Annotated in this window: 39 protein-coding genes and 1 pseudogene; 22 read left to right on the top strand and 18 right to left on the bottom strand. The window is 69.5% G+C overall.

Annotation, left to right across the window (positions count from 1 at the left end; all coding sequences use genetic code 11):
* On the top strand, positions 1–831 hold an 831-nt coding region (locus ABZ070_RS11315; RefSeq protein WP_356632345.1), incomplete at its 5' end, for a metallophosphoesterase.
* A 39-nt stretch (positions 832–870) separates the two neighbouring features.
* On the opposite strand, the gene ABZ070_RS11310 is transcribed toward ABZ070_RS11315, so the two are convergent.
* From ABZ070_RS11310 to ABZ070_RS11300, 3 genes are read right to left on the bottom strand one after another with little or no spacing between them, the layout of a single operon-like run.
* A complete protein-coding gene (locus ABZ070_RS11310) occupies positions 871–1,593 on the bottom strand; it encodes a TetR family transcriptional regulator (RefSeq protein ID WP_356632343.1) in 723 nt (240 codons plus the stop codon).
* Positions 1,594–1,604: 11 nt separating this feature from the next.
* The gene (locus tag ABZ070_RS11305) at positions 1,605–2,033 is read right to left on the bottom strand and encodes a DCC1-like thiol-disulfide oxidoreductase family protein (protein WP_356632341.1); all 429 of its coding nucleotides are present in this window, start codon (positions 2,031–2,033) and stop codon (positions 1,605–1,607) included.
* Positions 2,034–2,037: 4 nt separating this feature from the next.
* Positions 2,038–2,481: a hypothetical protein gene (locus ABZ070_RS11300; protein WP_356632339.1), complete on the bottom strand. Its 444-nt coding sequence runs from the start codon at positions 2,479–2,481 to the stop codon at positions 2,038–2,040.
* A gap of 125 nt (positions 2,482–2,606) precedes the next feature.
* Between ABZ070_RS11300 and ABZ070_RS11295 the strand changes: the two genes are divergently transcribed.
* Positions 2,607–3,434, top strand: a complete 828-nt coding sequence (locus ABZ070_RS11295; RefSeq protein ID WP_356632337.1) for an alpha/beta hydrolase — start codon at positions 2,607–2,609, stop codon at positions 3,432–3,434.
* Positions 3,435–3,499: 65 nt separating this feature from the next.
* Here ABZ070_RS11295 and ABZ070_RS11290 read toward each other — a convergent pair whose 3' ends face one another.
* Positions 3,500–4,426 (bottom strand): SMP-30/gluconolactonase/LRE family protein, encoded by a 927-nt coding sequence (locus tag ABZ070_RS11290; RefSeq protein WP_356632335.1) that lies wholly within the window; start codon positions 4,424–4,426, stop codon positions 3,500–3,502.
* A gap of 77 nt (positions 4,427–4,503) precedes the next feature.
* Here ABZ070_RS11290 and ABZ070_RS11285 point away from each other — a divergent pair, with 77 nt between their 5' ends.
* Genes ABZ070_RS11285 through ABZ070_RS11275 form a run of 3 tightly spaced genes read left to right on the top strand, consistent with a single transcriptional unit; the run spans position 4,504 to position 5,820 of the window.
* On the top strand, positions 4,504–4,959 hold the full coding sequence (locus tag ABZ070_RS11285; RefSeq protein ID WP_356632333.1) for an Lrp/AsnC family transcriptional regulator: 456 nt from the start codon (positions 4,504–4,506) through the stop codon (positions 4,957–4,959).
* Positions 4,960–4,988: 29 nt separating this feature from the next.
* A complete protein-coding gene (locus ABZ070_RS11280; protein ID WP_356632331.1) occupies positions 4,989–5,291 on the top strand; it encodes a hypothetical protein in 303 nt (100 codons plus the stop codon).
* On the top strand, positions 5,284–5,820 hold the full coding sequence (locus tag ABZ070_RS11275) for a hypothetical protein (RefSeq protein ID WP_356632329.1): 537 nt from the start codon (positions 5,284–5,286) through the stop codon (positions 5,818–5,820). The genes ABZ070_RS11280 and ABZ070_RS11275 overlap by 8 nt, the downstream gene beginning before the upstream one ends.
* A gap of 140 nt (positions 5,821–5,960) precedes the next feature.
* On the opposite strand, the gene ABZ070_RS11270 is transcribed toward ABZ070_RS11275, so the two are convergent.
* From ABZ070_RS11270 to ABZ070_RS11245, 6 genes are all read right to left on the bottom strand, one after another.
* Positions 5,961–6,509 (bottom strand): hypothetical protein, encoded by a 549-nt coding sequence (locus ABZ070_RS11270; RefSeq protein WP_356632327.1) that lies wholly within the window; start codon positions 6,507–6,509, stop codon positions 5,961–5,963.
* 169 nt (positions 6,510–6,678) lie between these two features.
* Positions 6,679–7,437: a succinate dehydrogenase iron-sulfur subunit gene (locus ABZ070_RS11265; protein ID WP_356632325.1), complete on the bottom strand. Its 759-nt coding sequence runs from the start codon at positions 7,435–7,437 to the stop codon at positions 6,679–6,681.
* Entirely contained in the window at positions 7,437–9,191 is a 1,755-nt protein-coding gene (sdhA, locus tag ABZ070_RS11260) for a succinate dehydrogenase flavoprotein subunit (RefSeq protein ID WP_356632323.1), read from the bottom strand. Before sdhA ends, ABZ070_RS11265 begins: the two co-directional genes overlap by 1 nt.
* A 24-nt stretch (positions 9,192–9,215) precedes the next feature.
* The gene (locus ABZ070_RS11255; RefSeq protein ID WP_356632321.1) at positions 9,216–9,701 is read right to left on the bottom strand and encodes a succinate dehydrogenase hydrophobic membrane anchor subunit; all 486 of its coding nucleotides are present in this window, start codon (positions 9,699–9,701) and stop codon (positions 9,216–9,218) included.
* An 8-nt stretch (positions 9,702–9,709) separates the two neighbouring features.
* A complete protein-coding gene (gene sdhC / locus ABZ070_RS11250; protein WP_356632319.1) occupies positions 9,710–10,090 on the bottom strand; it encodes a succinate dehydrogenase, cytochrome b556 subunit in 381 nt (126 codons plus the stop codon).
* A gap of 215 nt (positions 10,091–10,305) precedes the next feature.
* Positions 10,306–10,818 carry a 2-oxo-4-hydroxy-4-carboxy-5-ureidoimidazoline decarboxylase gene (locus tag ABZ070_RS11245; protein WP_356632351.1) on the bottom strand — a complete coding sequence of 171 codons (513 nt, stop codon included), beginning with the start codon at positions 10,816–10,818 and terminating at the stop codon, positions 10,306–10,308.
* A 281-nt stretch (positions 10,819–11,099) separates the two neighbouring features.
* Between ABZ070_RS11245 and ABZ070_RS11240 the strand changes: the two genes are divergently transcribed.
* Complete coding sequence (locus ABZ070_RS11240; RefSeq protein WP_356632317.1) at positions 11,100–12,701, top strand: glycoside hydrolase family 20 protein; 1,602 nt, start codon at positions 11,100–11,102, stop codon at positions 12,699–12,701.
* A gap of 273 nt (positions 12,702–12,974) precedes the next feature.
* Positions 12,975–13,535 carry a hypothetical protein gene (locus tag ABZ070_RS11235; protein WP_356632315.1) on the top strand — a complete coding sequence of 187 codons (561 nt, stop codon included), beginning with the start codon at positions 12,975–12,977 and terminating at the stop codon, positions 13,533–13,535.
* Positions 13,536–13,624: 89 nt separating this feature from the next.
* Here the strand turns inward: ABZ070_RS11235 and ABZ070_RS11230 are convergent, their stop codons facing one another.
* Both ABZ070_RS11230 and ABZ070_RS11225 read right to left on the bottom strand, forming a co-directional pair.
* A complete protein-coding gene (locus ABZ070_RS11230; RefSeq protein WP_356632313.1) occupies positions 13,625–15,226 on the bottom strand; it encodes an N-acetylmuramoyl-L-alanine amidase in 1,602 nt (533 codons plus the stop codon).
* A 24-nt stretch (positions 15,227–15,250) separates the two neighbouring features.
* A complete protein-coding gene (locus ABZ070_RS11225; RefSeq protein WP_356632311.1) occupies positions 15,251–15,907 on the bottom strand; it encodes an MmpS family transport accessory protein in 657 nt (218 codons plus the stop codon).
* 1,255 nt (positions 15,908–17,162) lie between these two features.
* Here ABZ070_RS11225 and ABZ070_RS11220 point away from each other — a divergent pair.
* Complete coding sequence (locus tag ABZ070_RS11220) at positions 17,163–24,854, top strand: DNRLRE domain-containing protein (protein ID WP_356632349.1); 7,692 nt, start codon at positions 17,163–17,165, stop codon at positions 24,852–24,854.
* A gap of 47 nt (positions 24,855–24,901) precedes the next feature.
* Positions 24,902–25,378, top strand: coding sequence for a hypothetical protein (locus ABZ070_RS11215; RefSeq protein WP_356632309.1), 477 nt, complete (start codon positions 24,902–24,904; stop codon positions 25,376–25,378).
* Between the two features lie 212 nt (positions 25,379–25,590).
* Here ABZ070_RS11215 and lepB read toward each other — a convergent pair whose 3' ends face one another.
* Positions 25,591–26,259, bottom strand: a complete 669-nt coding sequence (lepB, locus tag ABZ070_RS11210; protein WP_356632307.1) for a signal peptidase I — start codon at positions 26,257–26,259, stop codon at positions 25,591–25,593.
* A gap of 128 nt (positions 26,260–26,387) precedes the next feature.
* Here lepB and ABZ070_RS11205 point away from each other — a divergent pair.
* Positions 26,388–26,588 (top strand): annotated as a pseudogene (locus ABZ070_RS11205) (ATP-binding protein); the annotation flags it as partial.
* Between the two features lie 12 nt (positions 26,589–26,600).
* Here the strand turns inward: ABZ070_RS11205 and ABZ070_RS11200 are convergent.
* Entirely contained in the window at positions 26,601–27,326 is a 726-nt protein-coding gene (locus tag ABZ070_RS11200; protein ID WP_356632305.1) for a hypothetical protein, read from the bottom strand.
* A 174-nt stretch (positions 27,327–27,500) separates the two neighbouring features.
* On the opposite strand from ABZ070_RS11200, the gene ABZ070_RS11195 reads away from it, so the two are divergent.
* Positions 27,501–28,385, top strand: a complete 885-nt coding sequence (locus tag ABZ070_RS11195) for a hypothetical protein (RefSeq protein WP_356632303.1) — start codon at positions 27,501–27,503, stop codon at positions 28,383–28,385.
* An 89-nt stretch (positions 28,386–28,474) separates the two neighbouring features.
* Here the strand turns inward: ABZ070_RS11195 and ABZ070_RS11190 are convergent, their stop codons facing one another.
* Positions 28,475–28,627 (bottom strand): hypothetical protein, encoded by a 153-nt coding sequence (locus tag ABZ070_RS11190; RefSeq protein WP_356632301.1) that lies wholly within the window; start codon positions 28,625–28,627, stop codon positions 28,475–28,477.
* A 237-nt stretch (positions 28,628–28,864) separates the two neighbouring features.
* On the opposite strand from ABZ070_RS11190, the gene ABZ070_RS11185 reads away from it, so the two are divergent.
* The 3 genes from ABZ070_RS11185 to ABZ070_RS11175 all read left to right on the top strand — a co-directional run bounded on the left by ABZ070_RS11185 (position 28,865) and on the right by ABZ070_RS11175 (position 31,858).
* Entirely contained in the window at positions 28,865–29,797 is a 933-nt protein-coding gene (locus ABZ070_RS11185) for a L,D-transpeptidase family protein (RefSeq protein WP_356632299.1), read from the top strand.
* 295 nt (positions 29,798–30,092) lie between these two features.
* Positions 30,093–30,824: an RNA polymerase sigma factor gene (locus ABZ070_RS11180; protein WP_356632297.1), complete on the top strand. Its 732-nt coding sequence runs from the start codon at positions 30,093–30,095 to the stop codon at positions 30,822–30,824.
* Positions 30,824–31,858 (top strand): hypothetical protein, encoded by a 1,035-nt coding sequence (locus ABZ070_RS11175; protein ID WP_356632295.1) that lies wholly within the window; start codon positions 30,824–30,826, stop codon positions 31,856–31,858. The genes ABZ070_RS11180 and ABZ070_RS11175 overlap by 1 nt, the downstream gene beginning before the upstream one ends.
* Positions 31,859–32,126: 268 nt before the next feature.
* Here the strand turns inward: ABZ070_RS11175 and ABZ070_RS11170 are convergent, their stop codons facing one another.
* Positions 32,127–33,005 carry a L,D-transpeptidase family protein gene (locus ABZ070_RS11170; RefSeq protein WP_356632293.1) on the bottom strand — a complete coding sequence of 293 codons (879 nt, stop codon included), beginning with the start codon at positions 33,003–33,005 and terminating at the stop codon, positions 32,127–32,129.
* Positions 33,006–33,258: 253 nt separating this feature from the next.
* Between ABZ070_RS11170 and ABZ070_RS11165 the strand changes: the two genes are divergently transcribed.
* Both ABZ070_RS11165 and leuE read left to right on the top strand, forming a co-directional pair.
* Positions 33,259–34,839, top strand: a complete 1,581-nt coding sequence (locus tag ABZ070_RS11165) for a methylmalonyl-CoA mutase family protein (RefSeq protein ID WP_356632292.1) — start codon at positions 33,259–33,261, stop codon at positions 34,837–34,839.
* A 43-nt stretch (positions 34,840–34,882) separates the two neighbouring features.
* A complete protein-coding gene (leuE, locus tag ABZ070_RS11160; RefSeq protein WP_356632290.1) occupies positions 34,883–35,536 on the top strand; it encodes a leucine efflux protein LeuE in 654 nt (217 codons plus the stop codon).
* Between the two features lie 126 nt (positions 35,537–35,662).
* Here the strand turns inward: leuE and ABZ070_RS11155 are convergent, their stop codons facing one another.
* Together ABZ070_RS11155 and ABZ070_RS11150 are read right to left on the bottom strand one after the other, a co-directional pair.
* A complete protein-coding gene (locus ABZ070_RS11155) occupies positions 35,663–36,997 on the bottom strand; it encodes a polysialyltransferase family glycosyltransferase (protein WP_356632288.1) in 1,335 nt (444 codons plus the stop codon).
* Positions 36,997–37,980, bottom strand: coding sequence for a glycosyltransferase family 2 protein (locus ABZ070_RS11150; protein ID WP_356632286.1), 984 nt, complete (start codon positions 37,978–37,980; stop codon positions 36,997–36,999). Before ABZ070_RS11150 ends, ABZ070_RS11155 begins: the two co-directional genes overlap by 1 nt.
* 187 nt (positions 37,981–38,167) lie before the next feature.
* On the opposite strand from ABZ070_RS11150, the gene ABZ070_RS11145 reads away from it, so the two are divergent.
* The 6 genes from ABZ070_RS11145 to ABZ070_RS11120 form a co-directional block, all read left to right on the top strand.
* Positions 38,168–39,484 carry a DUF6716 putative glycosyltransferase gene (locus tag ABZ070_RS11145; protein WP_356632284.1) on the top strand — a complete coding sequence of 439 codons (1,317 nt, stop codon included), beginning with the start codon at positions 38,168–38,170 and terminating at the stop codon, positions 39,482–39,484.
* Between the two features lie 47 nt (positions 39,485–39,531).
* Positions 39,532–40,806, top strand: coding sequence for an acylneuraminate cytidylyltransferase (locus ABZ070_RS11140; RefSeq protein WP_356632282.1), 1,275 nt, complete (start codon positions 39,532–39,534; stop codon positions 40,804–40,806).
* Positions 40,807–40,867: 61 nt separating this feature from the next.
* Positions 40,868–41,791, top strand: a complete 924-nt coding sequence (locus ABZ070_RS11135; RefSeq protein ID WP_356632280.1) for an N-acetylneuraminate synthase family protein — start codon at positions 40,868–40,870, stop codon at positions 41,789–41,791.
* A 270-nt stretch (positions 41,792–42,061) separates the two neighbouring features.
* The gene (locus ABZ070_RS11130; RefSeq protein WP_356632278.1) at positions 42,062–43,096 is read left to right on the top strand and encodes a hypothetical protein; all 1,035 of its coding nucleotides are present in this window, start codon (positions 42,062–42,064) and stop codon (positions 43,094–43,096) included.
* Between the two features lie 198 nt (positions 43,097–43,294).
* Positions 43,295–44,518: an amidohydrolase gene (locus tag ABZ070_RS11125; RefSeq protein WP_356632347.1), complete on the top strand. Its 1,224-nt coding sequence runs from the start codon at positions 43,295–43,297 to the stop codon at positions 44,516–44,518.
* Positions 44,519–44,892: 374 nt separating this feature from the next.
* Positions 44,893–45,940 (top strand): BMP family ABC transporter substrate-binding protein (locus ABZ070_RS11120; protein ID WP_356632276.1); only part of this gene is annotated, 1,048 nt, incomplete at its 3' end.

The raw sequence follows: 45,940 nt of genomic DNA, 5'->3' as shown, positions 1-45,940 counted from the left end.
GCCGTGTCGCGGCGGCTGTTCGTCTCGCGGATCGTCGGCGGCGCGGCTGCCGCCGCCGCGCTCGGGACCGTCGGCCACGGCACGTACGGCGTGCTCCGCGGCCCCCGCGTCAAACGCGTCACCGTTCCGCTCGCCAAGCTCCCGCGCGCCGCCCACGGTTACCGGATCGCCGTCGTCAGCGACATCCACCTCGGGCCGATCCTCGGCCGGGCTCACACACAGCGCATCGTCGACTCCATCAACGCCGCCCAGCCGGATCTCGTGGCCGTCGTCGGCGACCTCGTCGACGGGTCGGTCGCGGACCTCGGTTCCGCGGCGGAGCCGCTCGCGCAGCTCCGTTCCCGGGACGGCTCGTTCTTCGTCACCGGCAATCACGAGTACTTCTCCGGCGCCGACGAATGGGTCGACCACGTCCGCGAGCTGGGCCTGCGCCCCCTGCGCAACGAGCGCGTCGAGATCGCCGGGGGCTTCGACCTCGCCGGGGTCGACGACGTGGCGGGCGAGAACGAAGGCCGGGGGCCGGACTTCGTGAAGGCGCTCGGCGACCGCGATCGCAGCCGCGCCGCCGTGCTCCTCGCCCATCAGCCCGTCGTCATCCATGATGCCGTCGAGCAGGGCGTGGACCTCCAGTTGTCCGGCCACACGCACGGTGGCCAGCTCTGGCCCGGCAACCACCTCGCCGAGCTGGCCAATCCCACCGTCGCCGGCCTGGAACGCTACGGCGACACCCAGTTGTACGTGACCCGGGGCGCGGGCGCGTGGGGCCCGCCCGTGCGGGTCGGGGCGTCGTCCGACATCACCCTCGTGCAACTGGCGTCGCGTCAGGCGTAAGGCTGTCCGGCGGATCATGGCGGGGGCGCGGACCGCCGGTCAGCTCTTCTTGCGGGCGGCCACGGTCTCCGCCATGCCGGGCAGGAAGTCCGTGAAGAGCTCGTGCACCTCGCGCACCAGCGGCCGCAGTACCCGGAAGCGGGCGAGTGCCACGCCCCGGGCGGTCAGCCGGGCTCCGCGCTCGGCGAGGCGCCTGCTGCGCTCGCTGCCCTCCGACCGGTCGAAGACCCAGTACAGGACCAGGCCCATCTGGGAGAGCCACATCAACTCGGGGAGGATCTCCCGGAGTTCCTCCGCCACCTTGGACTTCGAGCCCGCCAGCACCTCCCGGTGGACGTCGATGGCCGCCTCCCGGGCGTGCTCCGACTCGGGGGAGAAGGGGCTGAGCGGGCTCTCCGGGTCGGCAGCGTTCTTGAAGAACTGCGCCGCGAACTCGTGGTACGGCGCGGCGATGTCCAGCCAGGCCGTCAGAACCCCGGCCATCCGTGCCTCGAGGTCCGTCTCCTTGTCCAGTACGGGACGGACCGCCGCCTGGTGCTCGGCGGCGATCCGGTCGTAGAAGCCCTGGACGAGATGTTCCTTGGAGCCGAAGTAGTAGTACGCGTTCCCTACCGAGACACCGGCCTCCTTGGCGATGGCCCGCATCGTCGTCTTGTCGTAGCCGCGTTCCTGGAAGAGCCGGAGCGCGGTCTCGAGGATGAGCGTGCGGGTCTGCTCGCTCTTGGGGGCCTTCGCGTCGGTCGGGTCGTTCGCTGCAGTCACGGTGACCGAGCCTAGTCGGGTGCCGCGCACCGGTCGTCGCAGGGAGCCGCGGTCGGCGCCCCCTTCACGGCTTCGCGGTACTTGGCCGCCGCGAGCATCGTGACGCGGACGAACGGGGCGCCTGCCGGGGTGGCGAGCCAGTGGGCCTTGGGCCGGTGCTCCGCCAGGGCCCACAGGCACACGATCCAGGCGGCCTGACCGGTGTAGACCTGGCCCTTGTCCCCGATGACGGTGATCTCCCGTCGGGTCATGTCGTGGTCGAGATGCGGATAGCGTCTCTGCGCCTGTGCCGACCCGGCGGGGACCAGCTCCAGGGGTACGAGCTGGGGCTGACGCAGCAGCCAGCTCCGGAGATGGACGCAGAGGGAGCAGTCGGCGTCGTACAGGACGGTCAGATTGCGCACCGCTGTGCGGCTTTGGGGCCGTGCGGGGGCGGTCACGCGCTCACGCTCCGGCGGGGCGGGTGGTGGGCGCGCTCCACGGTCCGGTGCCCGCCTGGGGGGTCCATGCCTGCGGCGGCACCGGCGGGGTCTGCTCACGCTCCATCACGCTGCGGCGGCGGATCTTGTTGAGCACGTAGACGTTGCCGAGGTGCATCACGCCGAGGACCAGCAGGACCACTCCGATCTTGACCGACAGGGCCTCGAAGAGGCCGCGTGTCTGTGTGACTGCGTCGGCGGTCTTGAGGTAGAGCGCGACGAATCCGAGGTTCACCAGGTAGAAGCCGACCACCAGCAAGTGGTTCACGGCGTCGGCGAGCTTCTCGTTCCCCTTGAGCACGTCGGCGAGGAAGATCCGGCCGTTCTTGGTGAGGGTGCGGGCGACCCAGACCGTGAGCCCGACGCTGATCAGCAGGTAGGCGACGTACGTGACAACAGTGAGGTCCATGCCCCACCCTCCCTTGAACGTGTTCAAAAGCTGGTAGGCATGACTGTAGACCTCCTTTTGAACATGTTCAAGCTTCGGGGGAAAGGAGGGGCGCCGCCGGAGCACGCTCCCCTAAGGTCCGTTCCATGACACTCACTTACGATCAGGCCGGCCAGGGTCCCGATGTTGTCCTGCTCCACTCGACCGTCTGCGACCGGCGCATGTGGGACGCCCACTGGCAGGCGCTGGTGGAAACCGGGCACCGGGTCCTGCGCTGCGACTTCCGGGGCTTCGGCGACACGCCCGCAAAGACCGGTCCCTACGACGACGCCGACGACGTCCTCGAACTCCTCGACACGCTCGGCGTGGAGCGGGCCACACTGATCGGCGCGTCGTACGGCGGCGAGATCGCGCTGGAGATCGCCGCGCGCAGTCCACAGCGGGTCGGGGGACTGCTGCTGCTCTGTCCCGGCCGGCCCGGGCACCGTCCCGGCCCGCAACTGCTCGCCTTCGGCGAGCGGGAGGACGAACTGTTCGAAGCCGGCGACATCGAGGGGGCGGTGGAGCTGAACGTCTCCACCTGGCTCGGACCCGAGGCCGACGAGACGGCGCTGGGCGCCGTGCGGCGGATGCAGCGGCACGCCTTCGAGGTGCAGCTCGCGGCCGAGCGGGCGGCCGAGGCGGCCGCCGGCGACGCGGCAGGAGCGGACGGCGAGGCCGAAGCCCAGTCCTCGCCGAGGACCGTCGACCTGTCCCGCATCGAGGCACCCTGCCTCGTCGTGTCGGGCGCGCACGACCTGGAGGACTTCCGGCAGATCGCGGCCGCCCTGCCGGCCGAGCTGCCCGGCGCCCGGCACCTGGAACTGCCCTGGGCCGGGCATCTTCCGGGTCTGGAACGGCCTGCGGACATCACGGACCTGATGACCGCGTTCCTCGCGGAGCACCCGGCGCGGCCGGCGGCGCGCGCCTCTTAGCGTGTTCTTCCGGAGCCTGCCGGCCGCATCTCACCCGGGCCGTGACTCCTCGGGCGTGCGGCCGGTCAGGCGCGGCGGATCCTCGGCGCGCCGGTCACCGAGACGACGAGGGAGTACAGCGTCGTGGTGGCGGTGATGAACATACGGTTGTTCTTCGGGCCGCCGAACGCGACGTTGGAGACGGCCTCCGGTACGAGGATGCGGCCGATGAGCGTCCCGTCCGGGTCGTAGCAGTGCACTCCGCCGTACATGGCCGCGACCCACAGCCGGCCCTCGTCGTCGAAGCGGATGTTGTCGAACCGGGCCTCGTCCTTCGCCTCGGCGAAGACGGTGCCGCCGTCCAGCGTGCCGTCGTCACGCACGTCGAAGACCCGGATGTGTCCCGCCACGGTGTCGGAGACGTACAACTGGCGTTCGTCGGGGGAGAACACGAGCCCGTTCGGCCCGCCGAAGCCGTCGGCGGCCGGCCGCACCTCGCCACTCGCAGGGTCGACGCGGTAGACGTTGCACGCACCGATCTCCGGCTCCGCGCGGTGGCCCTCGTAGTCGCTCGTGATGCCGAAGGTCGGGTCGGAGAACCACACCGAGCCGTCGGAGTGGACGACCGCGTCATTCGGGCTGTTGAGGCGTTTGCCGTCGAAGCGGTCGGCCAGGACGGTCGTCGTGCCGTCCGGTTCGGTCCTGGTGACCCGGCGGTTTCCCTGCTCGCAGCTGATGAGGCGGCCTTCGCGGTCGAGGGTGTTGCCGTTGCTGTGGCCGGCCGGCGAGCGGAAGAGTCCGACGGTTCCCGTGGCCTCGTCCCAGCGCAGCATCCGGTCGTTGGGGATGTCGCTCCAGATCAGCTGCCGCCAGGCCGGCAGGTAGACGGGCCCCTCGGCCCAGCGGCTCTCCTCGTGGAGCCGCTCGAGCCGCTCGTCGCCATTGGCACAGCGTCCGGTGCGGAAGCGCTCGTCCCGGATCTCGTAGATCGAGGTACGGTCGGTTCTGGACATCGTCTTACCCCCCACGGAATATACCGAAGCATCTTCAGTGATCAATGAGTACCGCAGAATGCGATATGGTCGCAACCATGGATGGCATCGACCGTGAACTCGTGGCCCTGCTCCAGCAGGACGCCGCATCGCCCTACGCGACGCTCGGCAAGACCGTGGGCCTGTCCGCCGGTGCCGCGCACGAACGCGTGCGGAAACTGCGTGAGCGCGGTGTCATCCGGCGTACGACCGTGGACGTCGACCCGGCCGCGCTGGGCCGGGGTGTGCTGGCCTTCGTCATGGTCGAGTCCTCTGCCTGGATGGGCGATTCGGCCGCGGCGTTCGCCGCGATTCCGGAGATCCAGGAAGCCCACGTCATCGCGGGCAGCGCGTCCGTGCTCGTGAAGGTGCGCACCTCCACCACCGAGCAGCTCCAGGACGTGCTGAGGCGGCTCTACGCCATCGAGGGGGTCAGCGGGACACAGGCGACGGTGTCGCTGGAGACGTTCTTCGAACGGCCGGTCTCCCCGCGGGAAGAGCCCCGTCGAACCTGATCGTCAGTAGGGCGTTCTACTGTTCGGTCATGGCAAACGTGACCTTCGCCGACGAGACGACATCAGGGGTGCGCCGCGATGCCCTGGGGCTCCAGGTCGCGGAAGCGCACCTGGTGCTGCGCGAGTTGCTTGACCGTCGGGCGGTCGAGGAGGCCACCGAGGGCGGGCACGACCCCCGCGGCGCCGGCGAACAGGCGGTGGCGGCCTTCGCGCGAGGCCGCTTCCTCGTGCTGGTCGGCGATCGTCAGGTCACGGACCTCGATGCGCCGACAGATCTCTCCGTCGCCACGGAGATCACCTTCCTCAACCTCGTTCCCCTGGTGGGTGGCTGACGATGAACGGCGAACAGCACGCGCGTCAGCGGCGCATGGAAAGGCTCGGACTGCCTACTCGCTGCACGCCTACCACGAGCTGATCACCCTCATCCGCGAGGAACAGGCCGAAGGGCGGCCGCTGCCCGGCCCGTTCGTCGCCCTCGTCCGGCGCACGATGCTGGACACCTGCGCGCACTCACCTGAACTGTCCGCGCTGCTCCGGCGTATGGAAGCGCCCCTGCTCAACCCGGGGGAGGCATGGGCGGACCAGGCGCTCGCGGACGCCGAGCGGATGGGCGACCCCGGGCGGGAGCCGGCAGTGACCCGCAGGGACCTGCTTGCCCGTCTGGTGCCCCGGCTGGCGATAGCCGGCCGCTGTACGCTGGACGGCCGGTTCCTCCACGTCCGCGGCGACCGGAACGCGTACCGCATCCACCTGGGCTCCGGCAATGTGCTGATCGATCAGCAGGAGCGGTATCTCTGCATCGTTCCCAAGGCGGCCGGCCGGCGGAGCCAGGGCATCTGCCCTTCGAGGGCGACGAGATGATCTCCGTGATCCTCATCAAGGCGATGCTGCTGGCCAAGGACACGGAGATCACCGATCCGACGATCGTGAGCCAGCTGCACTGAACGGGCAGCGCGTGTCGACGGGTCGGCAGGGCCGTGGCCCTGCCGACCCCGAAGCGCCTACATGCTGCTGAGCGAACGCGCGTAGTTGATCTGACCCATCACCATCTGGAACGACTGAGGGCCCTGCGCCGGGATCATCGTCGAGTGGTGCTTGCCACCGCTGGTCACCGTGACCTGGATGAATCCCGTGGTCGTCTTCTCCTTCATCAGCAGGAAGAGGAGACCGAGCAGACAGAAGATGAAGAAGACGATCGCCAGCACGATCGCGTGCGTCGGGATCTTCTCCTCGGTGCGCGACATGTCCGTCGCGTTCCACACGGCGCCCTTGAGCGGCAGCGTGCCGCTCGGAGTGACGATCGAGTCGCCCATCACCGTGATGTCGCCGATGGACACCAGCGGCGCGCCGCCCGTCGGCGCGGGAGGGCCGGTGTACGGCACCGGGACGCCGGCGGGCTGGGTCTGGGCGTATCCGGGAGCGGGGTCCTGCGGATAGCCGTATCCCGGCGCGGGGTTGGGGTACCCGTAGGCGGGCGTGCTGCCCGGAGGCTGGGTCGGGCCCCACTGGTACTCGGGCTCCCCGTCCTTGTACGGATTGGGCGTGCTCATGATCTCGTCCCCGCTTTCCCGCTGCGTCAGGTCAGACGTTCCCTGATCCTGCCAGGTATGGCCCCAGTGGGTGAAGTCCGCGTCTGTACCCGTACGGATACAAAGAGGCCCGCTTCCCCCGGGGGAAAGCGGGCCTCGATGCTGTGACGGGCCGTGATGTGGCGATCCGTCAGAAGCGGCGCGTGATCAGCGCACGCTTCACTTCCTGGATCGCCTTGGTGACCTCGATACCGCGCGGGCAGGCGTCCGTGCAGTTGAACGTGGTGCGGCAACGCCACACGCCGTCCTTGTCGTTGAGGATCTCCAGCCGCTGCTCCCCGGCCTCGTCACGCGAGTCGAAGATGAAGCGGTGCGCGTTGACGATCGCCGCCGGGCCGAAGTACTGGCCGTCGTTCCAGAACACCGGGCACGAGGAGGTGCACGCGGCGCACAGGATGCACTTGGTGGTGTCGTCGAAGCGCTCGCGGTCCTCGGCGCTCTGCAGACGCTCGCGCGTAGGCTCGTTGCCCTTGGTGACGAGGAACGGCATCACGTCGCGGTAGGCCTGGAAGAACGGCTCCATGTCGACCACGAGGTCCTTGAGGACCGTCAGGCCCTTTATGGCCTCGACCGTGATCGGCTTCTCCGGGTTGATGTCCTTGATCAGCGTCTTGCAGGCGAGCCTGTTCTTGCCGTTGATCCGCATCGCGTCGGAGCCGCAGATGCCGTGCGCGCACGAGCGGCGGAAGGTGAGCGAGCCGTCGACGTCCCACTTGATCTTGTGAAGGGCGTCGAGGACGCGCTCCTTGGGATCGATCTCGATCTGGAAGTCCTCCCAGACCGCGTGCTCCGACACCTCGGGGTTGTAGCGCCGGATCCGGAAGGTGGCGGTGATGTACGGCGAGTCGGCGAAGCCGGTTGCCTGCTTCTCCAGGGTCGGGGTAGCCATCAGTACTTACGCTCCATCGGCTGGTAGCGGGTCTGGACGACCGGCTTGTAGTCGAGACGGACGGTCTCGGAGCCGTCGTCGCCGACCTCGCGGTACGCCATGGTGTGGCGCATGAAGTTGACGTCGTCGCGGTTCGGGAAGTCCTCGCGGTAGTGACCGCCGCGGGACTCCTTGCGGGCCAGTGCGGAGACGGCCATGACCTCGGCCAGGTCGAGCAGGTTGCCCAGCTCGATGGCTTCCAGCAGGTCCGTGTTGAACCGCTTGCCCTTGTCCTGGACGGACACGTTGAGGTAGCGCTCGCGGAGCTCGGCGATCTTCTCGACCGCGGTCTTGATCGTCTGCTCGGTGCGGAACACCATCACGTTGGCGTCCATCGTCTCCTGCAGCTCCTTGCGGAGCACGGAGACCCGCTCGGAACCGGTGGAGCTCAGCAGCCGCTCGACCTGCTCGGCGACGAACGCCGCGGGGTTCTCCGGCAGCTCGACGTAGTCGGACTTCGCCGAGTACTCGGCGGCGGCGATACCGGCGCGCTTGCCGAAGACGTTGATGTCGAGCAGCGAGTTGGTGCCGAGGCGGTTGGCGCCGTGCACCGACACGCACGCGACCTCACCGGCGGCGTACAGACCCGGCACGACGGTGGTGTTGTCGCGCAGGACCTCACCCTCGACGTTGGTCGGGATGCCGCCCATGGCGTAGTGCGCGGTGGGCTGGATCGGGATCGGGTCCGTGTAGGGCTCGATGCCGAGGTAGGTCCGCGCGAACTCGGTGATGTCCGGGAGCTTGGCGTCGAGCTGCTCCGGCGGAAGGTGGGTGAGGTCCAGGTAGACGTGGTCGCCCTCGGGACCGCAGCCGCGGCCCTCGCGGATCTCCGTGTAGATGGAGCGCGAGACGACGTCGCGGGAGGCGAGGTCCTTCATGACCGGCGCGTACTTCTCCATGAAGCGCTCGCCGTCCTTGTTGCGGAGGATGCCGCCCTCACCGCGGGCGCCCTCCGTCAGCAGGATGCCCATGCGCCAGATGCCCGTCGGGTGGAACTGGAAGAACTCCATGTCCTCCAGCGGCAGACCGCGCCGGTAGCAGGCGGCCTGGCCGTCACCGGTCAGGGTGTGCGCGTTGGAGGTCACCTTGAAGAACTTGCCGGTGCCGCCGGACGCGTAGATCACGGCCTTCGCCTGGAAGACGTGGATCTCACCGGTGGCCAGCTCGTAGGCGACCACACCGGCCGACTTCTTGACGCCGTCGACCTCGGTGATCAGCTGGTCCAGGACGTAGAACTCGTTGAAGAACTCCACGCCCTCCTTGACGCAGTTCTGGTACAGCGTCTGGAGGATCATGTGCCCGGTGCGGTCCGCGGCGTAGCAGGACCGGCGGACCGGGGCCTCGCCGTGGTTGCGGGAGTGGCCGCCGAAGCGGCGCTGGTCGATGGTGCCGTCCGGGGTCCGGTTGAACGGCAGACCCATCTTCTCCAGGTCGAGGACGGCGTCGATGGCCTCCTTCGCCAGGATCTCGGCGGCGTCCTGGTCGACCAGGTAGTCACCGCCCTTGACCGTGTCGAAGGTGTGCCACTCCCAGTTGTCCTCCTCCACGTTGGCGAGCGCGGCGGCCATGCCGCCCTGCGCGGCGCCCGTGTGGGAGCGGGTGGGGTAGAGCTTCGTCAGCACGGCGGTGCGGCTGAGCTTCGTCGCCTCGATGGCGGCGCGCATGCCGGCGCCGCCGGCGCCGACGATGACGGTGTCGTACTTGTGGATCTTCATGAGTGGATTACCTCAGCCCCGTGCCTAGCGGATGTTCGGGTCGAAGGTGAAGATCACCAGCGTGCCCAGAAGGATGGTGAACACCGTGGCGGTGTACAGCAGGCCCTTGAGCCACAGGCGCGTGTTCGGACGCTCCGCGTAGTCGTTGATGACGGTGCGGAGGCCGTTGGCGCCGTGCAGCATGGCAAGCCACAGCATCAGCAGGTCCCAGGTCTGCCAGAACGGGGACGCCCAGCGGCCGGCCACGAAGGCGAAGCCGATCTTGGAGACGCCGCCGTCGAGCACCAGCTGGATCAGCAGGTGACCGATGACCAGGACGACAAGAATCACACCGGACAGGCGCATGAACAGCCATGCGGCCATCTCGAAGTTGCCCCGGGTCGAGCGCGGGGTCTTCTTGGTGCGCTTGCGCGGGGCCTCGATGTACGGGGCGGGATTGTCCGTATCGAATCGGCGCAGACGTGCGTCGTCCTCGACGGGACCGATCGCGGAAGTGGTGTCAGCGGACATTTCTGGCCTCAGCTCCCGAAGACGTCGCGGACGGCGTGGCCGAGCACGGGGTAAAGGGCGCCCACCATCAGCACGAACCAGATGGCCATGACGGACCAGAGCATCTGCTTCTGGTAGCGCGGGCCCTTGGACCAGAAGTCCACGGCGATGACGCGGAGGCCGTTGAGCGCGTGGAAGAGAATCGCGGCCACCAGGCCGTATTCGAGGAGCGCGACGATCGGCGTCTTGTAGGTGGCGACCACCTCGTCGTAGGCCTCGGGGGAGACGCGGACGAGAGCGGTGTCCAGCACGTGTACGAACAGGAAGAAGAAGATGAGGACGCCGGTGACTCGGTGAGCCACCCAGGACCACATTCCTTCCCGGCCGCGGTACAGCGTTCCAGCCGGCACGGAAGAACCCTCCGGGAGCGGGGATTGGGGCCATGCCGGCTTGTGGGTGTCGGTCTGGCCCGGCCGGGTACGGTCCACCGGCCCTGGCCATCGTAGCGACGTGATGTCGGTTCGTTCGCCCGGGGTCCGCCGGTGTGATCAAACAGGCAATCAAACAGCCTCGGACGGGCTAAGCCGCGCCCGGCCGGTCCGGCGGGACGGGGGCGTGGCGGGAGCTACGTGGTGGCCCTGGCGACGTCGGTTTCCGGATGGTTGGCCACTGCATGGGCCAGTCGGGAGCGTGCGAGGGCGCGCAGCTCCTCGGCGGAGACGGCTCGCTCCTCGTCGGGCTCGTGGGACAGCCTGCTCCGGATGCCGGCCAGCACCTGGTCGAGATACTCGTCGGGCCGGTATCCGTCGAGGCTGATCACGAACGCGTGTCCGAACCGGCTCTCGTAGGCCGCGTGCGCGGCGGCGAGCGCTGTGAGGGCCGCCTGCGGGGCGTTCGGGGGCAGTCCGGTGGACGATTCGCCGGCCAGGGCCTCGTGCACCTCGGTGGGGGTGAGGTCGTATCCGGCCTCGTCGCAGGCCGCGAGGAGGGCCTCGACATCGGGGTAGGGGCGGTGTGAGACCACCCGCCGGGCCCAGCCCCGGCTGCCGCAGCAGGCGAGGATGATCGCTTCCGCGGTTTCGGCCGGTGCGCTGTTGAAATGCTCGAGCCCCGACTCCGCGCGACGCTGGAACGGTATGGGTGCGGGAGCAGGAGCAGGAGCGCTCCGCGTGTGGTGGAGTGTCGGCGGTCGCTTCGGGAGGCCGGCGGTGGGATCGCTGGACAGCGGGGACTCCTCGAACGGGACAGCGGGGCGGTAGGGAAGGGAGGTAAGGGTGTGTCGTAAAGCTAGCGATGTGGACGCAGAGCTGTCCGACGGATGCGCGATTTTCACCCGGACGGGAGAGTTTGATCTTACGTAATGGACAAAGAAGGGGGCGCTTCTACCGGGTTTCACCGCTTATCGGAGGTATCAGGACCATGTGGCTCTCTCGAAAGGCCCGCCTCACCGGTGTGATGGCCGCCTCGGCCGCCGTCTTCTCGATGACGCTCGCGGGCTGCTCCGACGAAGGGCCCGGCAGCACCCCGCCGGAGCGGGTCGCTCCGACCGAGGCCGCCGCCGCGCCGACTCCGACACGCAGCTACGCACTCTCCGAGGCGCCCGCCACCATCCCCTCCGTACGAAGCCACCAGGCCGCCCGTGGCCCGGGCTGGAGCCGTACGGCCGACAGTGGGGTCGTCGTGGCCAAGGGCAGTGAAGCGCTCTCCGACGAGGGCCGGCTGCTCGCCCAGGAGCTCAAGCTCACCTATCGCGGAGCCGTCCCCGCCCGCGCGGGTGACGTGGAGCTGGCACTCGCCGGTGACGGCGCCGCCGAGTCGTACACCCTCACCACAGGCGGCGGCCGGGTGAAGATCACCGGCCCCGACGAGGCGGGTGTCTTCTACGGAACCCGCACGTTGAAGCAGTCCGTGCGCTCCGGCGGGTCGATGCCGGAAGGCGTCGTACGGGACCGGCCGGACCGCCCCCAGCGGGGACTGAACCTCGACATCGCGCGCAAGTACTTCACCCCCGAGTGGATAGAGGACCGGCTCCATGAGATGGCCGACCTCAAGCTCAACCAGCTCGGCCTGCACTTCTCCGACGACCAGGCCTTCCGCATCGAGTCGGACTCGCACCCGCAAATCGTCTCCGACCCGCACCTCACCAAGGACCAGGTCCGCCGGATCCTGGCGCTCGCCGACCGTCTCCACATCACGGTCGTCGGCGAGATCGACTCACCCGGACACCTGGGCGCGGTCATGCGGGCGTACCCCCAGCTCCAGCTGCGCAACACCCAGGGTGTGCCGCGTCAGGGCGCCATCGACATCTCCAAGCCGGAGTCCGCGCGCATCGTCGACGACCTGCTGCGCGAGTACACGGCCCTGTTCCCCGGCAAGTGGTTCCACGTCGGGGCCGACGAGTACCAGGCCCTCACGGTGAGCAACCCGTCGGCCTCCTATCCGCAGCTCGCCCAGGCCGCCCGCGAGAAGTACGGCGCCGACGCCACGATCCAGGATCTGGCCGAGGGCTGGCTGAACGACCGCGCCGCGGTCGTCCGTGATGCCAGGAAGACACCCAAGGCGTGGAACGACGGGTTCTTCAGCGGGGGAGTGGTCAACGCCGACAAGGACATCGAGGTCGAGTACTGGACCGGCAAGGAGATCGGTGCCCGCCCGCCGGAGGAGTACCTGGCCGAGGGCCGGCCGGTGGTGAACCTCAATGACGAGTTCCTCTACTACGTGCTCGGCGAGCCCAACCAGTTCACCTACCCGACGGGCCGCCGTATCTACGAGCAGTGGACCCCGCTGGTGCTGCGCGGCACGACGGCGGTGCCGCAGAAGTACTCGGACCAGATCCTCGGCGGCCGCTTCGCCGTCTGGTGCGACCTGGCGAACTCCCAGACCCAGGAACAGGTCGCGGCCGGCATCCAGCGTCCGCTTCAGGCGACGGCGCAGAAACTGTGGGACCCGCGGCAGCCGTCGCGCAGCTGGCAGTCGTTCGAGCAGCTGGCTGAGAAGGTCACGGGTACGGGCACTTCCTGACCTGCCGCAACTCGCTGGACGGTGGCCGTCACGTGGGCGTATGTTCCGCGGACGGCCGCCGTGCGTGCGGCCGCCTTTCCATGTCGGGCCGCTGGGGGGCGGTGCCGATTTCTGTCTCTGTCCGGGGGTTGTCCGCCATGCCCTGTCCCCGATGCCAGGGAAGGCCGGGAGCCGACGGTAACGTTCTGGCCACGGAGTGACGCATTTGAGCCATCCGACGCAGTAGGGACAGGTACAAGGGCAAGTACTTCGTCCGCGACGGAAGGCGTCCGTATGACCTCCAAGAGCCTGACGGAACTCATCGCACACGCGGATGAGCGTGGGCTGGCAGCGAGTGGGCTCGCGTGCCTCGACCGCTGCATGCCGCTGCTCGCGGCGGAGGACGACACGCTGCGGCCGCTCTGGGCGGGGCTGGCCGGCGGCGAGGAGGAGTGGTCCGGGCAGCTGGCCGCGGCCCGGCAGGCCATGGAGGACACGACGCTCGAGGACGAAGACGCGGCCCTGGTACGCCGGATGCTCGGCGCCGCTCCTTCCGACTGGGCCACCGCGTCCCTGCGCGAGTGGGCCGAGGGGTGCTCCGTCGCCGCGCTCGAGGTGCACCGCCGTTTCGACGTGGGCGACTGCGCCGCCGAGACCCTCGCGCGCTGCCGCGAGGGGCAGACCGAGGGCGTCGGCCCGCTGGTCGCGGGGGAGTTGCGGCGCCAGGCCCAGATCCTCGAGATCCTCGCGGAGCCCCCGGGCGGCAACGGCCTGCGGCACGCACTCGAGGTATCGACCGAGGGACGTCGCGTGCTGCGCGCCGCGGTCTCACGCCGGGCCCGCGTCACGGGCTGACACGGGCGCCACGGCCGCCTCGAAGCGTGGCACGGGCGCGCCGGCGGTCACTTCCCGCCCCGTGCGGGAAGTGACCTGGCACGGGCGGATCAGCGCGCGTACACCGAGGCGCCCGCCGTCCGGCGGATCTCCGGCAGCGCCGAGTAGAGCGTCGCGCCCGGGCAGAGCGTGGCGAAACCGTCGCGGTGGCCGGAGACCGTGTACAGCTCGGCCGCCTGCCCCTTCTTCCAGACTCCGGTGTCGGCCGCCGCGGTGAGCGTCACCCTGGCCTCCGGGTCGACGCCGTGCAGGCCGAGCTTCCACGCGGCGACGTCGGCGACGGCCTGCTTGGCCGCGGCCGTCGGCGTACCGCCGTTCTCGTAGTCACCGAGGACGGAGATGCCGGACGAGTAGCCGTTGAAGCCGTAGGTGTGGGCGCCCTGAACGGGCTTCTCGACACCGCCCGCACGGCCCTCGAACACCGTCCCGCACTTGTCGACGAAGAAGTTGTAGCCGATGTCGTTCCAGCCGTTCGTCTTCACGTGGTAGGTGAGGATGCCGCGGATGATGGCGGGCGACTCGGCGCAGACGTAGTCGTTCGTCCCGGCCGTGTGGTGGACGAAGACCGCGTCGACCTTGCTCAGGTACGTCGGCGGATCCGCCACGAGCGACTCGTCGGCGCCCCAGCCGGCCCGGCCGACGATCGGCGGGACGGCCGGAGTCGTGGGAGCCGCGCTCTCGCTGGGCGCCGGCGCGCTGCTCGGGTCCGACGGCGTGGGTGACGGTTCGGGGGACACCGAGGGAGGCTCCGAGGGTTCCGCGCTCGCGGTCGGCTCGGCCGGGTCCTCGCTGGGGGAGGGATCGGCCGACGGTTCGGCGGACGGCTCCGGCGGCGTCGAGCCGCTCGGCTCCGCGGTGGTCGGGTCCGTGCTCGGCTCCGGCACGGGCGGGGCGCTGGACTCGGGCGGCGGGCTCGAGGCAGGCGGCGCCTGGGTCGGCGACGTGGAGGTCCCGCCACCGGAACCGTCCGTCGGGCTCGCCGCGGGAGCGCTCGGAGCGGCGGTGACCGGGGGTGCCGAGGGCGAGGGCCGCGTCGTCTGCGACGGCGCGGGTTTGCGCGCCGTGGTGCGCTGCGGCTGCACCACGCCCCGGCTCGGTTTCACGCCCGCCGTCCCGTCCTTGGCCGTCACGCCGGGGTCGATCATGTCGAGCCGCAGCGCCTTGGGCACGGCGGTCTCCTCGCCGCCGGCCACGACCCGTGCTTCGACGGCGTCCGAGGGGCCGACCCATATCGGCTCAGAGGCGCCGCGCACTCCGGAGGCGTCGCCTTCGCCCGACTCCGGTGCGCGGATGCCGAATTCGAGGTCCCGCCAGTCGGACCAGGTGCCGCCCTCGGTACCGCGGGTGCGGATCTGCGCGGTGCCTTCGAAGTCGTCGGCGCTGTCCTCCCAGGAGACACCCACCAGCGAGAACAACTGCGTCTCGGTACGCGGGAGATCGCGCTTCTTCGGGTCCTTGCCGTCCAGCGCCAGCACATGGGCCTGCGCGGGACGGGTGCTGTCATCGGCGCCGGCTCCCTCGGAGCCGCCCGTGACGGCCACGGCCGTCACGCCGGTGCCTCCCAGGACGACGGCTCCCGTCACCAGCCATGTCGTGCGTCGTGCTTTCAATGTCCTGCCCGCCCGCCCACCGCGGGTTGTTCTCGGACTCATGCCCATCCCTCGTCATACAACTGATCACTGGTCTGCCGCGGGCAGCTCGCCCGCGCAGGTGGCGCGCCCGAACTCGCCCATGGCGGTGGCGCGTTGTACGTGGTTGCCGCGAATGGCCAGGGTGCAGGCGGCCTGGCCGCCTTTCCCGTCGAGGACTATCGCGACGATCGGGGCCTTGCCGACGGGAACCTGGACGGTCTTCCTCCAGGGCAGCGTGGCGCCCTGCACGATTGTGGCGGTGCCCGCCTCGCTTCGGGCGAGATACGAGATGTCGACAGTGCCTTCGCCCGTGACCTCGTACGTCACTTCGGCCGTCGGTACGGCGCGCGGCTGCGGCTTCTCCTCGGTGTCGAGGACGCCGTAACCGACGAGGCCGCCGCAGGCGAGCAGCAGGGCGGCGGCGATGGCGACACCCGCGCGGGCTCCCGTGCTCTTTTCCTTGCTCCCGTCGACCGGCTCGATGTCTTCCGTTTCCGCGCCCCTGGTCTCCCCGGTCACCTCGGTTTCCCCGGTCACCTCGGTTTCCCCGGTCACCTCGGTTTCCCCGGTCACCTCGGTTTCCCCGGTCACCTCGGTTTCCGGCTCCGCGCTTTCCGTGGATTCCTTAGATGACATGAGCGTGCCCGGCTTTCGGTGAGTCGGCAGGAGTCGAACCGGGCGGTTATACACCACGCGGAACATGCGGCGCGAGTGACCGGACGAAAGGGGCGAACGGGCCGCACTTCCGGGGGTCGATTGCCCCTAATGTCCGGGGGGTTGACGGGGCGTCACTCCAGTGATCCATAATCCGCTGCCGCGCCCGTGAGCTGGGCTTTCGACTGCTCGCGATGAGGTGGCACAGCAATGCTCCAGCCGGGCGTAAACCTACGCTCCGGCTCGTTCGGCGTGCCCATTTCGCGTTCGGCGGAGTCGGCCGCCGACCCCGAAAGGTATTGACGTGAAAGTTCCGTACAGGAGATATCTCTCCTGTCTGGTGGTCGCGGCGGTGGCGGGCACGCTACTGCCGCAGGTCGCCTATGCGGCCCCGCCGTCCGAGCCCGAAAAAGACGACGGAAAAGGCGTTGTCGACACCATTGCGGGCTGGTTCTCCGACGACGAGGACAATAAGGAGGCGAAGCCTCCGGTCGGCGGCAAGCTCGAGATACCGAGCCGCCAGAAGCTGCCGAAGGGCGAGAAGCTCCCCCCGGCGGAGCGCGTCAAGGAGCTGACCGACCGGCGTACGCCGCAGGCGCGGTTCTGGCAGATGTCGGACGGGCGGGTGGAGGCGGAGCTGTCGGCGTCGCCCGTGTCGTACCGGTCGGGTTCGTCGTGGAAGCCGATCGACACGACGGTCAGGGCGACGAAGGACAAGGGCTTCGACTTCGCCAACACGTCCAACACCGGCCGCAGCTGGTTCGGTTCCGATCCCTCGAAGCTGCTGCGCTTCGAGACGGAGGACGGCCAGGCGGTCACCCTCGGCCTCGAGGGCGCGGCCGACGGTGTGGCGCCGTCCGCCAAGGGCGACACGGTCACCTACAAGGGCCTGGCCGCCGGCGCGGACCTGTCGTACCAGGTGGGCGCGGGCCGGGTGAAGGAGAACATCACCCTCGCCGAGGCGCCGAAGGCCCCGGTGAAGTTCGTCTTCACGCTGGACGCGGGCGAGTTGGAGCCGAAGGAGCGGGGCGACGGCTCGATCGCGCTGTTCGGTGAGGACCCGGCGAACCCGGCGCTGGTGATTCCGCCGGCGTTCATGACGGACGCCAAGGCGGACAAGGCCTCGCCGTACGGCAACGCTTACAGCACGAAGGTGTCCCAGAAGCTCAGCCGCGACGGCAAGCAGTGGCGGCTGACCGTCACGCCGGACGCGAAGTGGCTGGCGGCGCCGGAGCGGCAGTACCCGGTGGTGATCGACCCGACGATCACGATCGCGCCGTCGCCGACGACGTCGCAGGACGTGATGGTCCGCTCGGACCAGCCGACGGCGAACTTCAACAGCACGTGGGACCTGTCGGCCGGCAAGACCAGCAGCACGGGCATCGCCCGTTCGCTGATCAAGTTCCCGCTGGACGAGATCCCGGCCGGTTCGAAGATCGACACTGCGCAGCTGTCGATGTACTTCGACCAGGTCCACACCTCCGGTTCGACCAACGTCGACGTGGAGGTCCGCCGGGCGACCGGTGCGTGGGACGAGGCCACGGCGACGTGGAACAACACCAGTTCGCTGGCGGGTGAGCAGTCGGCGACCACCGTCCTGATGGACGACGGTGACACCGGGACGGCGGCGGTCGGCGAGTGGCCGCGGGTGACCGGCACCGGCTACAGCAGCGACTACGCGTACAACAAGAACACCGCGACCGGTGAGTCGTACACCTGGCAGCCGATGGTCCCCGAGGCGGCGGACTACAAGGTCGAGGTGCACACCCCGGTGCAGGCGGACGGCGCGACGGCCGCCCCGTACACGGTGACCTCGGCCGAGCCGGCGGCGAACTTCACGGTGAACCAGGCCACCGGCACCACCGGTTGGCGCCAGCTCGGCTCGTCGCAGATCGACTTCGCCAAGGGCAACACCGGCAAGATCACTCTCGGTGACACCGGTGACTCCACGAAGCGGACCATTGCGGACGGCGTCCGGCTGGTGAATCCGGCGCAGATCCGCAAGGACGTCGGCGAGTACAACGACTGGCACAACTTCCGGGTCGGCGACACGGTCCAGAAGTGGGTCTCCGGCACGGCCGCCAATCACGGTTTTGTCGTCAAGGCCGTCGACGAGACCTCGACCGCGCCGCTCGGCGGTCCGCAGTACGAGGCCGGGGACTACGACTACGGCGGCGAGACGTCCACCATCCCGCGCCTGACGGTCACCTTCGGCAAGGTCGGCACCTCGCTGAACTCGCCGACCGTCGTGCACGGCACCGGTCCGGAACTGTCCTGGGCGGCGTACAAGAACACCACCGGTGACACGGACCTGGACATCGCGGAGTACCAGCTGCACCGCTCCACGCAGCAGGTGTTCACGCCCTCGGCCGCGACGCTGGTCGCCCCGATCGCCAAGACGGCGACCACCTACACGGACACGACCGCGGTCCCGACCCCGGACTCCAGCAGCGCGGAGATCGGCAAGTCGTACTACTACCAGATCGCGGTCAAGACGGCCGACGGCCAGGTGCTGGGCTCCCCGACCCGTGTCGTGGGCGTCCCCAAGGCCGGCCGCACCATGCGGCTCATCCAGGCCGGCGCCGGTGTCACCGACACCACGCTGTCCTCACTGAAGCCGACCACGAACCTGAACACCATCGAGCAGGGAACCGTCGGCCAGGACTGGCTGACGGTCGGCAACAACTCGGGCACCTACGGCAAGACCCGTTCGGTGATCAAGTGGCCCACCACCACGATCCCCAGCACGGCCACGGTGCTCGAGAGCCGGGTCTTCCTGTGGTCAACGCTCACCGAGCGCACCACCACGGCCAAGGCCCAGTACAACCTGCACGGACTGACCCGGGACTTCAACGAGACCCAGGCCACCTGGAACAACGCCAACTCCACCACCGCGTGGACCACGGCGGGCGGCGACCACTCCTCGGTCGTCTCCGACTACGTGCCGGCCTTCAACACCGACCTCGGCCGCCACTGGTGGGACGCCACGTCCCTCACCCAGGGCTGGGTCAAGACGCCCACCAGCAACAAGGGCGCCCTGATCAAGCTGAAGGACGAGTCGACGGCCGGCCCGCAGGAACGCTCCATCTTCCTGTCCGCGGCAGCCCCCGACCCGCAGCTGCGTCCCCTGCTGCGCGTGATCTATGTCGACTCCACGACGGAGGACACGTACTACGCACCGCAGACCCCGTCCCGGATGACCCCGAACACCACGTACACGGTGGAGTTCACGGTCACCAACACCACGTCCTCCGCGTGGGCGGCGGGCGAGCGGGAGCTCTCCTACACCTGGAAGCTCCCCGACGGCACGGACGCCACCACGGGCGGCAACCAGCTCGAGACGCCGATTCCGGCCCTGCTGCCGGGCAAGTCGGCCACGATCCAGGCCAAGGTCGCCACCCCGATCAACTCGGACTCCGGCAACAAGCGCAACGAGTACGTGCTCGGCTGGGACGTCCGCAAGATCGCCGACGGGACCTGGCTGTCCGCGGGCACGGGCGGCATTCCCTCGCTGAAGCAGAACGTGGCGGTGGAGGACCCGACTTCCAACACGCTGGGCCTGGAGAAGTTCTACTCGTACACGGGGAAGAACACCGGTGCCGGGTCGTCGGTGATGAACAACCTGGCGTCCGGTAACAGCGTGTGGTCCTACAACGCGTTCAACAACCCCGGTCGCGGCCTGAACACGTTCGCCCGGTTCGCCTACAACTCGCAGGACACCTCCGACACGGTCGCCGGTCACGGCTGGTCGTTCCAGGCCGCAGGGCCGATCCGGCTCGGCGCGCCGCTGGACTTCCACCCGAACCCGAACCCGACGGAGATCCGTCTTCCGGACGGCGACGGCACCACGCACGTCTTCCGCTGGGACGCGACCAACAACGTGTGGAAGGCTCCTGCGGGCGTCCACTACAAGGTCACGATGAAGTCCGGTCTGGACTGCAAGCCGACCAAGGACCCGGTCCCGGACGCCTGGACGCTGACGCGTCCGGACGGGACGCGGTTCCTGTTCGGATGCGACGGCTACATGACGTCGGCTGTCGACAAGAACGGCAACACGCAGACGTTCACGTACGAGGAGCGCAAGTCCAACAACAAGCCGACCAAGTTCCTCAAGTACATCACCGACCCGGCCGGCCGCCAGTCGCTCACCGTCGACTACTGGACCAAGGGCCAGTCCGGCTACCAGTACGTCAATGACTCGGGCGTGCTGACCACTGACCCGGGCAGCCTGAACAACTCCAAGATCTACGACCACGTGAAGTCCATGACGGACATCTCGGGCCGGAAGATCGAGTTCTACTACACCACCAAGGGCCTTCTCGGGCAGATCACCAACGGTGTCGGCTCCAGCCAGCCCAAGGTGTTCAAGTTCACCTACGACGCCACCCAGGGGAACAAGAACGTCAAGCTGGTCAAGGCCACCGACCCCCGCGGCAACGGTACGTCGATGGCGTACTACGCGCCGCAGGCGGGCGACGACCCGAAGTACCACTGGTGGACCAAGACGATCACCGACCGTCTGCAGGGGGCCACGGGCTTTACCTACGCCGTGAACGCCGCGAACCCCAAGTTCACCGACACCAAGGTCACCGACGCCGAGTCGAACACGACGGCCTATGTGACGGACGACTTCCTGCGTCCGGTGCAGACGACCAACGCCAAGTCCCATACCGCGAAGATGGCGTGGGACGCGGACAACAACGTCACGTACATCGAGGAGGACAACGGGGCCAAGACTGCCTACTGTTACGACCAGAAGACCGGCTACCCGCTGTGGATGCGTGACGCGGAGAACAACAGGGCGGGAGTGCCGCCGGCCACCGACTGCGCTCCGGGCACGTATCCGGCGAACTCGGTCAGGTACGCGTACCAGACACGTCTGGACGGTTACTCGGCCGACCTGTTCACCAAGACCTCCCCGGAGGGCCGCAAATACCAGTTCGGCTACGACTCGTTCGGCAACCTGAAGTCGGTCACCGACCCCAAGGGCCTGGCCACGACGACGGCGGACGACTACACGACGAAGTACGAGTACGACGCCTACGGCCAGCTGACAAAGGCGATCGACGCCAACGGCAACCCGACGACCAACAGCGACTTCGGTCCCACGGGCTACCCGAAGACGATCACGGACGCGCTGAACAAGTCCACGACATTCGTGTACGACGAGCGCGGCCAGGTCACCGAGGTCACCGACGCGCTGGGCAAGAAGACCACGCAGACGTACGACACGTTCGGCCGTCCACTGGAAAGCACCGTCCCGAAGGACCAGAACGCGGGCGTTCTGATCACCACCCCGGCCCCCGAGTACGACGCCAACGACAACGTCACCAAGGCGATGGCGCCCAACGGGGCAGTCTCCACGGCGGTCTACGACGCGGTCGACCAGCTCACCTCGGCAACCGCGCCGAAGGACTCCGACACCGCTCCTGAGCGCAGGTCGACGTACACCTACGACAAGGTCGGCAATCTCAAGACGACGACCGAGCCGAAGGGCGTGCTGACCACGTCGGATCTCACCGACTACGTCACCACCAGCCACTACGACGCGATCCACCAGCTCACATCGGTGGTCAACTCCGATGGCGACAAGGTCAGCTACGAGTACGACAACGTCGGCAACACCACCAAGGTCATCGACCCCAAGAAGAACGCCACGGCGGACACGACCGACTACACCACCCTGACCGCCTACGACCTGAACCACCGGGTCACGACGGTCACGGACGCCGCCGGCAAGTCCAGCTCGCGCACTTACGACAAGGACTCCCTGGTCATCCAGACCAAGGATGCCGACAACAACATCACCTACACCGACTACGACGAGCGCGGCCTGCGCAAGGAGACCCGGGTCCCGTACTCCGGCACCACCTTCCGCACCACGCGTTTCGAGTACGACCAGGCCGGCAACACCCTCAAGGTCATCACGCCCCGGGGTGTCGCCACGGCAGCCGCGGACGACTTCACCTCGCGTACCGAGTACGACGCGCTGAACCGTCCGGTCAAGCAGTTCCAGCCCTATGACCCCGCCGACGCCCGCTACAACAGCCCGAACGTCTACACCCAGACCGTGTACGACGAGATCGGACGGGTGAAGAAGACCTCGGCGCCGCCGTCGGAGGGCCAGACGGTCCGCAACGAGACGGTCTTCGAGTACTTCGACAACGGCTGGGTGAAGCAGTCCACCGACCCGTGGGACATCACCACCAGCTACGACTACACCGAGCTCGGGCTGCAGAAGGCCCGCACGCTCACGTCCGCGGGCGGCTCCTCGGACCGCACCATGACGTGGTCGTACTACCCCGACGGCAAGCTGAAGTCGAAGGCGGACGACGGCGTGCCGGTGGGCAAGTCGGTCGTGCTCGTCGACAACTCCGACACGCAGCACACCTCCTACACCGGCACCTGGACCAAGGGTGACATCACCGGGCAGGCGGGCTACGACCACCGCACCCATGCGGCCGGCACGGGCACCGATGCCTTCACCTGGACGCTGAACATCCCCAAGGACGGCACCTACACGGCATACGTGAAGTACCCGAAGGTGACGGGGGCCGCGACCACCGCGAAGTACACACTGTCCCAGGGCGTCACCACGCATCCGTCGGTGACGAAGGACCAGAATGCCGCGACGGGCACCTGGGTCAGCCTCGGTTCCTACAGTCTCAAGCAGGGCAACGACGCCAAGCTGAAGCTGGATCAGAACAGCGGCGGCGCCGTGGTGGCCGACGGCGTCAAGCTGGTGCGGGACACGACGGGTGAGACGGACTCGGAGAAGAAGTCCTTCGCCTACGCCTACGACGCCAACGGCAACCTGACCTCGATCGACGACACCTCTTCGGGTGCCGAGGTCGACGCCTACACGATCGCCTACACCGGGCTCAACCAGGTGGACAAGGTCACCGAGGCACTCGCGGGACAGGAGAAGAAGGCCACGGCGTACACCTACACCGCCAACGGCCAGCCGGACACGGTCACGCACCCGAACCAGTTCTCCAAGTACACCTACGACCTGCGCGAGCTGGTCAAGACCGTCTCGGTCGGCAAGTCCGCCACGGACGCCGCCCCGAAGGTCACCGAGTACACCTACACCGACCGCGGCCAGACGCTGAAGGAGACCAAGAACAACAAGAACACGGTCGACTACACCTACTACCTCAACGGCGCGGTCAAGTCGACGACCGAGAAGAAGCCCAACGGCACCCTCGTCTCCAGCCACACCTACACCTACGACGCCAACGGCAACAAGGCGCAGGACGTGGCGAAGAAGATGAACGCCGACAACAACGCGGCCTATCTCGACGCCACCACCGACTACACCTACGACCCGGTCGACCGGCTCACCAAGTCGGTCAAGACGGGCAACGGGGCAGGTACGGAGACGTACGTCCACGACGACAACGCCAACGTCATCAGCCAGACGGTCCAGGACGTGGACACCACGTTCACCTACGACCGCAACCGCCTGCTGTCGTCCACCGCGTCGGGCACGACGTTCTCGTACAACTACGACCCCTTCGGCCGGCAGGAGTCCGTGACCGCGGGCGGCAAGGTCGTCTCGCGCAACGTCTACGACGGCTTCGACCACGTGGTCGAGTCGCAGAAGCAGGACGACAGCGGCACGCTGAAGTCCACCACGTTCACGTTCGACCCGCTCGACCGCACCGCCTCCAAGACGTCGGACGGCAAGACGACCGACTTCAGCTACCTCGGCCTGTCCGGCGAGGTCCTTGGCGAAGAGGTCGCCGGCGAGCTGACCAAGTCGTTCCAGTACAGCCCGTGGGGCCAGCGCCTGTCCCAGGTCAAGCACAACACCGACGGCACCAGCGAGGACGGCTACTACGGCTACAACTCGCACACCGACGTCGAGACCCTGACCGACAAGGACGGCAACACCAAGGCCACCTACGGCTACACCGCCTACGGGTCCGACGACGAGTCGGAGTTCACCGGCATCGACAAGCCCGACACGGCCGATCCCACCAAGGAGGCGTACAACCCCTACCGCTACAACGCCAAGCGCTGGGACGCCCAGTCCGGCACTTACGACATGGGCTTCCGCGACTACGACCCGGGCCTGAACCGCTTCCTTACCCGGGACATGTACAACGGCGCCTTGGCCGACATGGGTCTCGGCACCGACCCGTTCACCGGCAACCGCTACGCCTTCACCGGCGGCAACCCCGTCAGCTTCATAGAGATCGACGGTCACTTCTTCGGATGCGACGTGTGCGAGACGGTGATCGACAAGGCCGTCGACACCGTGAAGGACGAGGCCGCGGACGCGACGAGCGGCGGTTGGAAGGGCTTCCTCAAGTGGGGCTTCAAGACCGCCGGCAAGAGGAACCTCGTCAGTGCGGGGGTCAGCGGTGTGTCCGCCCTGGCGGGTGTCGAAAGCCCCACCGACGCCGCCATCGACTGGGCCGCGGACGCGATCTTCGGTGAGGAGGAGACGACCTGGGTCGAGATCGACCGGGGCGCGGACCGTCCGCCGCTTCTGCCCGACACAGGCTCCGGCGGTGCGTGCGACAAGACGCCGAAGGAGCAGCGGTTCACCTACCATCCGATGGAGAATGGTACGGCCAGCGGTGCCACTGCGCTGATCTGCCCTTCGGACCTCAAGGGTGCCAACAGCCGGACACCGCGCCCGCGCGGCATGGCGGACCCGCCCGGCTGGAAGAGCGAGCGGGACGGCGGGGCCTGGAAGTACCACCGCACCCACATCCTCGGTGACCGCTTCGGTGGTGAATGGCGTGCCGACAATGTCTTCACGGGCTTCCGGGAAATGAATGACCCCGGAATGAAGCGCTGTGAGAACCGGATGGCATCCGCCCTGGCTGCTCAACAGCCCGTCCTGTACCATGCGCAACTGCAGTACGGAAACGGGAGAAGTAATCTCCCGACCAGCATCACAATGACGGCGACGACACCAAATGGTGTGCTTTTCCAAGGTGTTGTGGTGCACAATCGAGCGGGAGCGCAGGTGACCTGTTGAGTCTGTCACATCTGGAGCGAACGCTGCCCGGACTCCTCGAGCACCGGGTGCCCGTTCGCAGAAACATCGACTGGGCGCGGATCGAGCGTGGTCTCGGCACTCGGCTGCCCAGTGATTTCGTCGAGCTGTCAGAGGCCTACGCACCTCTCATCATCGACGACTTCCTCGCCTTGCACATGCCGGTGCCGGGCGAGGAGGACAAGTTCGTCTCGGTGGCGCAGGGAATTCTCGAAAACCTTGCGAGCCTGCGGGAATCGGACATGTCTCACGGGCATGTTCCCTTTCCGGAAAAGGGTGGACTCATTCCGTGGGGAGACTCCAACGAGGGCGACATGCTCTACTGGCGCACTCGTGGGGACAATCCCGAGGAATGGACTGTCGTGGTGAGCGGAGCGTGGGACGACTGGCCGGCGTTTCCCGGGTCGTTGACCGAGTATCTCGCCGGGCTCATCTCCGGAACCGTTCCGGCGGAAGGGCTTCCGCAAGGCTTCCCGGGTCCTGACCCGGTCATCACGACCGACTGATCAGTAGAAGCCGACTTCTCGGCATGAAGGTGACGGCCCGCCAGTTCGCACTGGCGGGCCGTCGTCATCACCGCTCCGGGCAATGACTCACAAGCCGTCGGGAGCGTCGCAGAACCTGAAGCAGTCTCCCCCACTGCGAATCGCCAGGGGACTCGGATATCAGGAGGAAGGTTCGCCATGGACCTTGCATACGTCTCGGCGACAGACCGTACTCAGGCTGTCGGCCACGGTGGCACAGCCTCGACCGGTCGCCGGTCGCGGCGCCCGGCCACGTACCCCCCGATCCCCAGGCCCGTCCCGACCATGGCCATCACGATCCCGAGGATGCCCAGCGCCGCTGCCACCACCGGCACGGTGGAATCGTTCTGTACGCGCCCGTGCACCCCGGATGCCGCGACGCTGCCCGACTGCTCGCTGAGGAAGAAGCGCGAGTCGTTCGAGTTCGCCCGGTGGTCGCCCAGAAGGAACAGCCGCCCGTCGGGCACTGTCACGTCGTAGTCCCCGGTTCCCGGATTCACTTCGCCGCGCATCACATACGGTTCGTCGACCGGCTTCCCGTTCACCGTGATCCGGCCCCCGTCGCAGCACACCACGTGATCGCCGCCGAGCCCGATGACCCGCTGGAGGACCGGCCTGCCCTGATACCGGTCGGGCACATCGACGAGCACGACGTCGCCCCTGCGTATCCCGCCCGCGTCCGTCCGCTCGATGAGCAGCCGCTCGCCGGGACGGTACGTGGGCGCCATCGCCTCGCTCATGACGGTGGCGCCTTCGTAGCTCGTCCCTGCGTAACCGATGCCGCCCAGCATCAGTACCAGTCCGAGTGGTACCAGTACCCAGGCCGCGACTCTCAGGCCGCTTCCAGCTCTCCGCTGCCGCATGAACGCCCTTCCCTCGAGCCGCCCGACGGCCGGGCGGGCCAGCAGAGGCTAACCGCCCCCGGCGTGACGGTTCTCGGTGGCCCGGGGCCGGAGCGGAGGTCGGCGCCGAGGGGTGCGTCACGCGAGCGCCCGTGACGGTCGGGGTGTCGTGCGGCAGCGGCCGTACGCGACTGGAGGTCACCGACCCCGACCCGCGTGCCCTGCCCGTCCTGTGCGGGACGGCCACCGCCGACGACGAGTCGGGCCGGGGCCTCACTCTGCTCGACGCTCCGACCCTGCGGTGGGGCGTGGGGCAGGGGCCCGGCGGCAAGACCGAGTGGTGCGAGCTGGCCGCGTGGCGGTCAGGGAGCGAGCGCGGCGGACACCCGGGCCAGCCGGGCGGGCGGCAGGGCGAAGCGGTTGGCAGGGTTCCGATAGGAGTACGGACCGTCGTTGATCCGGACCCTGTCCCCCGTCGTGGTCCAGGTCGCGGTGCCGGGGGCACCCTGGCCGTCAAGAAGCGCGACGGCGAGACCTTCAACGTCGTCGACGCCGACCAGGGCTCGTAGCGCGGACGTCAGGCGCTCGACCGCGTCGTCGGGCACGTCGTCGTCGCCCAAGGCGGGCAGCAGGAGCAGCAGCCGGGCGTGCGGATCGGTGGTGGACCCGCCCGGCAGGCCGTTGTCCGCCACGGCCGTCAGCTCGGGCCAGGACAGGGCGGGACCCATGAAGTGCCCGTCGTCCACGGCAAGTAGTTCGGCCCGTTCCCAGTCGCAGTGGTGCAGCAGGTAGTCGGTGCCGGCTTCGTCCTCGAACGTGCGGAGGACAACGTGCAGGCGGTGACCCGCGGCGAGCGGGACGGTGAACGCCGGCCAGTCGGCACGCTTGTACAGCGCGGCATGGAAATCGCCGGCGTCGTCGTAGTCCGCGCCGAGCAGCAACTCCTGGGCGTCCTCGCTGCTCTGTGCGCAGGAGGAGAGGTGCCCGAGCCAGAACAGCCGCTCGTCGAGGAGTTCGGGGCGGTGAGTGAGGGGGCCGCCGTCGTAGCCCGGTATCCGGGCGGGGATCGGGTCCGCGCTGTTCGTCACGGGCGACATCATGGCGGGGCCACCCGGGGCCGGTGTCGGCGGCATCCGTTTCAAGCGTGACGGCCTCGAAGCGTGACGGTCTCAAGACCGGATGCCGGGAATGTCCGCCGGGGTGATCAAGGGGCGGGAGCTGTTGTACAGTCCGCGCCCCGTCGTGACGTAAGGAAGCAGCCCATGCGAACCCGCCCCATCCGGAGTGCCGTCGTGCTCGTCCTCCCGCTCGCGCTCACGCTGGCGGCGTGCGGCACGGAGGCGGAGCCGGCCGGGGCCGGGAGGCAGGAGACGCCGTCGTCCCCGTCGCCCGCCTCGTCCGAGCAGGCCGAGGCGCCCGAGACGGCGGAGGACTTCCTCGACCTCGCCGAGAAGGCGATGGCGGAGGAGCAGGCCTGGTCCTTCTCCGTGAAGGGGGAGGAGGGGCTGACCTCCCAAGGGCAGAAGAGCGCCGCGACCTACGAGGGCTCGGTGCAGCGTGCCGTCGGGCGGACGGCGCTGCACTCGCAGGGCGTCAGCACCAGCAGCAAGGGCAAGAAGAGAACCGAGGAGCTCTACGTCGTCGGCGAAGAGGGCCGTCTGAAGGAGGACTCGGCCGAGTGGAAGGCCGTGTCCCCCGCCGATCCGGAGATGCGGAACAAGGCCGACGACCCGATCGCGGTCATCCACGAGTTCCGCATGTACGCGCAGGCCGCAGGCGGTGACGTCAAGGTGACCGAGAAGGACGGCGGCGGCACGGTCGAACTCCGCGTCACGAGCGGCGAGCAGAAGCTGAGCGCCGTCCGGCAGCGCCCATGGGCCGAGAAGGCCGAGCGCGAGTTCGAGCCCACGGCCGAGCAGCTCCGCAAGGCCGGCATCCCGGTGGACGACGCGCGGCTGACCCTCTCCGGGCTCCAGGAGGTGCTGGTCCTGGACGCGAAGACGTACCGGATCAGGAGCCACCGCCTCGACTTCGGCTTCCTGATTCCGTACAACGGGCAGGACATGGCCTTCGAGCAGCAGGTGACCATGGAGAACCAGGGCCCGTACGACGTCAGGATCGAGCTCCCCGCGGACCTGCGCCGCTGAGCAGGCCGCTGCGGGCGGGGGCCCGCGACCGTGTGACGCTCGCCCCCGGCCGCGCGCTCCCGTACCGGGCTCAGTACCAGAACGCTTGATCACCGCGTCGGCATCGCGAAGTCCTTGTTGATGGACTCCGCGAGCCCGGCCTCGTACTCCTCGGCCTGTATCTCCCAGGCGGCCGGCATGAACTTGGTCAGGCTGCTGTGGTCGTCCCCGGCCGCGGACTCCGGTACGGCGCGCAGATGCATGGAGAACGAACGACACGGGTCTCCCCGGGGCCGGGGCGACCGATGTCCGGGCCGCGGAGAAGGAACGGATCGGAAGGGAACGTAGCGCGGGCCACAACAGCGGGCCGCGCTCCCCGAATTACTGGTGCCCGGAATGTCTGTCGCCTGGTTTTCGGCCGGGGAGGCGATGTATAACCGGCCAGCCTTGCGGCGCGGCGACGTGCTGCCGCGCCGTTCCGACGAGCCAAGGATCATCCCGTGCTGCGCTCCTCCGTCAAGTTCTCGTCCGCCCTCGCCCTGGTCGGCGTGATGTCGCTGGTGTCGGCCTGTGGTGGGGGAGAGGGGCCGGCCGGCTCTGCCGCCCCCGCCGCGACCGGCGCGGCGGCGCAGGGGGACAAGGAGGTGACGGGCGGTTCCGCGTCGCCCAGTGCGTCCGCCTCCGCCTCGGCCTCTCCGTCCGCGTCGCCCTCGGCCTCGGCCTCCGCTTCCGCCTTGGCCAAGGCGTCCGGCAATACGGCCCCGAAGGCCACGGCCACGAGCGGCGGCAACGTGGGCCCGGGCAGGGGCTCCGGCGACGAGCCCGCCGCGCCCTCCACGCCGAACTTCCCCGTGCCGGTCGAGGTGGGCAACGCCACGCAGGTCATCACGGTCAAGGCGAGCGGCTCGTCCGCCACCGTCACCGCCTGGCAGAAGGGCTCATCCGGCTGGAAGGCGCAGTTCGCGACGAGCGCCGGCCGGGTCGGGTCGAGCGGCGTCGTCCCCGGCTCGACGCGCAAGCAGAGCACATACACCACACCGTCCGGCACGTACACGATCACCGAGGGCTTCGGCGTGGAGTCCAGCGGCACCGCCATGCCGTACACGAAGGTCAACGACAGTCACTGGTGGGTGCAGGACCCGGAGTCGAAGTTCTACAACCAGATGCACACGGCGGCGGGTGCGGACTTCCCGCTCACCGAGTCCGGCGAGCGCGGCAGCGAGCACCTGATCAATTACCCGACTCAGTACGCCAAGGCGCTCGTCATCAACTTCAACCGCTGGCCGGCGGTGCCGGGCCGCGGCGCGGGGATCTTCCTGCACGTCAACGGCAGCGGCGCGACCGCCGGCTGCGTCTCCGTACCGCGCGCGACGATGGAGCAGTTCATGGGCTGGGTCCGGCCCTCCGCCCACCCGCGCATCGCGATCGGCTGACAGCCGAAACGCGGCCGAGCGGCCCCGGACAAAGAAGGACGACCGGGGCCGCCACCCCCCACAGGAGAGGCCCCGGTCGTCGTTCGTACGGGGTCGCAGTGGAACCCCGTACTTCTCTCAGCGCCGAGCGTGCCGTTTGTGTCACACCCCGCTGTGTGGGTAGGCGCGGGTCGCAAAGTTGTTGCAAGTTGTACGAGGCATGGACGTGGGCGCATAAAAGCACGTAGCGTGCTGATTCGCGCACGGTGGCGCAGCAGTGGTGACCAGCTGCGGTTCAGAACGACAGGTTGAGGTAGTGCTGGGGGACGACGCGGAGCTGACCGCCGCCGTGCTCGCGGCGCAGGGCGGGGACGAGGGTGCCTTCCGTTCTGTGTACCGCGCCGTGCATCCGCGGTTGATCGGCTATGTGCGCACTCTCGTCGGCGAGGCCGACGCCGAGGACGTCACCTCGGAGGCGTGGCTGCAGATAGCGCGGGATCTCGACCGGTTCAGCGGGGACGCCGACCGGTTCCGCGGATGGGCCGCGCGCATCGCCCGCAACCGTGCGCTCGATCACATCCGGATGCGGGGCCGTCGGCCCGCCATCGGCGGTGACGAGACCGAGCTGACCGGCCGGCCCGCCGCGTCCGACACCGTCGACGAGGCCATGGAGTCCATCACCACCAGCAGCACCATGGCGCTCATCGCCCAGCTGCCCCAGGACCAGGCCGAGGCCGTCGTGCTCCGGGTGGTGGTGGGCCTCGACGCGAAGAGCGCGGCGAAGACGCTCGGCAAGCGGCCCGGCGCCGTGCGTACGGCGGCGCACCGCGGGCTGAAGCGGCTCGCCGAACTGCTCGGCGCGGAGGGAGCGGCGGCCCTCGACGACGCGGGAGGTGGCGCCTCGGGTGTCGCCCTCGAAGGCGTGGAGGGCCCCTCGGAGGCGGCTGCGGATCTCGGCGGGGTACCGTCCCAGCGCGGCTCCCGTCCCGGTGCAGCGGCACCCGCCGGTGTGACGCATTCACGCCTGCGGACGCAGAAGGACATGTGATGGCCGACGAGCGGTACGAGTGGCTTGACAGGGACGCGGCGGAGCGACTGCTGCGCGGCAAGCCTGTCGAGGCCGCCGACGCACGCGCCCGTACCGAAGCCGCACGCCTCGCCGAGCTCCTCCACCGCGCCGCCGACGCCGGTTACCGGTACGACGACGGTGAACTGCCCGGCGAGGCGGCCGCCATGGCCGCGTTCCGCAAGGCCAGGGCCGATGCCGCGGGCGATGCCACGGTTCCGGGCGGTGCCTCGCTCGGGACGGTGCAGGTCTCCCGCGCCGCTCGCCCCTCCCGCGGGATGGGCTTCGCCCGGCCTCTTCGTTTCGGGCTCGCCGCCGCGGTGGCGGGATGCGCCATCGGCGGTGTGGCTGTCGCGGCCGGCTCGGGCATGCTGCCCACCCCCTTCGACGACAACCGTCCGCTGCCCGCCTCCTCGGTCTCCGCCGCGGCGACGCCAGGGCCTGTCACTTCTCCGTCGCCGGGCGGGAGCGGGACCGGTACGCCCTCCGAGTCCCCGGGCGCCGCCGGCACACCGCCGGTGCCGCCTCCGCTGCCGAGCACCTCCAGCCCGACCCCGGGTGACGGGGGTGCGACGACTCCGGCCGGGCCGGCCGACGACGGCCCCTCGGCGCCCGACGACGGTACGGGTCCCAAGGGCGACCTGTACCGCAAGTCCGTCGAGGCATGCCGCGACTACCGCAGCGGAAACATCGATCCGGACAAGAAGCGCCGGCTCGAGCTGGCCGCGAAGGGCCCCGAGGGCGTGGAGCGGTTCTGCGACAGGCTGCTGGGTGGCGGCTCGGGCGGCTCCGGCGACGGTGACGGCGACAACGACGGCGGGGACAGCGACGGCAGGGGCGACGACGGAGGCAAGCAGTCCGGTGGCTCCGGCGGTGACGGCGGTGGCAGCTGGGACTCGGGCGAAGGTGCCCCCAAGATCCCGCAGGTCTCCTTCCCGCTCGTCCCGCAGCCTTCGGCGACGTTGTCGGCGACCGGGTCGCGCTCTTCTTCGAGCACCGCGCTGTACCTGTTCTGACCTGCGCTTTCGCGACTCCGGCAGCGGGGTGTGACGTTTTTCCGGGCCATGGCGCAGTAATAAGTGAGCCGACTGGTCATCGGCGGCGCAACGAGCCGGGGTTCCCCCCGTACCTACGGCTCAGCGCATATGGCGCGGGCGGGACACGTTCCCCCGGTCCCGCCCGCGCCCTCTCCTTCTCCCCCTCGCTTCCACCGGAAGCCGCGCCGGAACACGGCGTCGGACGATGGCGCGGGAAGCGCCGGACGACCGGCGCCGCCGGGAAGCGTCACCAGTAGACGACGACCTTGTCGCCGGTCCGCACCTGGTCGAAGAGGGCCGCGATCTTGCCCTTGTCCCGCACGTTGACGCAGCCGTGCGAGGCGCCGTTGTAGCCGCGCGCCGCGAAGTCGGACGAGTAGTGGACCGCCTGACCGCCGCTGAAGAACATCGCGTACGGCATGGGGGTGTCGTAGAGCGTCGAGACATGGTCACGGGACTTCCAGCCCACGTTGAACACACCTTCGCGGGTCGGGGTGTACTGCGACCCGAAGCGCACGTCCATCGTCGAGAGCACCTTGCCGTCGATCATCCACGACAGTGTGCGAGTGGTCTTGCTGATGCACATCACCCGGCCGGTCATGCAGCGCGGGTCCAGCTTGGCCTTCGGCTTGTGGACGTCCTTGCCGTCCAACTCGTCGCGTGTCGGCTTTGTCGTCATACCGAGCAGCCGCTGCCAGGTCACCGTGTCGGTGCTGCCTGTCGCGGGCAGACCGCGCTTGCCCTGGAAGCCCTTCACCGCCGTGGTGGTGACGGGTCCGTAGGTCCCGGTCGGCTTGTCGTCGAACCAGCCGATCTGTGCCAGCCGGGCCTGCAGCTCGCGCACCTGCTCGCCCTTGGCACCGGCGGCCATCAGGACCTTGGGCGCGGGCTTCGTGGTGGACGCCGAAGGCGACGGCGTGTGCGACGGTTCGCCCGACTCCGACGCGGTCGGCGAGGGGGACGGCGTCGGCGACGCGGATGCCGGCCCCGACGTGGCCGCGCTCGGCTTGCTGTCGGCGGGCGGCGCGTCCGTCGCGGCCTCCGCCTTGCAGCCGGCGGTCACGGCCGCCACGGCCATCGCCGCCGCCGCGGCCAGCGTTCTCATCCCGATGTTCTTCCTGAGCATGATCGCCCCCCTTTGTCTCTGTGCCTGGTGAGACAAATTCCCGTCCTGCCCGGTTGCGCAATCCCGCGCATCATGGGGGTAACAGTTGGGGGACGAGCGCGACACGGCGGCGTCGCGGCGGCAACGCGGACCGCGCCGCGGCGGGCTGTGAGCAAGGTCCCAGCGCGTGGCTCTCCATACGCCGCACGCTCGCCGATACAGTCCGTCGCAGAACTTGTTACCTGTCAGTAGCTCCAGCGGGAGGCACAGTCACATGGCGCGCGAGTCCGAGTCGGGACTGCCCATCGAGCCGGTCTACGGGCCGGGGGACCTGGAAGGCTGGGACCCCGCGGAGAAGCTGGGCGAGCCCGGGTCGTACCCCTTCACCCGCGGCGTCTATCCGTCGATGTACACCGGCCGGCCCTGGACCATGCGCCAGTACGCGGGCTTCGGCACCGCCGTCGAGTCCAACGCCCGCTACAAGGAGCTCATCTCCCACGGCACGATGGGCCTGTCCGTCGCCTTCGACCTGCCGACCCAGATGGGGCACGACTCCGACGCCCCGATCGCACACGGCGAGGTCGGCAAGGTCGGCGTGGCCATCGACTCCATCGACGACATGCGGATCCTGTTCGGCGGTATCCCGCTGGACAAGGTCTCCACGTCGATGACGATCAACGCCCCCGCCGCACTCCTTCTCCTCCTCTACCAACTGGTCGGCGAGGAGCAGGGCGTGCCCGCGGACAAGCTGACCGGCACCATCCAGAACGACGTGCTCAAGGAGTACATCGCCCGCGGCACGTACATCTTCCCGCCCAAGCCGTCGCTGCGGCTGATCGCGGACATCTTCAAGTACTGCAAGGCCGAGATCCCGAAGTGGAACACCATCTCGATCTCCGGCTACCACATGGCGGAGGCCGGGGCCTCGCCCGCGCAGGAGATCGCGTTCACCCTCGCCGACGGCATCGAGTACGTCCGTACCGCCGTCGCCGCCGGGATGGACGTGGACGACTTCGCGCCGCGCCTGTCCTTCTTCTTCGTCGCGCGGACCACCCTCCTCGAGGAGGTCGCCAAGTTCCGCGCCGCCCGCCGCATCTGGTCGCGGGTGATGAAGGAGGAGTTCGGCGCGAAGAACCCGAAGTCGCTGATGCTGCGCTTCCACACGCAGACGGCCGGGGTGCAGCTCACCGCCCAGCAGCCCGAGGTGAACCTCGTCCGGGTCGCCGTGCAGGGCCTCGGCGCGGTGCTCGGCGGCACGCAGTCGCTGCACACCAACTCCTTCGACGAGGCCATCGCGCTCCCGACGGACAAGTCCGCCCGCCTCGCCCTGCGCACCCAGCAGGTGCTCGCGTACGAGACCGACGTGACCGCGACCGTCGACCCCTTCGCGGGTTCGTACGTCGTGGAGAAGATGACCGACGACGTCGAAGCGGCGGCGCTCGCGCTCATGGAGCGCGTCGAGGACCTGGGCGGCGCGGTCAACGCCATCGAGCAGGGCTTCCAGAAGAACGAGATCGAGCGCAGCGCCTACCGCATCGCCCAGGAGACCGACTCCGGCGAGCGGGTCGTCGTCGGCGTCAACCGTTTCACGCTGGAGACGGAGGAGCCGTACGAGCCGCTCCGCGTCGACCCGGCGATCGAGGCGCAGCAGGCGGAGCGGCTGGCGAAGCTCCGCGCGGAACGCGACCAGCCGGCCGTGGACGCGGCGCTCGCGGAGCTGAGGAAGGCCGCGCAGGGCACGGACAACGTCCTCTATCCGATGAAGGACGCGCTGAGGGCGCGCGCCACCGTCGGCGAGGTCTGCAACGCGCTGCGCGAGGTGTGGGGGACATACGTCCCCACCGACGCATTCTGAGACCCACGGGCGGAGTGTCGTACCCGTGTGCGACACTCCGCCCATGCTGGGTGTTACCGATCTGCCGACCTATCTCGCAGGCCTTGTCCTGATCATCCTGTTGCCGGGGCCGAACTCGCTGTACGTGCTCTCGGTCGCCGCGCGCCGTGGTGTGCGCACGGGCTACAAGGCCGCCGCCGGAGTGTGGTGCGGTGACACGGTCCTGATGGTGCTCTCGGCGGCGGGCGTGGCCTCGCTCCTCCAGGCGAACGCCCTGTTGTTCGGCATCGTGAAGTACGCGGGCGCCGGCTATCTGACCTGGCTGGCCATCGGGATGCTGCGCGCCGCCTGGTCGATGTGGCGCACCCGTCGCGAGCGGTTGTCCGAGGTCGCGGCCTCCGACACGTCGGAGGCGGTCGAGCGGCCGTTCCGCCGGGCGTTCGTGATCAGTCTGCTCAACCCGAAGGCGATCCTGTTCTTCATCGCCTTCTTCGTCCAGTTCGTCGACCCGGCCTACGCGTATCCGGCGCTGTCGTTCACGGTGCTCGGCACGCTGGCGCAGCTCGCGTCATTCCTCTACCTGACGCTGCTGATCTTCACCGGCACGCACCTGGCCGCCGCGTTCCGCCGCAGGCGGCGGCTGTCTGCGGGGGCGACATCGGCGGCGGGAGCGCTGTTCCTGGGCTTCGCGGTGAAGCTGTCGCTCAGCGGCACGTGACGCCGGTGCCGGGGGTCGGGCCCAGCTGCGGATCCCCCGGCGCCTACCTGGTCCCGCAGAGCAGCGCCCCCCTCACAGCGGGAGGGCCCGGCAGGGCAACTGCCCCGCGCAGCGGCCCCGCCCCCGTCACCCCAGCGCCGCCACCCGCTTCAGTGCCCGCCGCAGCCGCCGGCCGCGCCGGACCACCCGCCGGACCGTCTTGCCGCGCGGGACCGGCAGGCCACCCGGGAGACCGAGAATCGTCAGCCGGCGGCGTTTGAAGTAGCGCGAAGTGTGCGCGTCGAGACTGCTGCCGAGCCAGCGCTCCGCCGCCGGACGCAGATCCGGGCGCAATTGCGGCTGCATCGCGAAACCGACGGCGCCGATCAGCCCGGCGAGCTGCTCGTCGGCCTCCGTGGGCGCTCCCGCCTCGCCCGCCGCCAGGTCCGGCAGCAGCGCGTCGGCGAGTGTCACCGGCACCCTGTTGCTGTTCTGGTACGGGCTGAGCCGGTCCAGGAGCGGCTCCGTTCCCACCCTGGCGACGGGCGTGCCGTAGAAGGCGCCCGCGGTGAACAGCGCCGTGGAGAAGCAGCCCGCCACCAGGGCCGGACGCAGCTGCCTGAACAGCACCTCCGCCAGCAACGGCCGCTCCAGGACGGTCAGTTCGACTCCCAGCTTCTCGGCCTCGCGTTCCAGCGTCCGCGTCCAGGCGGCTGGGGCCGTCGGGTGCGGTTTGAACACGATCCGGTGGTGGCCGAGTGCGGCCGCCCCCGCCAGCATGCCGACGTGCAGGGCTTCTTCCTCCTCGGCCGTGATGATGTCCAGGGCCGCGAGGTACTGGCCCAGCAGCAGCGCCGGACCTTCGGCGACGCCCTCGCAGGCGTCCGGCACGGCGTCGGAGAGTTCGGCGACGACCTTCACGAAGGCTTCGGTCGGCACGAGCTGCGGCTCGACCTCGAACTCGGCCAGCAGCAGCGGCTTCAGGCCCGGCACCAGGTCCAGGTGCAGCAGTCGCCGCACCCGCTCGCCGACCAGCGGGTCGATCTTGTTGCGGGTGGGGCCGTAGCTCATCAGACCGTCCGCGTACACGTCGAGCGCCGCGTCGGGGAAGAGCTGTGCGATCGCCAGTGCCGGGTTCACCTGGATCGACTCGACGGCCAGCTCGATCCGGTCGTCGCCCAGGTCCCACAGCCGGCGCAGATGGCGCTCCCACAGCGGCACGTCGTCGCTCCGCGGCGCCCAACCACTCGGGTGGAAGGGCGAGATGGCCTCGTTCCACGAGAGCACCTCGTCGAAGCGGTCGCGCAGCCGCTCGAAGCCGGGCATCCGGTCGAGGGACGGGGTCGTCTCCGGTGTGACCGCGTTGTTGGAGACCAGCAGCAGCCGGCGGTCGGCCGCGGCGAAGCCGCCGGAGTCGATCGCGGCGGCCAGCGTGGCGGCGCCGAAGAGGGAGGAGGCGAAGAAGATCTGGGTCGTGGCCATCAGGCCGCCACCTCCGGGGAGAGAGGGGCGGGACGCCTGCGCACCTTGCGCAGCCGGGACGCACGCTCGGCGTCCATCGAATCGAGCGCGTCGTTCAGCACGTCCTGCGGCATACGCTTCAGCGCGGCCGCGCTCATCGTGCGCAATTTCCGTGCCACGGCCGGTTCGTACCTTTCGATGGATCCCAGGTGATGGGAAATGAGAGCGCAGTAGGTGCGGACGGCCTTCGGCAGCAGCTTTTCCGATTCCGCGTCGCTCGCGGTTTCCTCGATGACCTGGTCGAATGCCCTGATGAAATCGAGCTGCCTGATGTCACCGATCTGAGTGAGCGAAGAGGCGACGCCGCGCCGGTAGAAGATGCTCAGTTGGCTTATCACGGCGAATGATTCCGCCTCGCGGTGCAGCCGCCAGATCCACGGCCGGTCCTCCGCGGTGCGCAGCCCGTGCGTGAAGTGCAGCAGTCCGCGTTCCACGAGCCGCCGGTGGTACATCCCCGCCCAGGCGTACGGGTAGTCGACCGCCGTCGAGCGGTCGGCGGGCAGGATCGCGTCGCGCGGTCGCAGCACCTCGCCGCGCCGGCCGAACGGCACCCGGTGGATCGAGCGGTTCCGCCCCGTGCACTGCACATGGTCGGTCCGCACGAAGTCGCAGCCGAGGTCCTCCATGGCGGCCAGGAGGCGCTCGTAGTGGCCGGGCGCCAGCCAGTCGTCGCCGTCGAGGAAGGTGAGGTACTCACCGCTCGCGGCGTCGAGGCCGGTGTTGCGCGCGGTCGCCAGCCCGCCGTTCTGCTCGTGTCTGATCAGAACCGCGCCCGGGAGCTCCCGTTCCGCCCGCCGCAGGATCTCAGGAGTTCCGTCCGTCGAACAGTCGTCGACAAGAACGAACTCGAAGTCGGCGCGGGCATTCGCCTTCAGACTTCGCAGGGTGTCGGGGGCGTATGTCTGCACGTTGTAGAACGGCACGATGACGGAGAGCTTGACCACCCGCGTGACGCTAGGCGGGCCCCCGGCATTCGTGTCGACGCACGGGAGGATGACAGGTGAACGGCGGGCATCGAATCTGTTAACCGGTTCGTCAACCGGCCCGATTCCCCGTCCGTAGACCCGCTGTTAACCCTTTGTTGCAGCCCAGTTGGGCCGCGAAACGAAATGCCTTTCTAACGTCCTCGACGTGCCAACAAGTACCAGCGAGGCCGTACGGGTCGCCGTACTCGCCGACTCCGACACCCGGTGGAAATGGGGCGCGCTCACCGCGCGCCGCATCGCACCGAGCACCTCCGTCGAGCTGAGCGGCTTCCTGCTGCGCGGCAGGGCCACGCCCACGGCCCGCCAGCTCGCGGAAGTGGGCGTGCGCGCCGACGAGCTGCGCGAGGTGACGGGGAACGAGTTCCTGCGGGCGATGAAGGAAGAGCCGTACGACGTCGTCGTGCTCGCCCTCGTCGGCGGCGGCGTCCAGGCGATGCTGCACGGACTCGCCGCGCTCGGCCTCGCCCGCCGGCCCGTCGTCGTCACCGGCTATGTCGGCGTCGTCTACGAAAAGCTGTCCGACGGACTGCTGCTGCGCCACGGCGCGGACGTCGTCCTCGCCAACTCCCGCCATGACGCGGACCGTTTCCGCGCCGTGTACGAGGGAGTGGGCGCCGACGCGGGTGCCGTCACCGAGGCCGCGCTGCCCTTCCTCGGCGGCGCGCCCTACCGCGCGGTGGAGGGCCGTGACACCGTCGTCTTCGCCGTCCAGCCGTCCGTGCCGGAATCGCGCGCCGACCGTACGTACCTGCTGCGCAGGCTCGTCGAGCACGCGCGGCTCCACCCCGGCCGCGAGGTGCTGCTGAAGCTCCGCTCCAAGCCGGGCGAGCACACGACCCACCTCGAAGAGATCCCGTACCAGAAGCTCGCCGACAAGCTCCCCGGCGGACTGCCGCCGAACTTCCGGTTGGTGTACGGGCACATGGGCGAGGTGCTGGACCGCACCGACCTCCTGGTCACCGTCTCGTCCACCGCCGCGCTCGAAGCCCTGCACCGCCGCATCCCCACCGCCGTCCTCACGGACCTCGGGGTGCGCGAGGCGCTCGGCAACCACCACTTCCTCGGCTCGGGCCTGCTGGCCTCCTGGGACCAGCTCGACGGCGGCCACCGCCCCACCCCCGACAGCGACTGGCTGTCCCGCCAGGGCGTCGCCGCCGACGGCTCGTACGACAGCGCCTTCGACGAGGCCCGCACGCGGGTCGCCGAACTGCTGCTGGCACCCGGGCTCCCGCCGCTCGCGCCGTACTACACGCCCACCACCGCGCCCGGGTACCTGCCCGCCCTCCTCGCCCGCCACCACTTGGCCCCCGACGGCACGCCACTGGCCGGCGCGGCGCCGAAGGCCGAGGTCACCGGCGTACGGCGCGTGGTGCGCGACGCGGTGCGCGAGGCCGCGCGCGGCGCCTACCGCCACGGCGTGCAGCGCGTCGCTCCCGCCATCCGCCGGATGGGCGAGCTGTGACCCCCATGACCGGGACCCCCTTCGAACCCTCAGCTCAGGAGCCACCGATGACCGTTCTCGCCGTGATCCCCGCCCGTGGCGGATCGAAGGGCGTCCCGGCCAAGAACCTGGCGGCGGTGGGCGGCGTGCCGCTCGTCGCGCGGGCCGTCCGCGCCTGCCTCGACGCCCCGCTGGTCACGCACGTCGCCGTCTCCACCGACGACCCGCGGATCGCGGCCGTCGCCCGCGAAGCCGGCGCCGAGGTCGTGCTGCGGCCCGCCGCCATCGCCGGGGACACCGCCACCAGCGAGGCGGCCGTTCTGCACGCCATGGACGCGCACGAGGCCGTGCACGGCGCACCCGTCGACGTGGTGCTGCTCGTCCAGTGCACCAGCCCCTTCGTCGCCCGCGAGGACGTCGAGGGCGTCGCCCGTGCCGTCGTCGAGGACGGCGCCGACAGCGCCGTGACCGTGGCGCCCTTCCACGGCTTCGTGTGGCGGGAGACCGATGGGGCCGGCGAAGCGGCCGAGGCCCCGGAGGCGGAGCGGGCCGCCGGCGGGACCGCCGTGCTCGCCCGGACCACCAGGGACACCGGCACCGGCTACGGCGTCAACCACGACTCCGCCTTCCGGCCCCGCCGCCAGGACCGCCCCCAGGACTTCCTGGAGACCGGCGCCGCGTACGCCATGTCCGCGACCGGTTTCCGCGAGGCGGGCCACCGGTTCTTCGGCCGCACGGCGCTCGTGCGGACCGACCCGGCCCGAGTCCTCGAGGTCGACGACCCGCACGACCTGGCCCGCGCCCGCGCACTGGCACCGCTGCTCGACACCGCCGCACTGCCCGCGCGCGAGGACATCGACGCCGTCGTCCTCGACTTCGACGGCACCCAGACCGACGACCGGGTCCTCATCGACGCGGACGGACGCGAGATCGTCTCCGTCCACCGCGGCGACGGGCTAGGCGTCGCCCACCTGCGCAAGGCCGGCCTGGAGCTGCTGATCCTCTCCACCGAGCAGAACCCGGTCGTCGCCGCCCGCGCCCGCAAGCTCCGGATCCCCGTCCTGCACGGCATCGACCGCAAGGACCTTGCGCTGACGCGGTGGTGCGAGGAGCAGGGGCTCACCCCCGAGCGGGTGCTCTACGTCGGCAACGACGTCAATGACCTTCCGTGCTTCCACCTCGTCGGCTGGCCCGTGGCCGTCGCGAGTGCGCACGACTCCGTACGCGCCGCCGCCCGTGCCGTCACTTCCACGCCCGGCGGCGAGGGGGCGATCCGTGAGATCGCCGCCTGGCTCCTCGGCCCGACGCTCACCGTCCCCGACACCCCTGCCACCACCCACTGACACCCAAGTCCCCCACGACAGTCCCCCGAGCCAGTCCCCAAGAAGTAAAGGAACCACCCCCATGAGCACGTCCCGCCTCCGCGCCCTCGGCAACAAGACCGCGGGCCCCGGCAACCCCGTCTACATCACCGGCGAGATCGGCATCAACCACAACGGTGACCTGGACAACGCCTTCGCCCTGATCGACGCCGCCGCCGATGCCGGCTGCGACGCGGTCAAGTTCCAGAAGCGCACCCCGGAGATCTGCACCCCGCGCGACCAGTGGGACATCGAGCGCGACACCCCCTGGGGCCGGATGACGTACATCGACTACCGTCACCGCGTCGAGTTCGGCGAGGACGAGTACCGCCAGATCGACGAGCACTGCAAGAAGCGCGGCATCGACTGGTTCGCCTCCCCGTGGGATACCGAGGCCGTCGCCTTCCTGGAGAAGTTCGACGTCCCGGCCCACAAGGTGGCCTCCGCCTCGCTCACCGACGACGAGCTGCTGCGCTCCCTGCGGGCCACCGGCAAAACGGTCATCCTCTCCACCGGCATGTCGACGCCGAAGCAGATCCGTCACGCCGTCGAGGTGCTCGGCAGCGACAACATCCTGCTCTGCCACGCCACGTCGACCTACCCGGCCAAGGCCGAGGAGCTCAACCTGCGGGTCATCAACACGCTGATGGGCGAGTACCCGAACGTCCCGATCGGCTACTCCGGCCACGAGACCGGCCTGCAGACCACCCTCGCCGCCGTCGCCCTCGGCGCCGCGTTCGTCGAGCGCCACATCACCCTCGACCGCGCCATGTGGGGCTCCGACCAGGCCGCGTCCGTCGAGCCGCAGGGACTCACCCGCCTGGTCCGCGACATCCGCATCATCGAGGAAGCCCTCGGCGACGGAATCAAGAAGGTCTACGACTCCGAGCTCGCCCCCATGAAGAAGCTGCGGCGCGTCGCGGGTGTCGTCGCCGAGGCGGGCGACCGTGAGCCGGCCGCGGTCTGACCACGGCCGCGCCGCCGTGCCGCACCGCCCCGGAGGACACCCCCGGCGTGTGTGCGCGTTCCGCGCGGGGGCCGTCGGCCGGCCGGGGGCGCGCGGCGCCCCTGTCACGGCCGGGCCCCCCGCGCGCCCCGGGCCCGGCCACGGGTGCTCCGGCTCCTCCGTAGCCCGGCCCTGCGGAAACCCGCAGTCGGCAGCAACCACCGAGGGCTCCGCAGGGGCCCGTCGACGACCCCGGCTGCACGCCGGCCCGGCATCACGAGGTGACAACCGATGAATCTCGCCTTCGTCGAGAGCCCGGTCCAGCTCCTGAACGTCCTGGAGTGGGCCCACACCGCGCCGACCGCCCCCGGGGCCGAGGGTCTCACCCTGGTCGTGCTGTCGCCCACGGACCCCATGTCGCGGGGCCAGCTGCGCCGGATGGCCGAGCTGGCCCGCGACGAGGGCTTCGCCGTCCGCTGGCAGGAGGCCCGCGGCGGGATGGGCGCGCCGCTGCGCACGGTCCGCGAACTCGGCCCCATGCTGCGCCACGCCGAGCGCATCGTCATCGGAGACCCGTTCTCCCGGTACGTCCAGCTCCTGCTGACCCTGGTCGGCCGGAAGAACGTGACCGTAGTGGACGACGGCACGGCGACCATGGAGTTCGTCGCCCAGGTCACCCGCGGTGAACAGCTGGTGCGCTGGCACCGGCGCGGCGGCCGCCGCGGGCCGCGCGAGCTGGTGCTCGCGCCGGTCACCTTCCTGGCCAGGCGTCGGCTCGCCCCCTCCAAGGCACGGTCGGTCGAGGTCTTCACCTCGATGCCCGTCGAACCGGCACAGGGGATCACGGTCACGCCCAACGACTTCGCGTGGACCCGGGCCCGCTTCGGGCCGCCGACGATCACCAAGGGCGCGGACATGGTCGGCACCTCCCTGGTGGAGACCGGCGTCGTCGACCTCGCGCAGTACCTGCGGGCCGTCTCGTCCCTCGCCCGCACCCATGGTGCGACCCGCTACTTCGCGCACCGCCGCGAGAGCACGGACAAGCTGCACCGGCTGGCCGCGGAGACGGGCCTCGAGGTGGTCCGCCCGGACCTGCCGCTGGAGCTGATCGCCCGGCGTGGCCCGATCGGAGCAACGGTCCTGAGCTTTCCCTCGACGGTGGTCCACACCCTTCCGCTCGCACTCGCGGGCACGGGAATCAAGGTGGCGGTGTGCGACATCGCGCCCGAGTGGCTCAAGGAGAACGCCTCGCCCCGCGCCCAGGGCTTTCTTGCCGGGGTCACGGGCACGGCCCGCGATGTGCAACGGCTGCCGGCGCCCGCTTGAAGAGGGGCGGCGGTGAGCGGACGACCACGGTCCGGAAAGGAAAGATCGACTCAAGACCGAGTTGGGTGAGCTTACCCACTCGAACAACGCTCCAATCGCCGTGTGACCAAAAATCTGTCCCCTATGAGGCTGATGTTTTGTTGATCGCACGGCAGTTGAAGCGCGAAGGGGCATACCCTTCACTGGGTGAACCAGTTGATGTCCCGCGAGTCCGAAGAAGTCGAACAGCCCGGCGCAGTCGCACTGCCCGGCACGCTGTCCGAATCGCTGCGCGCCGAACTGATCGCGTTCCGGCGTGATTTGCACATGCACCCCGAGCTCGGCAACCAGGAGTTCCGTACCACCGCAGTGATCAAGGCGCGCCTCGAGAAGGCCGGGCTCCAGCCCCGCGTCCTCGCCGCGGGAACGGGCCTGGTCTGCGACATCGGAACGCCGGCCCCGGGTGCCGCACTGCCCTTCTTCGCGATCCGCGCCGACATCGACGCCCTGCCCATCCCCGACACCAAGGTCGGCGTCCCCTACCGCTCCACCGTGCCCGACCGGGCCCACGCCTGTGGCCACGATGTGCACACCACCGTGGCGCTCGGTGCGGGGCTCGTCCTGGCCGAGCTGGACCGGCAGGGACTGCTGACGCAGCCCGTCCGGCTGATCTTCCAGCCGGCGGAGGAAGTACTGCCCGGCGGCGCGGCCGACGCGATCGAGTCCGGCGTCCTCGACGGTGTCAGCAAGATCATCGCCGTGCACTGCGACCCCAAGGTCGACGCGGGCGTCATCGGCCTGCGACCCGGCCCCATCACCTCCGCGTGCGACCGCCTCGAGGTCACCCTCGACGGCCCCGGCGGCCACACCGCGCGCCCGCACCTGACCACGGACCTGGTCACGGCGGCGGCGAAGATCGTCACCGACGTCCCCGCGCTGCTGGCGCGCCGCGTCGACGCGCGATCCGGCCTCGCCGTCACCTGGGGCCGCATCGAAGCCGGCCACACCTGCAACGTCATCCCGCAGCACGCCGAACTCTCCGGCACCGTGCGCTGCCTCGACCTCCCCGGCTGGCGCGAGGCCCCCGACCTGGTGCACGCGGCGATCGACGAGATCGCGACGCTGCACCGGGCCAAGTCCCAGATCAACTACGTGCGGGGCGTACCGCCGGTCGTCAACGACCCGGTCGTCACCGAACTGCTGCGCGACGCGCAGACCGCGCGCCGCGGGACGTACGCGATCGAGGACACGGAACAGAGCCTCGGCGGCGAGGACTTCTCCTGGTACCTGGAGCACGTCCCGGGCGCGATGGCGCGTCTCGGCGTCCGCGTTCCGGGCGACCCGGTCCGCCGCGACCTGCACCGCGGGGACTTCGACGTCGACGAGGCGGCGATCACGGTGGGCGTCGAACTCTTCACGGCCGCGGCGCTGCTGGCGCTCTGACCGCTTCGCGGTCGGGGGGCGTGGCGCGCCCGTGCCTGGTCCGGTCGAGGGGTGTTACGTCCCCTGGTGGGTGGTGCCGGGGGCGGGACCCCCGGTGGGAGCGAAGCCGTGGGCCCCCGGACACCAACCGACACGGACCGGGCCACGCCCGGGGTGCGCCGGCCGGGAACCACCGGGCTACGCCCGGGGAAGCGCCACGCCATGGGGCCATGCCGTTACCCGCTGCATACCGGACAGCCGTCCCTCCAAAGGGCTACGCGACGATCCGATAACGACTGATGAACGGGTCTTTAACTGACATCTACGCGCGTTACGATCGCCGCGAACCCAGCGCCGGAAGTGGCGCTTTCGGTCAGGTTTAAAGGAGCCCCCCAGTGCGCCGGATCACCAGGATCGCCACCGTGGGCATCGCGTCCGCGGCTCTCGCACTGTCCGCCACCGCATGTGGCGGCAAGTCGTCGTCCGAGTCGAGCGGCTCGGACGACAACGGCGGCAAGGCCGCCATCGCGTACGACATCGGTGGCCGCGGCGACCAGTCGTTCAACGACGCCGCCTTCGCGGGCCTGGAGAGGGCCGAGAAGGAACTCGACATCAAGGGCAGCGAGGCCGAGCCCAGCGAGGGAGAGGGCGACCCGGACAAGATCCAGCGCCTCACCGCTCTGGCTCGCGCCGGCAACAACCCCGTGATCGGTGTCGGTTTCGCCTACGCGCCCGCCATCGCGGAGGTCGCCCCGAAGTTCCCGAAGACCACCTTCGGGCTCATCGACGACACCTCCAAGACCGGCAAGAACATCGCCAACCTGGTCTTCAACGAGGAGCAGGGCTCCTACCTCGCCGGCGTCGCCGCCGCCAAGGTGACGAAGACCGACACCGTCGGCTTCATCGGCGGTGTCGAGACCCCGCTGATCAAGAAGTTCGAGGCGGGCTTCGTCCAGGGTGTCAAGGACACCAACAAGGACGTCAACGTCAAGGTCCAGTACCTGACGCAGCCGCCGGACTTCGGTGGCTTCTCGAAGCCGGACCTCGGCAAGGCCGCCGCGCAGGGCCAGCTCGACGCGGGCGCCGACGTGATCTACGCGGCTGCGGGCCTCGCGGGCTCCGGTTCGATCGAGGCGACCGCCAAGGCCGGCAAGTGGGCCATCGGCGTCGACTCCGACCAGTACAACCAGAAGGGTCTGGCCGCCTACAAGGCGCAGATCCTGACGTCGGTCACCAAGAACGTCTCGGGTGCCGTCTTCAACCTGATCAAGTCGGTCCAGGACGGCAAGCCGCAGACCGGTGAGATCCGTTACGGCCTCGAGGACGACGGCGTCGCGCTGTCCCGCTCGAACCCGGCCTTCACCAAGATGTCGGACGTCGTCACGGCGGTCGACAAGGCCAAGGCCGACATCATCGCCGGCAAGATCAAGGTCAAGACCGCTC

It is taken from the genome of Streptomyces sp. NPDC006283, from assembly GCF_040613325.1.
Lineage (GTDB): Bacteria > Actinomycetota > Actinomycetes > Streptomycetales > Streptomycetaceae > Streptomyces.
The sequence above is the reverse complement of the archived record's forward strand: the minus strand, read 5'-3'. Positions and strand labels throughout refer to the sequence as shown.

Coding starts and splice junctions, on each gene's coding strand:
- ABZ070_RS11300 (WP_356632339.1), bottom strand. CDS start 2,481: ATGGACCTCACTGTTGTCACGTACGTCGCCTACCTGCTGATCAGCGTC.
- ABZ070_RS11295 (WP_356632337.1), top strand. CDS start 2,607: ATGACACTCACTTACGATCAGGCCGGCCAGGGTCCCGATGTTGTCCTG.
- ABZ070_RS11290 (WP_356632335.1), bottom strand. CDS start 4,426: ATGTCCAGAACCGACCGTACCTCGATCTACGAGATCCGGGACGAGCGC.
- ABZ070_RS11285 (WP_356632333.1), top strand. CDS start 4,504: ATGGATGGCATCGACCGTGAACTCGTGGCCCTGCTCCAGCAGGACGCC.
- ABZ070_RS11280 (WP_356632331.1), top strand. CDS start 4,989: ATGGCAAACGTGACCTTCGCCGACGAGACGACATCAGGGGTGCGCCGC.
- ABZ070_RS11270 (WP_356632327.1), bottom strand. CDS start 6,509: ATGAGCACGCCCAATCCGTACAAGGACGGGGAGCCCGAGTACCAGTGG.
- ABZ070_RS11265 (WP_356632325.1), bottom strand. CDS start 7,437: ATGGCTACCCCGACCCTGGAGAAGCAGGCAACCGGCTTCGCCGACTCG.
- sdhA (WP_356632323.1), bottom strand. CDS start 9,191: ATGAAGATCCACAAGTACGACACCGTCATCGTCGGCGCCGGCGGCGCC.
- ABZ070_RS11255 (WP_356632321.1), bottom strand. CDS start 9,701: ATGTCCGCTGACACCACTTCCGCGATCGGTCCCGTCGAGGACGACGCA.
- ABZ070_RS11240 (WP_356632317.1), top strand. CDS start 11,100: ATGTGGCTCTCTCGAAAGGCCCGCCTCACCGGTGTGATGGCCGCCTCG.
- ABZ070_RS11235 (WP_356632315.1), top strand. CDS start 12,975: ATGACCTCCAAGAGCCTGACGGAACTCATCGCACACGCGGATGAGCGT.
- ABZ070_RS11230 (WP_356632313.1), bottom strand. CDS start 15,226: ATGAGTCCGAGAACAACCCGCGGTGGGCGGGCGGGCAGGACATTGAAA.
- ABZ070_RS11225 (WP_356632311.1), bottom strand. CDS start 15,907: ATGTTCCGCGTGGTGTATAACCGCCCGGTTCGACTCCTGCCGACTCAC.
- ABZ070_RS11220 (WP_356632349.1), top strand. CDS start 17,163: ATGGTCCGCTCGGACCAGCCGACGGCGAACTTCAACAGCACGTGGGAC.
- lepB (WP_356632307.1), bottom strand. CDS start 26,259: ATGCGGCAGCGGAGAGCTGGAAGCGGCCTGAGAGTCGCGGCCTGGGTA.
- ABZ070_RS11195 (WP_356632303.1), top strand. CDS start 27,501: ATGCGAACCCGCCCCATCCGGAGTGCCGTCGTGCTCGTCCTCCCGCTC.
- ABZ070_RS11190 (WP_356632301.1), bottom strand. CDS start 28,627: ATGCATCTGCGCGCCGTACCGGAGTCCGCGGCCGGGGACGACCACAGC.
- ABZ070_RS11175 (WP_356632295.1), top strand. CDS start 30,824: ATGGCCGACGAGCGGTACGAGTGGCTTGACAGGGACGCGGCGGAGCGA.
- ABZ070_RS11170 (WP_356632293.1), bottom strand. CDS start 33,005: ATGCTCAGGAAGAACATCGGGATGAGAACGCTGGCCGCGGCGGCGGCG.
- ABZ070_RS11165 (WP_356632292.1), top strand. CDS start 33,259: ATGGCGCGCGAGTCCGAGTCGGGACTGCCCATCGAGCCGGTCTACGGG.
- leuE (WP_356632290.1), top strand. CDS start 34,883: ATGCTGGGTGTTACCGATCTGCCGACCTATCTCGCAGGCCTTGTCCTG.
- ABZ070_RS11155 (WP_356632288.1), bottom strand. CDS start 36,997: ATGGCCACGACCCAGATCTTCTTCGCCTCCTCCCTCTTCGGCGCCGCC.
- ABZ070_RS11140 (WP_356632282.1), top strand. CDS start 39,532: ATGACCGTTCTCGCCGTGATCCCCGCCCGTGGCGGATCGAAGGGCGTC.
- ABZ070_RS11135 (WP_356632280.1), top strand. CDS start 40,868: ATGAGCACGTCCCGCCTCCGCGCCCTCGGCAACAAGACCGCGGGCCCC.
- ABZ070_RS11130 (WP_356632278.1), top strand. CDS start 42,062: ATGAATCTCGCCTTCGTCGAGAGCCCGGTCCAGCTCCTGAACGTCCTG.
- ABZ070_RS11125 (WP_356632347.1), top strand. CDS start 43,295: ATGTCCCGCGAGTCCGAAGAAGTCGAACAGCCCGGCGCAGTCGCACTG.